Origin of the sequence: Dactylosporangium sp. NPDC005572, assembly GCF_040605515.1 — a bacterium.
In the GTDB taxonomy this organism is placed as follows: Bacteria; Actinomycetota; Actinomycetes; order Mycobacteriales; family Micromonosporaceae; genus Dactylosporangium.
Window position 1 is genome coordinate 1 of the sequence record NZ_JBEXCY010000088.1, and the last position, 45074, is coordinate 45074.

A 45074-nucleotide genomic window follows, 5' to 3' on the forward strand; every position below is an offset into this window, starting at 1 on the left:
GCTTGCGCGGCCTTTCTGCCGTCTGATCCCTTGATCGAATGCGCTCTTCTCGGCATGATGGTGCGTCTCCCACCGCCGACGAGGGCTGGGTGGTCGGCTACCGACAGTCACGAATTCGCCAAGGGCCGGCGCGCGCGACCTGCGGCAGATGAGTGCGGTGCTGTGGTCGGTGCGTCTTGAAGTAGCGATCGAGAGGGTCGGCGTAACGTGCTGGCCGTGGCAGGTGGATGGCACCCGGAAAGCGGGCCTTCGGGCTTCCTCGCAGCAACCATGGACCAGGCACGCCTGGTGCTCGATGCACGGGAAGGCTGGCCGACCTATGACGCAGGTCTTGGGTTTCAGGGCCTGGCCGTAAGTTCTATGTCCGAAACCCCGGAAGGCGAATACCTCGCCGAGATACCAGCAGCTCTCAGCCTGATCTGGGGAGCGCTTACCGACGAGATGGACGCTCCTGGGCGAGGATCGCCGGAGCAGGATGCCGCTGCGGTCCGACACATGAAGCAAGCGGCAGCCGAGTGGCTGAGGGTCGTGGACTCGCCGAAAGACAGAGCTGCCTACCTCGACCGCTGGGTACACGATGAGTGTGGCTACGAACGGAAGCCGTCTGAGACCGGCAGGTCGACAAGGCCGACTTTCTTGTAACGACCGACGCAAACTCGCGGCCTTGATCGCGTGCACTGAACTCGGCACGAGTGCGCACCGGACCGAGCTTCAGAGCCGTAGGAGCGGTGTACCGAGCGTGACGCTCGATGGCGAAGCTGGAACGCCCGGTCGGCGGCATGAGCGGATGTCACACGGTCTGTCTTGCGAACATTGCGACCGGCAGCGACCCAGTGTCGGCTGGCTAGGCACCTCGGTGTTTGGTATCTACGGCTCGGTGGTGCCGCTTGCACGCTCGATCGGGGAAGCGAATCGCTACGCGTCCATCAGCGTGGATGCTCGACGTGAACAGTTCCCAGCCAGGGGCTATCGCTACGTGTGTGGCTCTGTCTGGTGTGGTCACGTGTAGGCGACCGTCGCGTGGTCATCAGCGACCTTTGTCGACGGCGTCCTTTGGTGCGGACAGCGCTTGCCATGAACAGCCGTAGGGGTTGCAGCGTCCTAGTCGTAGCCTCGTAGGGGTGAACGTATCGAACCAAGCCACGCTCGGTGTCGTGCTGGACACCACGGCCATACCGGCTGAGGTCACCGTGGACGGCGAACGGCTGTCAGTCATCGGCTATGTGTGGGAACCCACCACCGAACTGGTCGGGCTCGACAGCGCCGGCGCGGTGTGGTCGTACTGCCCGGACCGGCGCAGTCGGGCGCCGATGAACTCCTCCGTTGCCGCGCTACGCCGCTTCATCGACCTGTTCGGGGAGTTCTTCGCGGCCACCGACGATCCGCCGCCAGCGACGTACACGGCCGAGCAGATGACTGAGAAACTTGCCGCGTTCCGGCGTGGCGAGATCAAACCTGCCGTCCGTAAGCCGGACAACCGTACTGCCCGCATCAAGCACCTCAAGAAGACTTTACGGGAGATCGACAGACCCGCCGTCGACACCGGGTGGTGGTCGCTCGTCCTGGAACAGGTCGACGACGGGATCCTGTAACGAACCGCCGCAGCTCCTGACGCCACTGGCCGCCCCCGACCGCGCGTGACGACGCTTCTTGTGACGCCCACCTGACGCTCGATGCTCGGCACGAGCGCGCAGCGGACCGTGGGTCAGGGCCAGCCCGAGCGGCGTACGAGGCGTGACGATCACACCGCGTTGTGCGACACCCGCAATCGCCTGGCGATCTCCGGGACCGGCACGTCCTGCGCGAACAACGCCGCCGCCTGCAACCGGACCGCTTCACGTCGGGCCCGGCCTTCGGCCGTCAGCCCACGACCGTCGGGATAGCGCACCCGAACCCAATACGCCGCCCATCGACTGCCGACACGCCGCTCCAGCCTCGATCTAAACCTGACGATTCAATCTCTGTAGCACCGGAGAACGACGGCCCCAGCCGCCGCTGCCCCCGACCGCGCGACACGACGCACAGTGCGGTCGCCCGGCGAGCACCACAATGGTTCTTATGTAGCCGTCCGGTCGTACAGGTCCGGCTTACGCCGGCGTCCGTAGGATGGACCACCCGACGCCGAGGACAGGAGACGAAGTGGTGGCCAAGCCCGGCGGAGTGTTCTGCATGGAAGGCAACTGGGACGACAACCTCGCCGAACGTGGTTCGGTGCTGCCGACATTGGACCTGCTCGAGCGCCTTGGTGCCATCCGGTACATCCACCGCGACACCGCCACCCCGCAGGAGATGCGTTACTACGCTGAGACCTGGCTGACGCGTAAGTACGCGGCCTACCACGTCGGGTTCTTCGCCCTGCATGGTGCACCAACCAAGTTGCACCTGTCCGATGCCCACACGGTCGGGCTTGCCGAGCTGGGCAGCTGGATGAGCGGGCGGTGCGAGGGTAAGCGACTCTATTTCGGCAGTTGCTCGGCGCTGCGCGCCTCCGACACGACACTCACCGAGTTCCTGCGCGAGACCAGGGCCGCGATGGTCTGTGGCTTCACCAAGGAGATCGACTGGATCGAGTCCGCGGCGCTGGAGACGGTGGTGCTCAACAATCTCGTCAATGGCACCCGGGTCGACAGCGTGGAGCGGCTGATGAAGACCGTCCGGTGGGCGCCACTGGCGCAGCACCTCGGGTTCCGCGTGGTCTACCCCAACGGCCGCTCCACCTGACCGGTAGCGGCCGCGATAAGGAGATCTGGCCATGACATGCGGGGCGTTGCGGTCATCGTCGACGCTCCTAACTGTCGGTACTTGCCTCAGTCGCCCGCGGCCGTGTGGTGGTGGTGCGCCTCGGGTCGCGCCGAACGGATCGGGCATCGGCCCTGTTGCTTGTGCCTACCGCTGATCACCTTGGAAAACCACCGTCAGGCGCAGTCGCAGTCGGTCACCCGGGTCGCCGAGGTCAGGCACGAGGGTGAACTGCCATGCACGACGCCTGCCGCTGACGCAGCCGGTCAGCAAGTCCACCCGGAGCGCCGCTACAAACGCGATAAGGAAAGCCGGTGATTGAGCCAGCTCTGCCAGGACGATCTCGACTCGACCTCGTCATTCCACAAGGGCGTTTGGTAGTCGCCCGGCTGGTGACCGGAGCCGGACCAGCCTGCGTTCATGGCACGAGGCGGGTGACCGCCCGGGCATGACGTGCGAGTTGCGCTCTCTCCGCCATCACCCGCGCGGCTCCGCAGGGATCCGCGCAGCTCGGCGCGGACCAAGAAAAGTGGAGGATTTTGCGATGGCTCATGACAGATTGGGTGACCCGCTTCCTGGCAGCGCTCAGGGTGGAGGGCCCGGCGAACGTCGTTGGCCATGACATCGGCGGTGCGCTTGCTTAGCACCTCCTTGTCGTCCGTCCCGGTGAGATCGTGGTGTGAGCCCTCGCCCCGGTGAACTCGGTGACATACGACTCGTGGCCGGTGCCAACCGTGGCCCGAATCCGTGATCCTGCCGTCGTCGCCGCGACGTCGGCGCCGGACATGGTCGCCGCCAGGCGCCGGGCGTTAACGGCAGGACTCATGCGGCCGGCGACAGAGACGGAGCTGGCCGACCATGTCTCTCCCTGGTCCGACCCTCGGGTGGCACGCTCCTGGATGGCCCTGGCTGGGGCGGCACACGGCGACTACACGCAAGGTCTCGTCGCCGGTCTGGGCGAGTCCACCGTTGCGGAGCTGCTGGTATGGGGAGAGGACAACCCGTTCCAACGCATTGAATACGCCGAGCGGTTCGTGGCAGAGATCCCGCAGTCGCGCCTGGTCCGGGTGGCGAGGGCCGGCCACATCCCCATGGAAACGATCCCGCCGGAGTCGCGCGGGCGCGCGCCGAATTCTTCCATCCCTAGGCCACCCGGATGGGTACTGCCTGCGTGGTGTCGGTCGCGGGCGCCGACGAGGAAGCCGATACGAAGCCTCCGGGGCGGCCGCGGCCTTCGCCTCACCCGTCGCTCCGCCCGCTGGGCGCCCGCGGCGGCATTACGGTGGGAGCATGAAGGCTGCGGTACTCGACGACGTGGGTGTCCCGCCGCGCTTCGGGGACTTCGCCGAACCCGAACCCGGCGAGGGTCAGGTCGTGGTGGATGTGGCAGCCGCCGGCGTGAACCACCTGGACCTGGCCAAGGCTTCCGGCTCGTTCTACACCGGGCCACCGCCGATTCCGTCCGTGGTCGGGTCCGACGGAGTCGGTCGCACGGCCCACGGCCGTCGCGTCTACTTCGACGCCCCAGTGGCTCCGTACGGGTCCTGGGCCCAGCGGACCCTGGTGCCCGACACGGACCTGCTCGACGTGGCCCCCGGTGTGGACGACGCCACCGCGGCCGCGTTGGGCAACACCGGCCTGGCCGCCTGGCTCGCCCTGAGCTGGCGCGCCAGGCTGCAGCCGGGCGAATCGGTGCTCGTCCTCGGCGCGACCGGAGCGGTGGGTACCGTCGCGGTCCAAGCCGCCAAGGCCCTGGGCGCCTCCCACGTGATCGCCGCCGCCCGCGACCCGGAGCGCCTGCAGTGGGCACGCCAACACGGCGCGGACGCCACCGTGGTCCTCGCCGCCGGCACCGACCTGCCGTCCACCTTCCGTCAGGCGGCCGGCGACCACGGGATCGATGTCATCATCGACCCGCTGTGGGGCGAACCAGCCCTGGCGGCCATGCAGGCCGCCACACCCGGCGCACGTCACGTCCAGATCGGCGCATCCACCGACCCCACCATCAACGTCCCCGCGGCCGTGATCCGCGCCGCCGAACTGGAGATCCTCGGGTTCGTGGTCTTTCGCGCCCCGCTGCAGGCACGGCGCGACGCATACCGAAGCCTCACCGAACGCGCTGCCCGCGGCGAGATCGCCGTCGACGTGATCCGGCTACCGCTGGCCGACGTGGCGAGCGCCTGGGAGCAGGAACAGCACGGCGCACACGCCCGGCTGGTCCTGACACCGTAGCGCCCGCGCCACAGTCAGCTCGGTCTTGATCCGGCCGTCCGGGACCTGTTAGCGGCCGAATACCGGGGCGCAGCCGGGAGAGCGCGGCCTGCCAGCGAGGGCATCCGGCGGCCGGTGGTTCGCGGTGTCCCGATACGGGAATTCCTTGCTCACCGGCCTACCATCGCTGCTGTTGTCGCGCCGGGAGGTTGCCGGCGTGGGCGTCGCGCCGGGAGGGTCAGGGAGCGATGTGGACCGCCATGTTGAGGCGCTGTTCGAATCCCAGCCCACCGGACATGGCAGCGTTCTGAAACCCCACAGGCCACGCCGACGGCACCCTCCACCCGGACCTGACGGTGGACGACATCGCGCTGCTGCTCCACTCGGCCCCGGACGCCCAGTCCCCACCCCCAGAACGCACCCGCTGGGTCGAACTGGCTTGTCGCGCGCTGCGAAGCCCGTGACATCGGACCTACCGGTTGAGTACCACGGTGCGTTCGTGGCGCCTTCCGTCCCAGACGACCCGACCGTGACCGAACGCTCGGACGATCTCGGTGGTCGACCCCACGACCCGCGTCGCAAGTCAGGCGTTGCGGGCGAGTGTGCCCGGCGCTGGATGGGTACGGGCCAACTATGTGTGGAATTGTCGGGTGGGTCGCGTATGACCGGAATCTTGTCCATGAGCAGTCGGCGCTCCGGGTCATGACGGCCACCGCCGCGCTCCGCGGACCCGATGCCGAAGGGCTTTGGCTCGATCAGCACTGCGGCTTCGGCCATCGCCGGCTGGCCGTGATCGACCTGGCGGGCGGCGTTCAGCCCATGCTCGCCGAAGAGGACCGGCAGCCGACCGTCGCCCTCACCTACAGCGGGGAGGTCTACAACTACCGGGAGCTGCGCGCGCTCGGGCACGACTTCCGGACCGACTCCGACACCGAGGTCGTGCTCCACGCCTACCTCGAGTGGGGCGAGGGTCTCGCCGAACGGCTCAACGGCATGTACGCCTTCGGGGTGTGGGACGGCCGCCAGCAGCGCCTGTTGCTGGTCCGGGACCGGATGGGGGTGAAGCCGCTGTGCTTCCATCCGACGCCGGACGGGGTGCTCTTCGCCTCGGAGCCGAAAAGTATTCTGGCCCATCCGGACGTGTCGGCCGAGGTGGACCTTGACGGGCTGCGGGAGCTGCTGGCGCTGGTGAAGACGCCGGGGCACGGCGTTTATCGCGGGGTGCACGAGGTCCGGCCGGGCCACGTTGTTGTCGTTGACCGGGACGGTACTCGGACGCGCCGCTACTGGGGGCTGTCGGCGCGGCCGCATCCGGACGATCTCGACACGACCGTACACACCGTGCGAGACCTGCTGGAAGACATCATTCGTCGGCAGTTGATCGCGGATGTACCGCTGTGCACCCTGCTGTCCGGTGGGCTCGACTCGTCGGCGGTCACCGCGCTCGCCGCTCTCGGGTCGCGGGAGCAGGGGCTCGGGCCGGTGCGCTCGTTCGCGGTCGACTTCGTCGGGCAGACTGAGCACTTCCACCCGGACGCGATGCGGCCGGAGCCGGACACGCCCTACGTCCACGAGGTCGCCAAGCACGTCGGCTCCCAGCACGCCGACATCGTGTTGAACAGCGGCGAGTTGACGGATTCGTTGTACCGCACGGAGGTCATGGTCGCCAACGACATCCCGACCGGCCTCGGCGACCTCTACACCTCCTTGTTCTTGCTCTTCCGCGCGGTGCGGGAGCACTCCACCGTCGCGTTGTCCGGCGAGTCGGCGGACGAGGTGTTCGGCGGGTACCGCTGGTTCCACGACCCCACCGCGGTCAACGCCAACGGGTTCCCCTGGCTGACCGCGCTGCCGGATCGACCGGGCGGCACACAGGGGCTGTTCGCCCCGGAGTTGGAGCGCGCGCTGGATCTGCACGGGTACCGGGACGCCGCCTACCGGCAGGCACTGGCCGAGGTCGATCACCTGCCCGACGAGTCGCCGGCCGAGCACCGGATGCGCGAGATCTCCTATCTGCACCTGACCCGATTCCTGCAGACCCTGCTGGACCGCAAGGACCGGATGAGCATGGCGCACGGGCTGGAGGTCCGAGTGCCGTACTGCGACCACCGGCTGGTGGAGTACGTCTACAACACGCCGTGGTCGATGAAGGCATTCGACGGCCGGGAGAAGAGCGTGCTGCGCGCCGCCGTCGCCGACCTGCTGCCCGAGTCGGTTCTGCGCCGGCAGAAGAGCCCGTACCCGTCGACGCAGGATCGGGTGTACGAACGAACGCTGCGCCAGTCGTTGACCGAGGTCGTCGACGACCCGCAGGCACCGATCGCGGAGCTGATCAACCCGCCGCGGGTCCGGGAGACGCTGGCTGCCCCGCTGGAGGAGAGCGGGTTCGGGATGAGCCGGCGCTCGGTCGAGCTGCTGCTCGGCCTCAACCTGTGGCTGCGCCGCTACCCGGTCCGGCTGGCGCTTACCTGATCGAGACATGAGAAAGGGCTCCCGTCCGACCTGGACAGGGGCCCTTTGCGGTGCTGGCTACAGGCCCGCGCACTGGCCGGAGCCCGGCCCCTTGACACCGTTGGGCCGGCCGGGTTGTAGGTCTTCGGGTCGCGTCAGCCCCTGTCCCTGGAGACCCGCCGCCACGAAACTGCCCATTGAAAGGACGTGTACTGGCAGCCGCGGTCGGGGTGGAAGATCAGCCCATCGGCGGGCCGCCGACGTTGCAGGGCGTTGGTGAGAGCGGCGCCCGATCGTGCGGTCACCACGCCGGCACAACTCGACGATCTCGGCCTTGAACTCCGCCGTAAACGCACGACGAGGCCGGGACCGCTTCTTTCCCATGCTCTCCATGATGAAGGACATCCTCCCGGAGCCCACAGGCTCCTCATCTCAGATGTCCGTCAAAACGGGTCAGGTCCAGCACCGGATGTGTCGGCAGCGCTCGGGGGCGACCCGTAGAGGCCGGGACGGTGCGATGAGCGATCATGGTCGTATGGATTTTCGCCTGACCATTCCGTCGCTTGCTGGGCGACACCGATGAACAGCCGCGCGCGAGGGGCCGACTCGTCGGTCCGCTGGGTGCCGATTGCCGGGCTTACCGAACTTGCCCGCGCACTGTTGGGCGAGCGGCGCGGTGATCGGGATGTCATTCCGGCGCGCGTCGGCGACCGTGTCACCGCCCTTGCGAAGCAGTGGGCCGCGCACGGGTTCACCCCCGAAACGGTGCATCCCTGGATGGATCTCGAGCCGGCAGCCGCAGCGCTGCTGGCTGCGCGGGGCATCAGCCCGGCATCGTTGCAGCAGCACATCGTCGCCACACAGGCGGGCAACACCAGCCTGTGGCGGGCTGTCGCGTCCGGCGCACTGTCCGCGGCGGACGCCGTCAACCAACTCGACGCGGCGAGTCCGCCGGTACCGACCGCCGTCGCTCCCGCGCCGTCACCAGTTGTACCGGTTGTATCGGCGATGGCCCCGGCACCGGCGGTGTTCTCCCATCCGGTCGCGGCGCCCGACCCGGACAACACCGACCGCCGCCGCAGATCAATGCCAGCACAGACACCGTTCCGCGCCTGATGCTTCGGCACCGCCGCCACAACCTGTCGGGCTCGTAAATCCGGTCTCGGCTACGCTGCCTGCGAATATTTCTTTGATCAGTCCGCCCAGGATCAGGCGCGTCGGACCCGGGCGGTGTTGACGCGCTGGTGGTGGCGTGGCGGGCCCGGATGCGAGGCGCAGGTCGCGGCGGCGGTGAATTCGGTGGGCACGCCGTCGATGGTGAAGGAGTCGGTGAGTCCGGGCAGTATGCCGGCGACGAGGTTGATGTTGCGGGCGCGGTCGTAGCTTCGGCACGAGGTGAGAAGCAGATCGTCGTCGTCTGGAGCGATCCAGCGACTGCGGGCATTTCCGGGCCAGCCGGAAGTGGCGCTGATGTGCGCGTCGAGGTTGAGCAGGATCCCGGGGTGCGCAGGACGGCGCCCAGGCGCACCAGCGGCCGCAACCGACGCAGCACAATGGTCGGAACGAGATGCAGCAGCGCCGGCAGAAACACCCGGAAGCTCGGTTCGAACCGGGGCCTGTCGTTGCCGAGATGCCGCTCCAAGACGGTGATCTGGTGGCGCAAGGCCAGGATCACGATCGATCATCATGTCGCGGCGATCGCCGGCCGCACGAGAGGTCGACACGACCGACCACTGTCGACACCCAGGTCCGCCCGTGCGTCGGCTCCCACCAGGGCGGATGGGGTTTCGGCACGTGCAAGGAACGAACGTCAAGACGACGACATCCGATCAGAGCAGGAATCCGTTCGGCAGAACATCGGTTGGGTCCAGGCTGTACTGAGCAGTGCCGGTGACCCACGCCCGGCCCGAGATCCACGGCAGGACGCCTTGCACTCCTGCGACAGAGGTCTCGCCCACAAGCCGGCCAATGAAGTGGGTACCGAGGAAAGACTCGTTGACGAAGTCGGTGTCGAGCGAGAGCATCCCCCGCGCGTGCAGCTGCGCCATCCGCGCTGCGGTTCCAGTCCCACATGGCGACCGGTCGAACCAGCCAGGGCTGATCACCATGGCATGCCGCGAGTGCCCGCCGGTAGCGCCAGGTGCGAGCAGTTGCGCATGCCTCAACTCGACGAGCTCGCCAGAGGGATGGACGGGCGGCTGCTGGTCGACGATCGCCGCGAGGACCGCGAGGCCGGCCTGGAGGATGTCCCGACGCGCATCGCGGGTGAACGGCAACCCGAGCTGAGCGAGCTCGAGGATCGCGCAGTAGTTGCCGCCGTACGCGAGGTCGTAAGTGATCCTTCCGTAGCCTGGCACAGTGACGGTTAGGTCGGTCGCGGCGCAGAACGATGGCAGCCCGCTGATGGTGACCCTGCGCGCGCTGCCGTCGCTTACCTCGACCTCGGCGACGACCAGGCCGGAAGGCGTGTCGAGCCGGATCGTGGTGATCGGCTCCACGACGTTGACCATTCCGGTTTCGACCATGACCGTCGCCACGCCCATGGCCCCGTGTCCACAAGCCGGGACGCTTCCCTCGACTTCCATGTAGAGGACGCCAACATCCGCGTCCGGGCGGGTGGACGGTTGCAGTAGCGCGCCTGACATCGCCTCGTGTCCGCGAGGCTCGCACATCAGGAACGTCCGCAGGTCGTTCATATGCTCAAGGAAGTAGCGGCGGCGTTCCGACATGGACTCGCCAGGAAGAGCGCCCACGCCTCCGACCACGACGCGGGTCGGCATCCCTTCTGTGTGCGTGTCGACCACATGGATAAGTCTCGAAGTTTTCAACGACGCCTCCTGCTTCGTGGGGCTGGCGGTAACGTTCGATATCGGCAGGAATCCTCGGCGTAGCGGGGAATCTGGGTAACTTGGCGATGGGCTGTCGGGCCCAGTACCTCGTCGCGCGAGAGGTGGCCCGACCCGTGCGCCTGCGCGACAGGACCGTAGACCACCGAGCCGTCGCAGGTGTCGCGGAGCGGCGAGCGCTTGAGGCAGGTGCCCGGCGGCCGTAGCCCACCGACGCGGGCGGGGTTGACGCCAGTCCGGCCGGGCACCCGTTCTGTCTCAGGCGAACGCCTGCGTGAGCTTCATCAGCGCGAGGTCGCGCGCCTCGACGTGTTCGGCCCATTGGTCGCGGGGCAGCCGCTCCGCGAGGGCCGCCGCGACCTCCTCGACCAGGTCGGCGGTTAGCTGGCCGTGGTCGCCGCGCTCGGCGCCCATGCGGGCGTAGGCGGGGCCCATCACCTGGGCGTGGCGCCGGATACCGCCCCGCGTGTTGAGCTCGGCGGTCGCGAACGGGCCGAGGATCGACCAGCGGCGGCCGAGGCCCTGCGACACCACCACGTCGATGTCGTCGGGCGAGGCGACCCCGTCCCGCACGAGAGCGTAGGCCTCGCGGAGCAGAGCACCTTGCAGGCGGTTGAAGACGAAGCCCTCGATCTCCTTGCGGACCAGCACCGGGATCATGCCGGCCGAGGACAGCAGCGAACGGGTGCGCTCGACCAGGAGCGGGTCGGTGAAGGGGGCCGGGACGAGTTCGGCGACCGGCAGGAGGTAGGGCGGGTTGCCGGGGTGCACGACCAGGCAGCGGGAGCGGCCGGAGAGCGTGGCGGCGAACCGGGACGCGGGGATCATTGAGGTGGAGCTGGCCAGCACGCAGGACGGCCGGACCAGGCCGTCGAGCGACGCGAACAGCGACCGCTTCACCTCGAGATCTTCGACCACGCACTCCTGCACGTGGTCGGCGTCGGCAACCGCTTCCTCAAGGGATCCAGCAACCGAAACACTCAGCGAACCCTCGAGCAGCCCGAACGACCGCAGCATGGCGGCGCGCTGCTCGACCTCGGCAACAGCGTCTGAAAGCCGGGCGGAAGACACGTCGTGCATGACCACCGAGTGGCCGGCCCGGGCGAAGACGATCGCCCAGGCCACCCCGATGCTGCCCGCGCCGACGATCGCGATCCGAGTCACGACGGGTTCTTCCGCTGGTACGCCCGCCAGGTCGTCGCCCACCGGTTCGGGTCGTCCAGCGACGCCCCATTGATCTGCGCGACGACCTGGTTGTGCGGGGCCGACTTCACCAGTTCCGGATCCCGCCGACCTTCTTCCAGCACATGCGCCAGTACGTCGATCCACTCGTCGATCTCCTCAAGTGACCAGGCCTCGCCCGCTTCAGGGGTGAACGGCTCCGGCACGATCCACGGCTCGTGGCTGAGCCAGAACGCGTCGATGCCGTAGTCGGTCATCCGGTTCTGCACGTCCAGGACGCTGACGCCGGTCTCCTCGGTGTACTTCTCGAGGCTCATCCGGGTCATCTCGAGCCGGTGCTTGGTCAGGTGGTCGAACGACTTGGTGACGCCCGGGATGGCCAGCAGCCGCTTCTCCATATAGTTGTTGGCAAGCACGGAGATGTCGGCGGCTTCCTTGATGCCGTCGAGGCCCATCGACAGAAGCCACGAGTATGCCTTCATCACCTGGTTGGCGTTGCCGAGGTATTCGCGGACGCGACCGACCCCGGTCGGGTTCTCCATCCGCCGGTACGACCCGCCCTCCTCGAAGATCAGCGGCCCGGGCAGAAACGGGATCAACTTTGCGGTGCAGCCATAGGCGCCGACGGCCGGTCCGCCGCCGCCCTTGGCCACGCCGAAGGTCTTGTGGAGCATGAACATGCACGCGTCGAAGCCGAGCTCGGCGGCGCGGATGCGGCCCATGACGCCGTTGAAGTTGGCGTGGTCGTAGAAGCACAGGCCGCCGGCCTCATGCACGATGTCGACCCACTCCTTGATGTGCGGGTTGTAGATGCCCATGTCGTCGGGGTTGTTCAGCATGAGCGCGGCAGTGCGGTCGGTGACCGCCGCTTTCAAGGCGGCAACGGAGGCGTACCCGTCCTGCTCGACGGGCAGTGTGATGACGTTGAACCCGGCTGCGGCCGCGGTCGCCGGGTTGCACGGGTGGGCCTGGGCGGTGGTGATGATGTCGCGGCGCTGGGCCAGCTCGCCCCGCGACTCGTGGTAGGCGCGAGTGACCACGGCGTGCACGTACGCGGCCGCGGCGCCGCCGCCGGCCTGGAAGATGAAGCGGTCCATGCCGGACAGCTGCCGCAGCATCAGGTCGAAGCTGTGGATGCCCTCGAGCAGGCCCTGGATGGTCGAGTCGTCCTGGTCGGGGTGGACCTCGGCGAGCCCGTCCAGCGCGGCGAGCTGTTCGTTGACCCGCGGGTTGTACTTCATCGTGCAGGTGCCGAAGAGGCTGATGCCGACCATGCCCATCGTCTGCTGCGACAGGTGCAGGTAGTGTCGCAGTACCTCGGGCTCGGACACCTCGGGCAGCGCCGGGGGCGTGTCGCGACGCAAGGCGGAAGGCAGCGAGACCGGGTCGCCGAACGCCGGTGGGGGCACGGTGCCGCGCCGGCCGGGGCCGCCCATCTCCATGATGAGGGCCTCGCTCCAGACGGGCGCGTGGTACTTGCGGATCATGCGATCACCTCGGAGAGCGCGTCGGCCAGGGTCTCGATGTCGTCGGCGGTGTGCAGTTCGGTGACGCAGTAGAGCGCGGCTTGACCCAACTCGGGGAAATCGGAAGAGAGGTCCTTGCCGCCGAAGATGCCCCGGGATAGCAGGGCCGCGTTGACTTCGGCGACGGTCTTGCCGGTATCGCTGAAGTCGACGACGAACTCCTTGAAGAAGCCGGGCCACCGGACCCGTACGCCATCAACAGACGCGAGACGGGCGGCGGCCGCGGTGGCGTTGCGCAGGATGGTGTCGCCGATCTCGGCGAAGCCGGAGGGGCCCATCAACGACATGTAGACCGCGTTGGCGATCGCCCACAGGTAGACCGAGTTGCCGGTCCAGTCGTTGCCGTCCTCGCGGGAACCGTAGGAGGACTGGTGGAACAGCGTCATGCCGAACGCGCGCTCGCCGGGCACGATCGTGTCGGCGATGCTGACCTGCAGCGTCGGGTACTCGCGCGCATAGCGCTCCTCGTCGCGGGTGGCGATGAACCCGCCCGCGCCACCACCGGCGTTGAGGTGCACGCCGAGCGGCTGGGTCGAGCCGACGACGATGTCGGCGCCCACCTGCGACGGCGGCTTGAGCACGCCGAGGGTGATCGGGTCGACGCCCACCACCGTCTCGGCGCCGGCGGCCCGCGCGGCGGCGGCGATCGCGGCGAGGTCGGCCTCGATCACCCCGAGGTAGTTGGGCGTCTCCAGATACACAGCTGCAACGTCCGGGCCAACCGCATCGAGCGACAGCAGACCTGTCGCCGGATCAAACGGAACGGTTTCCAGGCGAAGCCCGCTCCCGCAGTAGGTCCGAATGACCGCAAGTCGTTCGGGCCCGACCGACCCCGCCACCAGGATCGTTCCCCGGCCGGTCAGCCGCGCGGCCATCCGCACCGCGTGCCCGGCGGCGGCGCCCCAACTGTAGACCGGCAGCCCGACGAACTCCATGCCGACCAGCTCGCCGAGCTGGGAGGCGTATTCGAACCAGGCCTGGTTCCGGCCGTGGTCGGAGGATGGGGTGCCCCAGACGGGGGTAAGGAACTCGGCCCGGTTGACGATCTCGTCGCACAGCGCGGGCACGTAGTGGCGGGCATAGCCGGCGCCGAGGAAGCTCAGGTTGTCGGCGGTGTTGTCGTTGCGCTTGAGCAGCCGCCGGATCTCCCGCCGCACGCTCGCCTCAGCGCGCACGCCGGCAGGCAGGTCGATCGGCGTCGTGCCGAGGTGGTCCGCCGGGATCTGCTCGAACAGCACGTCCACGTCGCTGATCCCGAGGGCCTCCAGCATGGCGGCCTTGGCCTGCGGCGCGGAGTTCGGCATGTAGGGATGGGCCATCATGCTCCTTCTACGATTCTGAGGACTGTGCTGTGCCCTCGCGCGGTGCGGACCTTGCGATAACCGGTGAAGCTCTCAGCAAGGGAATCGAGATCTACGCGCAGCACGGGCGGGTCGAGCGCCGCAACTTTGCCGGCGGATGCGAGGATCTGCAGGTCGTCGACGGTGGCGAGGACGGCCGGGCTGAGCTGCTGGTTGCCGCGCCCGAGCAAGAATCCCTGCCCGCCGACGACACCGAGGATCAGACCCGGCGCGCCATGCTCCCCGATCAGCGACAGCAGTTCCTGCTCCGAGGCATCAAGAGCCAGGAGCCTTCCTTCGTACGTCACGTCAACGCCCAATGGCGAGGAGGGCAGACCGAGGGCGTGGCTGACGTGGGCGACGGTGGTCCCGGGTCCGAGCAGATACATCTTGTGCGGCCTCAGTTCGGCGGCGACCTCGCGGCCGAGGCCTTCCAGACTTCCATCCACAATGGACTGGACCGCCTTGGCCCGCTGCAGCGCAGCACCGGCGGCCGGGACCGGCGCAACACCGTACAGCACCACGCCGCCGCCGGGATCGCGGTCGACCACCTCGGCGTCGACCAGCCGTGACGGGTCGGCCAAGAACCGGGCCGCCGCCTCCCCCGCCAGCTCCGGCGTCGCGGCGAAGACGCCGGAGTGCATCTTCACTCCGGCCGGGATGCCGAGTATCGGGACGGCCACAGCGGCTGATACGACGTCGCGGGCGGTGCCGTCGCCGCCCGCGAACAGGATGAGCCCGGCTCCCTTGGCAACAAGATCGCGTACGGCATCAATGGTGTCGCCGGCGGAGGAGCCGGCGGCGAAGGAGGCCTCGAGCACCTCGGCGTCGGGAGCCAGCGACTGCAATCGATCAAGCGCGCGGCGGGCCCGACCCGGTGCGACCGGGGTGGCACCTCGCCTGAGCGCCTCGGCGTATGCGTCGGGACCGTCAGTGCCGTGCAGACCGACCCGGCCGCCCATTCCGGCGACCGGGTTGACCACAACACCGATCAGCATCCCCATCCCTACAGCAGCTTCAGGTCCGCGGCGACGTCGTCGAGGGCCTGGCGGGTCAGGGCGGCCATCCGGTCGATCTCGCCGTCGGTCACGACGAACGGTGGGGAGAAGGAGATGGTGTCCGACGCCGGCAGGGCCCGGGTGATGACGCCGAGCTCGCGGCTGCGCTTGACAACGGCGGTGGAGACCTTGCCGGTGGGGTCGAACGCGGTCATCGGGTCCTTGGACTTGACGAACTCGACCGCGCCGAGCAGGCCGTAGCCGCGGATCTCGCCGACGAGCGGGTGGCCCGCGAACTCGGCGCGGAGGCGCTCGGCCAGGTGGTCGCCGCGAGCCTTGGCCTGGTGGCGCAGCCCGTCGCGTTCGATGATGTCGAGGTTGGTCAACGCGGCTGCCGCGGCGAGCGGGTGGGCGGTGTAGGTGTAGCCGTGGCTGAACAGGCCGAACTTCTCCGAGCCCTCGAGCACGACGTTCCACACGTGGTCGGAGACGATGACGGCCGACAGTGGGACGTACGCCGAGGTGATGCCCTTGGCGACGGTCATCAGGTCGGGCTGGATGCCGTAGACGTTGCTGCCGAACTCCTCGCCGGTGCGGCCGAAGCCGGTGACCACCTCGTCGGCGATGAGCAGTACCTCGTAGCGGCGCAGCACCTCCTGGATGGCCGGGAAGTAGGAGGCGGGCGGCACGATGACGCCGCCGGCGCACTGGATCGGCTCGGCGATGAACGCGGCGACGGTGTGCGGGCCCTCGCGCAGGATGGTCTGCTCGAGCTCGTCGGCGAGGCCCTGTACGAACTGCGCCTCGGTCTCGCCCGGTTTCTGCTCCCACAGGCTGTGCGGGGCTCGCACATGCTTGATCATCGGCAGCGGCAGGTCGAAGCCGGCGTGCATGCCGGGCAGCCCGCACAGGCCGGCCGACATGATGGTGACGCCGTGGTAGCCACGGCTCCGCGATATGATCTTCTTCTTCTGTGGGCGGCCCAGGACGTTGTTGTAGTACCAGACCAGCTTCACCTGGGTGTCGTTGGCGTCGGAGCCGCTGTTGCCGAAGAACACCTTCGACATTTCGCCGGGCGCCATGGCGATGAGCCGCTGGGCCAGCTGCGCGACCGGCTCGTTCCCCATTGAGGCGAACGTGTGGTAGTACGGCAGCTTCAGGGTCTGCTCGCGCAGCGACTCGGCCATCTCGGCGTTGCCGTAGCCGATGTTGACGCACCACAGCCCGGCCATCGCGTCGAGGTATTCCTTGCCGCGGGTGTCGGTCAGGGTCGAGCCTTGGCCCTTGACGATGGTCAGCGGGCCGTGGTCCGCGTGCTCCCGTGCGTTGGTGAACGGGTGGAAGACGAAATTCTTGTCGACATCTTCGATGGTCATCGGTTTAAGCACTTCCATGGGCTAGTTGATGCACAGGTACTTGATCTCGGTGAACTCGTCGATGCCGTGCAGGGAGCCCTCGCGGCCGAGGCCGGACTCCTTGACACCACCGAAGGGCGCGCCCTCGTACGAGATCAGTCCGGTGTTGACGCCGACCACGCCGAACTCCAGGGCCTCGCCGACCCGCCACGTGCGGCCCAGGTCGGTGGTGAAGAAGTAGGCGGCCAGGCCGAACGGGGTGTCGTTGGCGATCGCGAGGGCCCCGTCCTCGGTATCGAACTTGATGACCGGGGCGACCGGGCCGAACGTCTCCTCGCGGCAGATCAGCATGTCGCGGGTGACGCCGGTGAGCAGGGTCGGGGTGAAGAACGTGCCGCCGAGCGGGTGCCGCTCGCCGCCGGCTTGCACCGTTGCGCCACCGGCCACGGCGTCGGCGATGTGCCGCTGCACCTTCGCCACGGCGTCCTCGGTGATCAGCGGGCCCTGCTCGGAGCCGGACTCGAAGCCGTTGCCGACCCGTAGCGCCTCGATCGCCTGCTGGAACTTCGCGACGAACGCGTCGTGGATGCCGGACTGCACGATGACCCGGTTGGCGCAGACACAGGTCTGGCCGGCGTTGCGGAACTTGGAGGCCATCGCCCCGGCCACGGCAGTGTCGACGTCGGCGTCGTCGAAGACGATGAGCGGGGCGTTGCCGCCGAGCTCGAGGGCGACCTTCTTGACCGTGCTGGCGCTCTGGGCCATGAGCAGCTTGCCGACCTCGGTGGAGCCGGTGAAGCTGAGCGCCCGGACCGCCGGGCTCTCGGTGAGCAGCCGGCCGATCGTCGGCGGGTCGCCGGCGATGACGTTGAGCACGCCGGCCGGGATGCCGGCGCGGTGGGCCAGCTCGGCGAGGGCGGTCGCGGACAGCGGCGTCTCCTCGGCCGGCTTGATGATCATCGGACAGCCGGCGGCGAGGGCCGGGCCGGCCTTGCGCAGGATCATCGCCGACGGGAAGTTCCATGGCGTGATCGACGCGGTGACGCCGACCGGCTGGCGCAGGGTCAGCAGCCGGCGGCCGGCCACGTTCGACGGGATCACCTCGCCGTACGTGCGCTTGGCCTCCTCGGCGTACCACTCGACGAACCCGGCGCCGTAGAGGATCTCGCCCTTCGCCTCGGCGAGGGGCTTGCCCTGCTCGGCGGTGAGGATGGCGGCCAGGTCGTCGGCGTTGGCGACGATCAGGTCGAACCAGCGGCGCAGGATGCGGGAGCGTTCGGGCGCGGTCGTGCGGCCCCAGCCAGGCGCCGCGGCCTCGGCGGTCGCGATGGCGCGCCGCACGTCGTCGGCGGTCGCGGCGGCCATCTGGGCGATGACCTTGCCGGTCGCCGGGTCGGTGACGTCGAAGCGTTCGCCGGCGGCGCCGGGCACCCACGTGCCGTCGATGAAGAGGTCCTGCCTGAGCAGGGAGTTGTCGGCCAATTCCATATTGCCTCCGCGGTCGATTAGCTCGCATAGCGTGCGGAAATGCGGCAAGCGAGCGTGACTGATGCTTAGCTCGGCGCGGTGCCGGGCCCGTCCTGACGGTCGATCCGCATGCCCTCGCGCACCCAGGTGACGCAGGCGCGGGTGTTCGGCACGCCGTCAACCTCGACGAGGCAGTCGAAGCACACGCCCATGCCGCAGAAGAGCCCGCGCGGCTCGCCACCCGCCGTGGTGCGGGTGCGCATCGCCCCGTCGGCCATCAGCGCCGCCGCGACACTCTCCCCCACGTACGCGGACGCCGGTTCCCCGTCGACGAGGATGTTGACGCGTGGGCCGCGGGTCAGGCCCTTCTCCGGCAGCCTCACCGCAGCAGACCCTCCCCGACCAGCACGGCGCGCATGGCGGCAAGGCTGTCGGGGTCGGTGACCGGCAGCCGCGGCCTGCGTACGTGCCCGCCCGGCTGGCCCAGCATCTGCATGAGGACCTTCAGCTGGCTCTGATAGGCGCCGTACTTGCCGGCCCAGCCACCGGGCAGCCACAGCTTCGGAAACAGCCGATCGCTCGCCTCGGCGTGCGCCTCCATAGGCGCGAAGTCGCCCTTCCAGTAGTTCTCCCAGAACTGCGGGTCGGGCCGGCCGAACAGCGACCCGCCGCCGACGGTGCCGTCGCCGCCCTCGGTCTTGAGCTCCGCCACGCCGCGCGCGGTCATGTAGGGGCCGAAGACGCGGACCCGGTCGCGGACCCTGCGGGAGGTGGCGAAGAACTGGTCGGCGCTGGGGGTGCTGTCCTTGATCGCCACGATCTGGTCGATGTCAGCCAGCCGGTCCGCCAGCTCGGTGTCGATGTCGATACCGGAGCCGTGTGGCCAGTTGTAAACCACGAGCGGGCCGTCGATGAGCGCGTTGATGTCTTGGTAGAAGGCGATGACCTCGTTCGGGAACAGCTTCGCGTAGGGCGGTGGCGAGGCGAGCACCCCGTCGGCGCCGGCGGCGAGGGCGTGCTTGGCGAACTCGGCGGTCTGCCTGGCCGTGTAGGCGGTGCAGCCGACGAGGACCTTGAGCCGGCCGGCGGCGTGCCCGGCGGCAGCCTCGGCGACGGCGCGGCGCTCCTCAGCGGTCTGGGAGAACCATTCACCGCAGGTGCCGTTGACGACGATGCCGTGCATGCCCTCGGCGACGTAGTGGTCGACGAGCTTGCGCAGCGTGTCCAGGTCGAGCTCGCCGGCTTCGGTGAACGGGGTGACGAACGCAGGGAAGTAGCCCTGCCAGTCGACGTCGTCGCGGTTCATCGGTCTCTCCTAACTACGGTCGAGCGAGTACCGCTCGGGGAATGGCGACGGGCCGCCCGTGACCATGTGCTCGGCGAGGATCCGGGCGAACATGGGGCTGAACGTGAAGCCGGTGGACAGGATGCAGGCGTGGAAGCCCGGCACCTTGACCGATTCGCCGGCCACCGGGGAGAGGTCGTCGGTGAAGACGATGACGCCGGACCAGGTCCGCACGATCTTCACGTGTTCCAGCAGCGGCACAACGGTCACGGCGACCGCCGTGTTGCCGGCCGCGCTGTGCCAACTGGTCGGGTAGCGCCGCGGCGGCGGGGCCTCGGGGGTGGGCCAGCCACCGCCGATGATGAACGTGCCCTTCTCGTTCTGCTTGAGGGTGAGCCGGCGGCCGATATGCTGCACCATCGGGGTGAGCACGTGCGCGCGCGGCTCGCTGACGTTGACGTGCAGGCCCTCGCTGCGGATCGGCGGGCGCAGGCCGACCATCGCGCAGATCTCGGCGGACCAGGCGCCGGCACAGTTGACGATGCGGGCGGCCTTGATGGTGCCGATGCTGGTGTCCACAGTGAAGCGGCGCGGCCCGTCGACGGTGATGCCGTGCACCTCGGCGTGGGTGCGGATGACGGCGCCGCGCTCGATCGCCCGCACGGCGTAGAGCGGGGTGACGATGAGCGGGTTGGCGTGCCCCTCGACCGGGCACCAGGAGGCACCGGTGAGCTTCTCGCTGAGGTAGGGGGCGCGGTCGCGCAGCTCCCGGCCGGTGTAGACGTCGGTCTCGATGCCGGCCAGCTGTTCCAGCTCGCGCTTCTCGTGCAGGGTGCGCAGTTGCTCGTCGGTCTCGGCGACCATCCAGCCGCCGGTCTGGTGCACGTGCAGGTCCCCCTCGAGTTCTCGGCCGAGGTCCTTCCAGAGTTCGTACGCCTCCAGGCTCTGCCGGGCCTCGGTGAGCAGCCGCTCGCGGTCGGCTCCGGTGCCGTGCCCCGACAACTGGTGGATGGCCAGCTGCAGGTGGAAGCTGCCGGCGTTGGTGCCGGAGGCCTCGCGGTTGAGTTCGCCGCGCTCGACCAGCACCACGTCGACGCCCTGCACGGCCAGGTAGTAGGCCATGGCGGCACCGGCGATGCCGCCGCCGATGACCAGGACGTCGGTCTCCTTCGGCAGTTCGCCGCGCAGCTGCGCGGCGTTGGGCAACGGGACGCCAATGATGTCCGTGGCACTCACGCCGCCGGTCCCCTCTCCGGATCGTCGGGCAGGAACAGCGTCGGCCCGACGATGGTGTAGTCGGCGATCGCGCCGATCGGTACCGGCCGGATTGGCATGCGCGGTGTGGCCAGGGGTACGTCGGTGATCGCCCCACCGTGCTCGTGGGTGATCAGCGCGGCGATCTGCCGCTGGCAGTTCTTGCCCTGGCACGGGCCCATGCCGGCGCGGGTGTAGGCCTTGACGACGCTGATGTCGGCCGTGGACTCGATCGCGGGCTGCAGGTCGGCCTGGCGGACCGCCTCGCACCGGCACACCACGGTGTCCGGTGTGGACAGTTCGTAGATGCCCGGCCCGACCCGGTAGAGCCGGCCGGTGGCGGCGGTCAGGGCGCGGCGGCGGGCCAGTCGGTGTCGGGCCGGTCGCGCCGCCGCGTGGGCCTCGCGGGAGTCGATGGCACCGGCGTCGAGGGCGGCGGCCAGGCCGGCGATCTGCCCTGTGTCGATGGCGACGAACGAGCCCTCGACGCCGGCGCCGTCACCGGCGCAGTACACGCCCGGCGCGGTGGTGCGCTGCCACTGGTCGCGGCGCACGACCGGGCCGCCGAGGTCCTCGTCGTAGTCGAAGTCGCAGCCGACGAGGCGGAACAGTTCGATGGACGGCACGAAGCCGTAGCCGAGGCAGAGCACATCGGCCTCGACCGTCTCCTCGGTGCCGGGGATGACCCGCCAGTCGGTGTCGACGGCGGCGTGCACGACCCGTTCCACCCGTCCGTCGCCCTCGGCGCGCACGACGATCCGCCCGTACTTGAGCGGGACACGGTGGCGCAGCAGGGTGGCGCGGTAGCGGGCGGCGTCGCGCAGCAGGCCGGTGTTGCCCATGGCGGCGCGGCCGATGCGGGCCACGTCGGCGGGGCCGGGCGGCGGGCCGGCCTCCAGGGCGGTGACCACCTTGGCGCCGGCCGGCGCGCCGTACTGGGCGAGCTGGGCGGGGAAGGCCAGCGCGACCGGGCCCGACCCGGCGAACACCATGCGTTCGCCGGGCAGGATCCGTTGCGTCTTGGCCAGGGTCTGCAGCCCGCCGGCGGTGATCACGCCGGGCAGCGTCCAGCCGGGGAACACGACCGGCCGGTCGTGCGCGCCGGGCGCGATGACCAGCCGCGGCGCGTGCAGTGTGCGGGCATGCTGTCCCTCGGTGACGACCACGACGTCGGGGCCCTCGACCGCCACCACGCTGGTGCGCAGCAGGACGGTGACCTCATCGGGCAGCGACTCGATGAGCGCCCGCCCGGTGCGGAACTGCGCGTCCATGGCGGCCGGGTCGTCCACGGTGAACCCGGGGCCTGGCTGCTTGTAGATCTGCCCGCCGAGGGTGGGGCGTTCGTCGACGAGCGTCACGGCGAGGCCGGCGCCGGCCGCGGCCCGGGCGGCGGAGATGCCTGCCGGTCCGCCGCCGACGACCAGAAGGTGGTGCATGGTTCCGGCCCCGTCCGTGTGCTCGTTCGTCATCTGGCTCAGCAGCCCGAGGGCATCTCGGGGAACTCGGTCACGCCGAAGTCCTGCTTGTACAGCTGCTCGAGGGTGCCGTCGGTCTGCGCCTTGCACAGGAAGGTGTCCAGCCGCTGCTGCAGCTTGTCGTTGCCCTTCTGCACGGCCCAGCTGCCGTAGCCGAGGTCGAGCGGCTTGGGCAGGTCGGCCTTCTTGACCTGGTTCGGGTTCGCCTTCTGGTACTGGGCGAGGATGTAGTCCTCCAGGACGCTGCCCTGGGCGCGGCCGGTGGAGACCTCCAGCAGCGCGGCGTTCTGGTCCGGGAAGCCCTTCACCGTGGCGTTCGGGAAGGTCTTCTTGGCCAGCTGCTCACCGCTGGAGCCCTGCAGGGCAGTGATGATCTTGCCCTTCTGGTTGAAGGCGTCGATCGACGGCGTCGTGGTGTCGTTCTGCCCGACTGCCAGCACGCTGGTGTACGGCACGTACGCGCGGCTGAAGTCGATGACCTTCTTGCGCTCGTCGGTCGCGGTGAGGCCGACCGAGACCATGTCGAACTTCTTGCTCTGCAGGCCCGGGATCAGGCCGTTGAAGTCGAGGTTCTGGATGTCCAGCTTGAGCCCGAGCTCGGTGGCGAGCTTGTTGAGCAGGTCGACGTCGTAGCCGGCCGGCTTGCCCGCGTCATCGAGGTACATCTCGGGCTTGAACTGCAGGTTCATCCCGACTGTAAGGGTGCCGGCCTTCATCAGGCCGAGATCCGCGGCGCCGCCGCTCGAGCCGCCGCTGCCGCTGTCGGACGTGCTGTCGCCGCAACCGGCGATGACCAGCGCGGAGACCAGCGCCACCGCCACCAAGAATGTGCGTCGCATGGCCCGACGCGGGCTGGAACCTGCCATCATGGGGTTTCCTCATTTCTGCTGATATTTCAGCCTTCTCTGCCGGGGGTTGGACAGAGGCGATGTGGTGAAACAGATCCCGATTGGCTACTGGGACATCTGGGCGATCAGCGCCTGGACGCGGCGCTGTTTGCGGGCGCGCAGCAGCTTGGCGAAGGAGCCCTTGGGCGGGCTGGCGTACGCGCCTTCGACGAGCCGGAACAGGATGTCGATGATGAACGCGGCGAGCACGTAGATGGCCGCCGCAGCGGTGTAGAGCACGAACGGCTGGAACGTCTGGGACACCAGGTTCTGGGTGACCCGCACGACCTCGAGCAGGCCGATCACGGTGAAGGTGGAGGTGTCCTTGAGCATGCCGATGAACATGCTGCCGATGTTGGGCAGGGCGACCTTCACCGCCTGCGGCAGAATGACGGAGAAGAACACCCGGGTGGGGCGCATGCCGAGGGCCTGACCGGCCTCCCGGTGCCCGTTGGGGATGGCGCTGAGCGCGGAGCGGAAGATCTCGGCCATGAACGCGCTGTACAGCAGCGACAGGGCGATGACGCCGGCCTGGAAGACGCTGAAGTTCACATCCAGCACCAACGAGACGCCGAAGTACACCCAGATGACGCTGACCAGGGCGGGCACGCCACGGAAGACGTTGATGTAGCCGACGGCGACCCAGCGCAGCGGCGACTTGGACATGCGCAGCACCGCGAGCAGTAGACCACCGACGACGGAGATGATCAGCGCGATGAGGGAGACCTTGACCGCGGTCCACAGCCCGTTGAGCAGGGCGTCGCGGTTGTCCCAGATGAGTCCCCAGTCGTAGTCGGAGAGGTTCATCAGCGCACCGCCAGGATGAACTCGCGGGCCCGTGGGCTCTCGCAGTTCTCGAAGAAGCCGCGCGGCCCCTGTTCGACGATCACGCCGTCCTCCATGAACACATTGAGGTCTCCGATCTCGCGGGCGAAGCCGAGCTCGTGCGTGACCACGACCATGGTCATGCCGGTCTCGGCGACCTCGCGCATCGTCTTGAGCACATCGCCGACCAGCTCCGGGTCGAGGGCCGAGGTCGGCTCGTCGAAGAGCATCACCTTGGGGTCCAGGGCGAGGGCGCGAGCGATCGCGACGCGCTGCTGCTGGCCGCCGGACAGCTGGCCCGGGTAGTGCGCGGCGCGCTGCAGCAGCCCGACGCGGCGCAGCGCCTCGGCCGAGCGGTGCTGGGCCTCGCCGCGCTTGACGTTGCGCACCGAACGCAGCGGCAGGGCAACGTTGTCCAGCGCGGTGAGATGCGGGAAGAGGTTGAACTGCTGGAAGACCATGCCGACCGTGCGGCGCAGTTCCAGGGGCTTGCCGCGACGAGTGGCCGGCACGCTGGGCAAACCCTTGGCGTATTCGACGCCGGCCACGCGCAGCGACCCGACGGTCGGCGGCTCGAGCAGGTTGATGGTGCGCAGCACCGTGCTCTTGCCGGAGCCGGACGGGCCGAAGATGACCACGTGCTCGCCAGGGTGGATGTCCAGGTCGATGCCGCGCAGCACCTCGAGGTCGCCGAAGGACTTGCGGATGCCGCGCAACTGGATGAACGGCTCGCCGCGAAGTGGGGACTCGACCGCCTCGTGGGCTGCACTTTGCGCACCGCTCATGCGCGGACCTCCGTCACACAGACAAACAGCTCGTCGGGGTCCTGGAAGTAGGCGTAGCGCCAGGTGCCCCCGCCGCCGAGATCGAGGGCGGCGGGCTCGCCGAGGAGCTTCACGCCGAGCGACACCAGGTGGTCGATCGCGATGTCGAGGCTGCGGGCGCCGATGCCGAACTCGAACGTGCCGAGGTGCCCCCACTCGCCGCGCATGTCGGGCGAGGCAGGGGTGTGCTGCACCGGCTCGAGCGCGCCGCCGAACGGGGTGGTCAGCAGCATCATGCGCATGCTCGGCGGGGTGCGGGTGCCGAACCACGGGTGCATCGGCTCGAAGTAGCCGCTGGACTCGAACAGCTGCCCGGTGAAGCCGAGGCTCTGGTAGAAGGCCTTGGTGCGGTCGATGTCGGTGACGCCGAAGGCGACGTGGTTGACGCCCTGGGGCAGCCCGGCCGGGTGGGGCCAGCCGGCCTCGAGGGTCGACCACTCGATCAGCTCGATCTTGGCGCCGTCGGGGTCCTCGACGTAGGACAGGCCGCAGTGTGTCTCGTAGGGCGGCAGGTCGGCCTCGTTGGGCTCCATGATGCCGGTGCGGCCGCGAGCGACGAGGTCACGGTAGAAGGCGGCCTGGCCGTTGACATGGACGCAGACCTCGCAGATGCCCGGCTCGCCCCACGCCTGGCCCTCGGGCTTGGCCGGCGACGTACGGTCGAGCAGCTGGACCAGCTTGATCGAGGCGCGGCCGAGCACGGTCGGGTTGGCGGTTCGCAGGTAGACCACCCGCGCCTCCGTTTCCCCGTGGCCGGTGACCGTCTGCAGCCCCGGCAACGGGCCGCTGTAGTCGAACGCGACGTCGGTGAAGCCGAGGTCTGCGTAAAATGGCAACGATTCGCCTATATCCGACACACCCACGCCGATGTGGTCCAACCCCATCAACGTGCCGAACTTCCGTGTGATGTCGACCATTCGTCGGGACACCCTCCTGGCCACACGCAGATCGCGTTGGCCGATGCTCGCACACCGTTCTAGTGGGCGCAATACGCACACCGAACCGCGATGCGAACGATTGCGCGCTTGACGCACAACCGTGATCGTTCCTAGCATCGCAGTACTCAGCGCCCCGCCAACGCGTTCTCCCTGCTCTTGGCGTTGCCCTCAACGGGCTTCCCGCGGGCTCTTTGATCAAGAGAAGAGGAGGCGTGTTTCGGTGACGTCACCAAAGCCGGTGCGGATCGGTGTCAAGCTGCCGCACACCGGCCTCACGGTCGGCCCGGCGTCGGTACCCCGACTGGCCCGCGAACTCGAGACGGCCGGCTTCGACTCGCTCTGGGTGAGCGACCACGTCGTGCAGCCGGAGGTCATCACCTCGCCCTACCCGTTCGCCGCCGACGGCAAGGCCACCTGGCCCACCGACACCCCCTACCTCGAGGCCATCGTCAGCCTCACCGCCGCCGCCGCGGTCACCGACCGGGTCCGCCTAGGCACCGCCGCCCTCGTGCTGCCCCAGCGCAACCCGGTCCTGCTGGCCAAGCAGGTCGCCTCCCTCGACGTGCTCTCCGGCGGCCGGGCCGTCCTCGGCATCGGTGCCGGCTGGCTGCGCGAGGAGTTCGACGCCCTCGCCGCACCCTTCGACGGCCGCGGCGCCCGTATGACCGAGTGGATCGCCCTGCTCCGCGACTGCTGGACCGGCCGCACCAGCGGGCACCACACCGGCAACTACAACCTCGCCCCGGGCATCCTCGCCCTGCCCGCCCCGGCGAACCCGGTGCCGGTCCTGGTCGGCGGGCACTCCCCCGTCGCGCTGCGCCGTGCCGGGCGCGTCGGCGACGGCTGGCTCGCCCAGCAGGCAGTGCCCACCCTCGACCCCGGGCACCTCGCCGCTGAGATCGCCGCGGTGCGTCAGGCCGCCGCCGACGTCGGCCGCGACCCCGCCGAACTCACCGTCGTGCTGCGCCTGGTCGAGTCGGCCGGCCGCCTCGACACCGTCGCCCGGCGCCTCGCCGACCTCCACGCCGCCGGTGTCGACGAGATCATCGTCGACACCTCCGCCGGGCTGCCCGGCGGAGACCTCAAGGCGGATCACGACCTGCTCCGCGACGCTGGGAGTACCTTCTGATGTTGCTGCAAGACCGCCTCATCGCCGTCACCGGCGGCGCCAATGGCATCGGCGCTGCCGTCGTCCGCCGCTGCGCCGAGCTCGGTGCCCGCGGCGTCGTGCTCGACCTCGCGACGAGTCTCAAGGGCGACCTGCCCGCGGGCTGGCACGAGGTCACGCTCGACGTGCGCGACGAAGCCTCGGTCAACGTCGCGCTCAACGAGGCCAGGCGGCTGCTCGGCGGCCTCGACGGCGTCGTCGCCGCCGCCGGGGTGGTGCCGAGCTGGCAGCCGGCCGCCGCGATGGACCTCGACGACTTCGACCGGGTGGTGTCGATCAACGCCCGCGGCGTCGCCGCCACCGTCAAGCACGCCGCACCGCTGCTCGGGCCGGGCGCCACCATCACCGTGGTCGCCTCGCTCAACTCCTGGCGCGGCGACCCCAACATCATCTCCTACGCCGCCAGCAAGCACGCGGCGCTGGGCATCGTGCGCTCCGCGGCGCTCGCCCTCGGCCCGGCCGGGGTGCGGATCAACGCCGTCGCACCCGGCCCGATCGCCACCGACGCGCTGCGCGGCCGGATGGCCTCCCGTGCCGCCAGCACCGGCCTGGATGTCGACGCGGCCCTGCAGGCGGCCGCCGCCGGCACCGCCCTACGCCGCATCGCCACCGCCGGCGAAGTCGCCGACGCCATCGCTTTCCTCACCAGCAGCCAGTCCTCCGGCATCACCGGCCAGCTGCTCAACGTCGACGGAGGCATCCTGTGAAGCCGGTCCTCGACGCCAACGCCCTGGCCGGCAAGACCGTCCTGGTGACCGGCGCCTCCCGCGGCGTGGGCGCCGCCATCGCCCAGGCCCTCGCCGCCGCCAACGCCAACGTCGTCGCCCACTGCCGCGACCACGTCGACGGCGCCGCCAGGGCCGTAGCCGCCCTGCCCGAAGAGCAGAAGCTGCTGCTCAAGGCCGACCTGCGCACCGCCGACGCGGCCCGCGCGCTGTGGCGGGAGGCAATGGCCTGGCGCAACGGCGTCGACGTGCTGGTGCTCAACGCCGCGGTCAACCTGGACACGCCGGTCGACGGCCCCGACCACGTCTGGGACGAGGGCTGGGCGGAAACCCTGCAGGTCAACGTACTGGGCGCCGGCGCGCTGATGCGCGAGGCCGTCCGCGCCTTCGCCGAGCGTGGGGAAGGCACCGTGATCGTGCTGTCCAGCTGGGCCGCCCAGCAGGGCTCCCGCCTGGTCGACATCAGCGCCTATGCCGCCTCCAAGGCCGCCATCCGCAACCTCGCCCAGACCTTCGCCCGCAACTATGCCCACCGCGGGGTGAAGGTTCACATCCTCGCCCCCGGGGTCCTCGACACCGGGATGTCCACCGCCGGCAAGGACGACGCCGCGATCGAGGCCACGAACCGGGGCCTCGCCATGGGCCGGGCGACCGGCGGCGACGAGGTCGCCTCGATCATCGCCTACCTCGCGACGGGCGCCGCACCAGGTCTGACAGGATCCACGCTGGACATCAATGGTGCTTCATACATCCGCTAACCGGGAGGTCATGGGCGTGGAGATCGACGAGGAGCCGGAGGAGCAAGCCGGAACCGCCACCGGACGCTCCCGCGACTTCGTGCAGTCCCTCGAACGGGGACTGGCGATCATCAGGGTGTTCAACACCGAACGCCCGTCGCTCACCGTCTCCGAGATCGCCCACCTGTCCGGCCTGACCCGGGCAGCCGTGCGACGCTTCCTGCTCACCCTCACCGAACTCGGCTACGTCTACGGCAAGAACAACCGCTTCGAGCTGACCCCACAGGTCCTCGAGCTGGGCTACGCCTACCTGTCGGCGCTGTCGTTCCCCGACGTGGCGCTCCCCCGCCTGGAACGACTGGTCGCGGAGACCGCCGAGGCCAGCGAGGGCTCGATCCTCGACCGCGGCGACATCGTCTACGTCGTGCGAGTCCCCGGTCCGGCGCTCATGACCATCTCGGTCAACGTCGGTGCCCGCCGCCCGGCGCACGCAACGGCCATGGGGCGGGTCCTTCTGGCCAACCTGCCAGCACCTGACCTGGACGACTTCCTGGCCCGCTACCCGCTCACCCCGGTACTGCCCCGCACGATCACCGACCCCGGCGAGTTCCGGGCCGCCCTCAAGCAGGTCCGCGAGGAGGGCTACGCCCTGGTCAACCAGGAGTTGGAGGAGGGCCTGGTCGCGATCGCCGTCGGCGTGCGCGACCGGCTCGGCCGGGTCCGGGCGGCGATCAACCTATCGACCCACATCGGCCGCAAATCGGTGGCGGACATGCGCGCCCTCGTTCCCAAAGTTCGCGAGGCGGCCGACGACATCGAACTGGGCCTTCGCCACTCCAACCATTGGGCCGACTGAACACCCGTTCATCCCCGAACCCCGGCATGAGCTGCGCATTGAGCTTCGTTGAGCCCTCGTGTCTCGCGCTTTTGCGATCTTGGTGGTGAGTTGCGGGGCGACACGCCGGGGAACGTGTACGGGGTTCGGCTCAGATGAGGAAACATCGACGTTGGCTTGCCTCACTCCTGCTGAAACCGCGCCTCGGCGAGCTCGAGCCGCTCGCCACCCTCGGCGGCTCCGACGTCGTCGCACAGCCCATCCTGGACGACACGGCGTCATCGCAGGAACTGATCGACACCGGCCACAAAGATCAACACTATCCTTGACTCCTGAAAGCCGCCCGCCGCGCCGGTCCGCCTCGACAAGCACGATGACGGCCGTGACAGCCTTGAGTGAATCGAGGATTGTCGTGGTGATCTCGTCGGAGGTACGCATCCCGTTGACGGAGAGCAGGTTGCTGCGCTGGGCGTACCAGCGCAGGACTGGACTCGTCACCTTGAGAGCGCCGGCCGCCGGCGACTTACGGGTTCTGGTGTCGTCACTACGGTGCTCGGTCTCAGCTGCGAGCAGTCGCCGTACCACCTGGTCGTCGGTCGGCAGGTGCAACGCGACCTCGGCGGCCATCCCGACCTCCACGCCCAGCTGAGCCACCGCCTTCGCCCGTGCGAGCGTCCTCTGGGGATTGAGAACTGGTGGGCAGACTTCTTCGTCCAGGGTCTGGGCCGGCCCCGACTGTTGTCGGGGCCGGCTTGGTGTGTTGTGGGTTTGGTTAGTGCTGGAGGAGTTTGGTGACGTTGTCGGCGGCGGTGGTGCCGTCGTTGAGGCCGATTTCGACGGCCTTGGGGCGGAACTTGGGGTCGAGGGCATTCTTGATGACGTCTTCGGAGCCAGGCCCGCCGGTGATGCGGACGACCTTCAGACCGTTGGTTTCGAGCTGCTTGAGGGCGTCTTCTTCGATGGTGTTGGACAGGTTCGGGGTGGGCATGCCGATGTAGATGATGGCGTCGAGGCGCTTCTCGGCGACGAGGGCGGCGGAGTAGGTGGTGCGGGGCGCGTCGGTGTAGTGCTGACCGTTGATTTCGACGGTGGGCAGGAAACCGGGGACGGCCGCGGAGGAGGCGACGGCGGCGGGGAGAGGGACCCCATCGGTGCTCTTCCAGAGCACGGTCTTGCCAGTCTCGGCGTTGACGGTGGTGGCACGGAAGTCCAGGGCGGGCCACTGGGTGGTAGGGAGCATGGTGGCGACGTAGCCGACGAGTTCGGCGCTGGTGATCGGCAGTTTCATGCTCATGGCGAGGGCGCCGATGCGCTTGTCGCGTTCCTCGATGGTGCCCTCGGTGGAGGTGAGCGCGGCGAGCATCTGGGGCGGGATGGCGCCGGTGGCGCCGGGGGTGACGGGTGCAGACTTGACGTTGCCGGTCTTCTCGTTGGTGACGAGCTGGTGCAGGTCGGCTTTGGAGCTAAACGCGGCGCCGGTGAACGCGCCGGCGGAGGTGCCGACGACGACGTCGACGACGTCGGGGGTGAGCCCGGCCTTGTCCTGCAGGGCGGCGAGCACACCGGTCTGCCAGGCGATGCCGGTCTCGCCGCCGCCGCCGAGGATAATCCCGACCCGCGGCCGCGCCGGGGTCGCTGATGCGGCGGTGCTGGCGGGCTGGGCGGTGTCGCTGCTGGACGATCCGCACGCGGCCAGCAGCGGCAGGCCGGCCGCGAGGACGGCGGCTGCGGCGAGGAACCGGCGGCGGGGGTGGGATCTGCGGTACGTGGACATAGGGGTTCCTTTCAAGGGATCTGCAGTTCGACGAGGGGTGGGTGGTCCGGCACTGTTGCCGGTTGCCAGGGCGCGTTGGTTGCTGACGCACCGGTTATCTGCGGGGGCTGTTTGACCAGACTGACTGGTCAGTTAGGCACAAGCAGCCATGTTCGGGCTCGTCAACTATCTGGATAGTTGATATTCGGATGTGGCTGGCGGCGGAGGGTCTCGCGGGGACGTGACGCGTCGGATTCACCTGCTCCGGTGCAGCTTCGCGGCGAGTGTTCGGTATGTGTGGGCGGGGCCTGGTGGGGTGCCTCGGCCTGATGGTTCGCCGGCTTTCCATCTATCCGGTTAGTCAGTCTGAGTCAGTAGGCCATGGCAGATACGCAGGCGACCCAGCCCCGATGGCGCGAGGCGGCGGCCGACGCGTTCGTGTCGCACGTCCCGCAGTCGCGACTGTCGAGTGCTGATCGAGTCGGCTGAGCACCACCGCCGGCTGAGAAGCCGCCACACCCCAGGGGCGTGCCCGTTGGGCTCAACGGGATTGGTCGGCGGCGCCGAGCTGCTGGAGCATGCCGAGGATGTCTTCGGCGAACCACGCTTCGCTGATCCAGCCGTCCCGCACGGTGTAGATGCCGATGCCGAGCCATTCGGCATAGTTGCCGGTTGCCGGGTGGTCGCGGAAGGTGCCGGTGTGGGTGCCGCTGTTGGTGAACCGGACGACGACCTTGTCATCGTGGCTGATCACCTCCTGGATGGTGAGGTGCATGCCGGTGAACGCCGTGCCGGCGTCGGCACCTAGCATCTGCCGGTAGGCGTCGATGCCGTACACGTCGCCGAGACTGCCACCGTGCCAGGCCAGATCTGCAGCCCACAGCTCGTCGAGCGACTCCAGCTCGCCGCCGTTGATCACCTCCTCCAGGAAACGGCGCACAACGGCCTCGTTGGCCCCGGTCTTGGTGATGTCGGTCATGATGACTCCTTGAACGTGCGACCGACGTGGCCGGTCAGGGGCTCGGGACTAGCGGTTGGTATCGGCACGGGGCGCGGCCGTGTCGCGGGTGGCCGGTGAGTTGGGCTCGGTCGGCGGCGGATCTGACGGTGGGCCTGCCGATACGGGCGGCCAGGGCGATGCCTGCCAGGGGCACACCCGTCGCGATCGGTGGCGTCGACGACGCAGTCGTCCAAGCCGGTTTCGGCACCGTAGGGCCCGGGCGTGGTGGCGGACAAGGTGCCGCCGCCACCGGCGCTGGGAGGGGCTACGCGAAAATGGTGTGGGGTAGTCAGGCCAGAAAGCCGCCGTCGACGGAGAAGAAGGTGCGAGTGATGTAGAAGGCCCGCTGCGACAGCAGGAAGCAAATGGCCTGCGCGGTCCCGCTCGGACGTCCAGAGCGGCCCATCGGCACCTTCGCCTCGGCCCGGGCCGTGGCCTGCGGGTCGGTGCGCGACAGCGGGGTCGCGATCACGCCTGGCTGCAGCTCGTTGATCCGCACGCCGGTAGTCGCATGTTCCAGCGCAGCGGCGCGGGTAAGCCCGCGTACGGCGTGCTTGGTGGCCGTGTAGGCGGTGTAGTCGACGTGGCCCCGGTCGGCGTCGACGCTGGAGACGTTGACGATCGCGCCGCCGCCGGCGACGATGATCGCCGGGATCTGGTACTTCAGGCCGTAGAAGGCCGCGTCCAGGTTGACGCCCATGACCTGCCGGTAGGCGTCGACGTCGAGGTCGACCAGACGGCTGGCGCCGCCGGACACCCCGGTGTTGTTGACCGCGAGGTGCAGCGCCCCGCCACTGCCGACGGCGAAGTCGACCGCGGCGGCTACCTGCCCCGGGTTGCTCACGTCGGCCGGGAATGGATACGCCGTGCCGCTGGTGGCGCGGATGCTGTCGGCTGCTTCCTCCAGCGGCCCTGGTCGCCGCCCGACGAGGATGACCGCGGCACCCTCCCGGGCGAGGTGCTCGGCGGTGGCCGGCCCGATACCGGTCCCGGAGCCGGTCACCAGGGCGACCTTCCCGGCGAACGGTTTGAGCGGGTCGATCATGTTCGTGCTCCTGTCAGCTATGGATCGAGACCCGGGGTCGCGTCGACGTCACAGCTAAAAAGTGGATGCCGGTGAGTCGTTCGCTCTCGGTCCACAGTCGTGCGCCTTCGGTGGGGTTAGTGGCGTCGGTGGACGGGTCGAGGCGTTTCGGGGTGCCGGAGGTCTGGTCCCGGCCGGCCGGGCCGTAGAAGCCGCCGCTGACGATGTCGGGGCTGGTGGCCGCGTAGAGCGACGGCCAGGCCGCGCCTTGCGGCGAGCTCATGGCGATGCGGCGGGTGAGGGCGATCACGGCCCGGGTGAGCGGGCTCTGGTTGTGCTGCTGCAGGTTCGTCACGGCCGAGCCGGGGTGTACCACGACCGGGGTGACGTTCGTCCCGGCCAGGCGCCGGGCGAGCTCGGCGGTGAACACGACGTTGGCCCGCTTGGACTTCGCGTAGGCGCGCATCGGGCCGTATCGGCGCTGGCTCATCACATCTTCCTGCCGGCCGACCCGCCACGTCGCGGCGATGGCGCTGACCGTGACGATCCGCGCGGCTAGCGCGCGCAGCAACGCGGGCAGCAGCCCGGCAGTAAGCGCGAAGTGCCCGAGGCGATTGGTGCCGAAGGTCAGCTCGAACCCGTCCGCGGTGGTACGCCGCTCGGGGATGTTCATCACCCCGGCGTTGTTGAACAGCATGTCAAGCGTCGCGGTCTTGGCCAGCCGCCCGGCCGCCGCCGCGATCAACGCCAGCGCCCCCAGGTCCAGGACCGCGGTATGCACGTCCGCGCCCGGCTGCTCGAGACGCAGCCCGTCGGCCGCCCGGTCCAGCTTGCGCTGGTCACGGCCAGCCAGGATGACCGTGGCGCCATGACGAACCAGCACCCGGGCAGTCTCCAGCCCGATACCGCTGTTCCCGCCGGTGATGAACGCCGTGCGACCCGACAGGTCAGGAATCTGCTCAGGCGTCCACTGTGACACGGTGCGCGTCGTAGAAGTCATGCTCAACTCCGGGATGAGGATGTGGCGTGACGAACGATGAAAGGAAACGGTGCGGCGTGCAGGAACGCCCCGACAGGGCCGGAACCCGGGCTCCGACCGCCTGGTCAGGCGGCGCGGAACGCGGCCACGGCCGCAGCAGCGGCCGTCCCGTCACGCAAGCCGAGCTCGACCGCACGGGGACGCAACTTCGGGTCGAGAGCCTCATGAATCAGCTCCTCGGAGCCGTCGCCGCCGGTGATCCGGACCACCTGCAGCCCGCTGGCCTCGAGCCGGTCGAGGGCCTCCTCCTCGACGGTGTTCGACAGGTTCGGCGTCGGCATCCCGACGTAGACGATCGCGTCGAGCTGCAACTCGGCGACCAGCCCGGCCGAGAACGAGTTCCGCGGCGCGTCGGTGAAGTGCCCGCCGTTGATCTCAACCGCCGGCAGGAAACCGGGGACCGCGGCAGACGACGCCACCGCCGCGGCCAGCGGCACCCCGTCCTCTCGCCGCCACAGCACCGTCTGACCCGTCTCCGCGTTCACCGATGTCGGACGGAAGTCGGCCGCCGGCCACTCCGGGCCGGGCAGCATCGTCGCCACGTACGTGACGAACTCCGCGCTGGAGATCGGCAACGACGTCTGCAGCGCCAGCGCGCCAACCCTGCGGCCGCGCTCCTCGATGGTGCCTTCGGTGGAGCCGAGCGCCGCGATGATCTCGTCCGGGATCGCGGACATCCCACCGCCGGCCGGCAGCGGCGCCGTCGCGACCTCGCCCTTGCGTTCGTTCTCGACCAGCTGACCCAGGTCGAGACCCGCGCTGAAATACAGCCCGGAGAACGCCCCAGCCGACGTCCCGACCACCACACCGACCGTCGCCGGGGTGATCCCAGCCCGCTCACCGAGCGCCGCAAGCACCCCAGTCTGCCAGGCGATACCGGTCTCACCACCACCACCGAGCACGACCCCGATCCGGGGACGCCTCGACGCGACGCCGCTGTTGGCTGTGCTGGTCTTCGTATGCATGTGATCACTCCTGGATGCTGGTGCTGGTTCATCTGACCGGTTAGTAGATGAGCGCACGAGACCTGACGAGTAAACTATCTGGTTAGTCGTTGTCGTCCATCTCGCTCGTCGGGTCAGCCGACCCCACAGCCTTCAACGTAGATGACATTCGCGTAGTCCCCGCAAGACCGCATTCAGCAGCGTCCCAGAGACCCGCCGACATGCGGGCGCGGTCACCGCTATCGGGACGTTGACACGATCCCAGGATGAGCAATGCTCAACTCAGCCTCGTCCTGACCGTCGCCGTCCGCGTTGGCGCCCCACAATCCCCTTACAGCTCCTAACGGAATGATCTAGGGACTTCCGTCCCTTGTGCACGATGATCTACAGTTTCGGCCGTGCGGAAGGGCGAGCTGCCGCCATGGATCGTGCCGGACGGGTTGTGGGTGCGGATCGAGCCCCTCTCGCCTCAGCACCCGCGGCGGTTGCGCAACCCCGGGTGGAAGCGGGTGCCGGACCGGCAGGTGCTGTGCAGGATTCTGTTCGTGCTGTACACAGCGATCCCCGTGGCAAGAGCGAGACGCCACTGGTCGCCGATGACACCGCCCTCGCGCGCGCCTGGCCGATCAGGGTCACACATCTGGTAAGCGAGCGCGACAATGTTGGCCTGGTTGTCGGAACGCACCGCATCGGACCACGGGGCCCAGCGCTTCCAGCCGACATCGGTAAGTCCCCCGACGCCGGATGCGCTGGCCAGCGCCGCCGTCGAACTGAACCCGGAGTTCGCCATCAGTTGCGCGGCCAAGCGAGGTGGGGTGAGCGTTGGGCAGGCGCCCGCCGCCCGGCCAACGACAGAAAGCATGCTCGCCGGAACCACGATCGGTGGCGCGGCACTGGGCGCCGCTGACGCGGGAATCAACCCACAGCCACAGCCGCGCCCGAGCAGCACCGCGCAGCCAGCCGTAAACATGCGACTCACTCGACTCTGACGGCGCCAAGCGGCAAGTCGTTGCACGGCGGTCCCCAGCTATCAAACTGACAACCGTCTACAGACGGCGCCGGTGCCAGAGGAGTTCAACGCCCACGCGTCTTTTCTGGATGGCGTGCCGGTCGAACTCTTCGATGCCCGCGTGCGTCGAATCTTCCGTCCCCTGGTGCCCGTGAGGGAGTCCGAAGATGTCTGGCAGTTTTCGTCCCCAACCAATCCCCGCGCTCCGAGAGAGCCAACCAGCGCCGCCGGAGTCGGCGTTGGAGTCCACGGCGGCGCGGCCCCCCAGCCCGGCCGCCCGGCCGCCGTCAGCGGTCGCGCGTGACGTGGCCATCCGGACACCCGCGCCAGCCCGGATCGTCTACACCTTTCCTGACCGGCCGTTGCACGTCGCCCGGCCGCGCGCCGCAGCCGTCGCCATTGTCGATGATCAACCGGTCGCCCGGGCCGGCTTTGAGCGGCTCACCAGTCAACTGGGCGGGCTGGTAACCGTCACCGCGTCGGTCGACGTGGTCGACAAGCTCGATCTGCGGTCGGGAAACTATGACCTCGTGCTCCTTAGCCTGCCACTGCACACCAACCGGCCGGCATTGGACATCATTGAGGAGGTGGCCTCCGTGAGCCGACCGCTCATACTGTCCGCCTGGGACCAGGCGCCGGCCCTGCTGCCGGTTGTCCGCGCCGGCGCACGCGCGTGCCTGACCAGACACTCCGATCAAGAGGCGATCACCGCCGCGCTCGAGGTGGTCGCCGGGGGCGGCTTCTATCTGTGTCGGCACCTGGTCGATTTGTTTCACGACGAACTGTCCCGCCCTGCAAAGGAAGATCCAAACCGGCTCGCGCCACGGGAAGTCGAGACGCTTCGCTTGATCGCCCAGGGCTACACGCAGTCGCAGATCGCTACACGAATGGGCCTATCACAGGCGACCGTCAACACCTACGCCAGGCGAATCCGCTCCAAGCTGAACGTCAACAACAAAGCTGCCCTGGTCCAGATGGCAATCAAGCTGGGCCACGTGGACGATGCAAGGTAACGGCGCGGCGACCGGCTCGACGATCCGGGTCGCATTGAAGGGGCTGGGGGACCCACTGCAGCATCAACGCGGCGCTGAGATCCGCCGCCGGACGGCGCAGTGATCTGGCCAGCAGCGATGTGGTCGTGGGGTTCGCCGGGTGCACAGTCGAGGACGTCGAAGGCCCTGGCGTGATGCTGACCCAGTCCAGCAGCGCCGACCTGATCGATTGCGCGGGTCGCGGGAACGCGACTGCACATGTGCGAACGGACCCGCGTCACGCTCACCGATTGCGACTTTTCCGAGACCGCTGGCCCCGGCATCCTCGTCGAGGGCACCGCGACACTGACCGCGACCGGCAGCCGCCTCCGCGACCTCGGCGGTGACGGAGTCCGGATTGGTGGCAGTTCCCGGCGCCCCGCCGCCGTGGCGGGTAGCGCGCCCGAAGGACTTGCCCGGGTCGTCGAGCCCGCCCCGGATGCCAAGGCGGCAGGGGTTTCAACTGCTGACGGTTGAGTGCTCTTTGGCGAAGTGGGGTGTGTGTTGACGCTCGGCGCATCCCTGGGGGTGGATGTGTCGTACCCTTCGCCGGGAACGCTGGCGAGTTGGTGCGGGCTACGTTGCTCGTCCTCCAAGGTGTAGTCGTTCGGTGGTCGTCCGAGGTGGCCGGGTCAGCTGGGTTCGGGCCGCCCGGCTGCTCGCGCCTCGGATTCGTGTCGATCGAACTCCCGGGCCAGTTGTACCCGGGAGCGCAGCTGAAGCTTGGCCAGGATGTTGGAGACGTGCGTCTGCACGGTGCTACGGGACAGATACAGTTCCTTAGCCACGCCAGGGTTGGACATTCCCCCGGCGACTAGCTGAGCTACCCGCAACTCGGCCGGGGTCAGCGCGGTCCAGCCGGTGGTGGCACGCCGGTGCAGGGTATGCGGCCCGCGCCGGATACCGTATTGGCGCAGGCGCTGGTCGGCCCGCCGCAGGTCCCAGGTCGCGCCGAGCCGGTCGTAGATGCGCACGGCGTCAGTGAACGCGGTCCGGGCCCGGGCGATGTCGCCGGTGACGGCCAGGCGTACGGCGGCCTCCTCCAGAAGCTGTGCCCGCAGCACAATCCACCCGACGCGCTGCTCGCACTCCTCGGCCTGCCGCAGCAACTCCTCGGCGTTGTCCCCCAGCAGTGCCTTGCAACAGTTTCCTGCCACGGTCATGGGAGTGTCACCATCGGCGTAGGGGTTTGCCAGGCACGCCTTAACGACCTGCCAGCCCGTGGCACTGTCCCCCGCCCTAGCCGCGGAAATTCCCAAGTCGATGATCCGCGAGCTGTTTCGGTGACGGTCCGGCTCGGACAGGTCCAGCCATGCCTTGCGACACTCAAGCGCCCGCCGCAAGTCTCCGCTGATCTCTGCCTGCAACGCCCGGATCTCGCTCAGATACATGATCACATCCGGTGTCGCATTGTCCAGAGAGGGTTCGGGGCCCTTGCCCATGCCGACGGCGGCGAGGTAGGCCTGGGCGCGGTCGGGCTGTTCCCTGCGCAGCGCTACCATGGCTGCCAATTCGTGGATCAGCACGCGCACCTCGGTGGCGCTGAGCTCTAGGCCGGGATCGTCCACGGTGAGCAACATCTCGTCCCAGTCGCCGCGCTCATAGCCGATCATTGCGGCCAGGTTCGTAGTCCAGTCAGCGACGTAGCCTGCCACTCCCTCGGCCAGCCGCCGGGTCGTTGCCAGCGTTGTCTGGACCTCGTGGGACAGGCCGAGGCGATGCAGTTCCTCAATCCGGCGGCTGTACAGCTGCAACCGCAGCTCCAGCGATTCTGGGTCATTGCCCAACGCGACTAGCGCCGCGTCGAGGTGCTGCAGCGCCGACCGGCGATCGCCAAGCCGGGCCGCCACGTGATGGGCATGCCCTATGGTCAATCCGTCCCCCGACCGCTCCGCGTCGGCGACCGACTCCGCGACACGTCGTCGGCCCTCGTCAGCCCGGCCGAGGTATGCCAGCGTCATTGCCTCCCAGGCTCCCAACTGGGCCCGAAACCGCAGGGGAAACCGGTCATCCACGACGCTCGCCAGCGTCCGCGCCTTCTCGTACCGCCCCTGCCGCCCGGCCGCCCGTACGGCGATCACCTGCATCCGGGCGGCTACCTCGCCGTCCACGACCCGCGCGGCCACCCGTGCGGCCACCTCACAGGCCTCCTCGTCATTACGGCCGGACCACAGCAGCACCTGTGCCAGCCGTGTCCCCAGTGCCACCCACCGGGGATTGTCTTCGGACACCTGCGCAAACGCCCGACCGAGCAGGTCCACCGACACGCCGAGCGCGGTATAGAGCAGTGACTGGGGGGCGGCAGCCAACCAGTCCAGCGCCCATTCGTCCAACACGGCCGGCCCCGCCAGCAGCTGCCGCGCCACCGTATCGGCTCGAGTTCCGGCCGCCGCCAACAGGCTCGCGAAATGTGCATGCAGGTCCGAGCGGAGCGCCGGCGCCGTCTGCCCCTCCAATACCTGCCGGATGAGCTCGTGGCGAAACTGCAGCCGATCACCGTCGCCGTTGAGCACCCCACCGGCCATGGCTTGGCTAGCGACATCCGTCACCTCTGCCACCGGCAGGCCGATCACTGCCGACCAATCCCGTGCCCGGAACTCGTTGCCCAGCAACGCCGCCATACGTAGGGAGTGCAGCGTCGAGTCGGGCAGAAAGCGCAGTTGACGTTCAATAGACTCGGCAAGCGACCGCGGAAGCCTCTGGCTGTCCCCAGTCAGCTCGGCCACGCCGGCGTTGATGGCAACAAGGCCCTCGCGCACCAGCGCCTCCAGCAATTCGTGCACGTAGAGCGGAATCCCGCCGGCGCGCTCCAACTCTCGGGACAGGCGCGGCCCGGGCTGGCCCACAAGACGTTCCGCCAACTGCCGCACCTCCGTGTCGACGAGTGGCGTCACATCCAGCACCACACCACCGCAGCTACCGGCCATAGCACGCAACCGGCCGACCGCCGCCCGGGACGAACCCGGTCGGCAGGTTCCCATCAGCAGCAGCGGAATCTGATCCACCGAACGGGCCAGACGGTTCCATATCAGCAAGCTCGGCTCGTCCGACCAGTGCAGATCCTCGACGATCAAGGCCACTGGCCCGGCCATGCAGAGCTGGTCCACCAACGCCAACATGAGCTCCGAGGCCGCGAGCACCGGATCAATGCCAGCATCCGCATCGCCCTGCAACAACCGCGCGATGCGCACCCGCAACTCCTCGACCGCATGCGTGGACACCCGCAGGCACTCTGCCATCAACCGCAATGGGAACGGTTCCATCAGCTCGTCGCCGGCCCCGCGTAGCACCTGACACCCGGCCGCCGCAGCCTGCTCGGCCACCAGGTCCACCAGTGCCGTCTTCCCGACGCCGGGCTCGCCTTCGATCCACGCCACCCCGCCCCGACCCGCCTGCACCCCGGCGACAAGGGCGTTCAGCACAGCCAACTCCGGCCCTCGACCCACGAACGCGGCAGTCGGTAGTCCCATGGGCGGGACTATGTCACAAACAACAAAGATTGTGTAATGCCTATGTCGGCGCTCGCTGGACTACAGCTCGGTAAAACTTCTGATCAAGGAGACCCACCTGATGACCGTGACGGGCCCGGCAGCCGTGGATACTGCCGCGGTGGTCACGAACGATCGGTTTCCTACGGCCGCTCAGCACGATGCTAGCCCACCCATCTGACCGTCCACACCAGACAGTTAAATGCGCGGGCGTCGGCCATCCGGGACGCCGGATCCCCAAACGCATCGACAACCGTGAAGCTCTTACGCGCGCCGAAAAACGCCCAGGATCTTGAATTCAGACGAACTGCGCATCCAAACCTCATCGGCGGATCGAGGCTCAGGGTATCCGAACGTCCGGGAAAGCCCGGGCCGAGGTTGCCGCAGGCCATGACCTTGCATGGAAGGCGGATCTCACTTGCCGAGTCCTGTCACCTCGCGCATTTGCCGTACCGCGTAGTACGCCCGGGACTTGACCGTGCCCTCGGGAATGCCGAGCAGCGTGGCCACTTCGGCGGCCATCCGGCCACGGAAATAGAGCTCGACAAGCACAGCGCGGTGCTCTGGAGTCAACGAACCCAATGCCCTTCGGACGGTCTGGACCGTGAGCAGCTGTTCGATGGCATCATGCGTGGACGGCAACCCCGAAACATCGATGGCTCCCACCTCCATGGGCCGGGCGTCGCGGGCCCGAAACGCGTCGATGGCCACTCGCCGCGCCACGGTGAACATCCAGCGCCGGAGAACGCGGAAATCCGCGGGCAGGTTGTCCCGATTGCGCCAGGCCCGTAGCAGCGTCTCCTGCAACAGATCCTCGGCAGCCTGCCGTTCACCTGTCATTCGCAGCAGGAACCGGTAGAGCGGACGCGCGTTCTCCCGGTACAGGGTCCGCATCCACTCGTCGGTCCTCGCAGGGCCATGATCGCCCACCTGTTGCTCACATGACGGTTCGGCGATCATCTTCGGGGCCGACAGAGCCACGGCGTGAGCCCTCCTTGACAGTCTCGTCTGTGCCCAGTCAGCGTCATCTGGTCAAGGACTCGAGTCATCCGTCAAGTCACCCATTTCTTGACGCCGCCACAAGTTCGGTGTGGTACAGCAAGAGCCGTCCCGTTAGTGCCGATCCGACGGCTCGTCGACACCGATCGGGACTGTGGCGGATAGCGAGGTTCCGCCGCCGGTAGGGCTGTCGATCGTCAACCGGCCGCCAACCGCCTCACTGCGGTCCACGAGACCGGTGAGCCCAGATCCGCGTGAGAGGATCGCACCACCGACTCCGTCGTCGCGGGTGACGAGATGGAGAAACCTCGTCCCGCACCTCCGCCTCGACACGGATGACGGTCGCCTGCGCATGCTTCGCCGCGTTCGTCAGTGATTCCGGAACAACGTAATACGCGGCCACCTCGATTCCTGCGGGCAATCGTCGGTTGACGACGGGTGAACCTCGACCGGGACCGGCGAGCGGCGGGCTAGCGCCTTGGCAGCCGGTCCCAGACCGCATTCGGTCAGGATTGCCGGGTGAATGCCTCGTGACAGCTCCCGTAGGCCAGTCAAGACGTCATTGAGGCGAACGGCCAGTCCCGATAGCTGTTCCTTGACCTGCCCCAAGTGAGGGGCAAGGCCGCCTCGGCCGCACGAAGCTCGAGTACGAACGAAAGGATCTGCTGTTGCGCGCCGTCGTGCAGATCGCGCTCGATGCGTTGGCGCGCTTCATCCGCGGCAGCGACAATCCGGGCACGTGATGCGACTAGCTGGCTGCGATTCTCAGCGTTCACGATGGCGGTAGCCACAAGTTCGGTGAAACCGTCTATGCGCGCCTCGGCATCGGCCAGCAATGGTTCCGGCCGCATGCACGAGACTGTCGCGATTTGCTCACCGAGCCATCGATGCGGATCACGCCAAGACGCTGGCCCGACAAGAGATCCGATCATTGGTCAGGTTCCATCCGCCGAACGATCGATGTGTTGCCGGACCGCCAGGCTGCACCGTCGACCTGAGGCTGCGCGAGCACGCCGCCTGCGGCCTACGCCCGAACCAGGCGGTGCTCCGGCCACCGCGGAGCTGCCGTACGCCACGGAGCCCGACCGCGGGTCAATGAAGGTCCCGGCGATCACATGTGCATACTGGCACAGTAATAGGCGCGTTGCGTCAGAGAGAGGGTGCAGGTTGCGCAGTTGGCTGATCACAGGCTGTTCCCGTGGGCTCGGCCGCGCCTTGGCCGAGACGATCCTGGCGGAGACCGCGGACCGCGTGGCCGTCACGGCCCGAGACCCCGAGAAGGTGCAGGACCTCGTCGAACTCTACCCCGAGCGGGCGTTCCCGTTCCGGCTCGACGTGACCGAGCCGGAACAGGTGCACGCCGCTGTGAACGCGGCGATCGGCTCCCTCGGCAAGTTGGACATCGTGGTCAACAACGCTGGTTGGGCCGAGATCTCCTCGTTCGAGGAGACCCCGCAACAGTCATTCCGCGACCAACTGGAGGTCAACTTCTTCGGCGCCGTCGAGGTCTGCCGCGCCGTCGTACCCCACTTTCGTGCGCGCCGCGCCGGCCACATCGTGCAGATCTCCGCAATCAGTGGGCGGTTCGGCGTCGCCGGCCTTAGTGCCGACACGGCCGCAAAGTTCGCCATCGAAGGCTTCTCCGAGACCCTTGGACTCGAACTGGCTCCACTGGGCATCGCGGTCACGCTAATCGAGCCCGGCGGCATCCGTACCGGCTGGGGCGGCGCGTCCATGCACATCGGACCGATCGGACCCGACTACGACGAGACCGTCGGGCGACTTGCCCGGCTCATCCAGGCCAACCTCGGCCAGGAGCCGAGCGACCCGACCCTGTGCGCCCGCGCCGTTATCACCGCGGTCGACGCCGCCGAGCCGCCCCTACGCCTCGTGCTTGGACGCGATGCCCTCCAAGCCGTGACGGCCAGCGACCGCACCCGTGCCGAGGCCGACCAGCAGTGGCGCGCGGTGACCGTCAGCGTCGACAACCCGGGGCCGGCCTAACGCCACTTTTCGCTAGTGTCGGGCGTTGGAGTACCAGGGGGTGGTTCCGGGCACCGATTGGGATCCCGCCGCCAGGGATGTGCTGACGGTGCCCTGAGCCGTGGAACCCTTGCGGTTGGCTATTCCGCTGGCATGTTGGAGCAGGTTCCGTACGGTGATGGTCGGGCCGTCACGGTCGGCGCCTTGGTTCGGGAAGCGATTCACCCCCGGCAGGTAGGTCTCGACCGGCGCGTCAAGCTCGACGGGGCCCTCATCAACGAGCTGCAGAATCATAGCGAACCTGCGCGCTCCGCAGTTGCGACGGCGGCGAACGGGCCGCGCGGGGCCGACCGGGTTGCCGCGCTGGTCGTTGCCGTCGGAGTTGGCGGCGTGGTGGTTTCGAGGCGGGGCGGCGCGGTGGGGCCATCGCATTGGTCTGGTGTTTCGTCCTGGACCGGTGCCCAGAACCGGGACCCACGGTCAGTGGCCTGCCTTGAGCAGGGTTGGAGCGCTGGCAATGTTGAGCTCGCCAGCGAAGAAGTCGGTGAACGACTGCCGGAGGCCCTGCTTGCGTTGGACGGCGGCGTCAAGGAACGCATCGGCGATCTGCTCGGTGGTGACGTTGTCCGCGGCGATGCCGTGCTTGGCGGCTGCGCGGCCGCGCATGGCGTTGGTCCAGTTCATCCCGGCTTTGGCGCCGGTGTGGGCGGTGTCGTGCAGCATGACGCGCCACTGCGCGTCGGGTATCCGTTCGAACGCGGTCAGGACCGGGTACGCCGCGGCGACGTTGAGCTTCACGCCGGCGGGCAGGGCACCAGCGAGGTGGGCGCGGTAGAGGCTGTGCGGCACGGTACGGCTGACCGGGTTGTACGACAGTGACAGCGCGTCCTCGTGACAGTGTTTGAACGCTTGACCGAGGTCGATGGCCACCATGCCGCCGGCGGAAGCGCGCAGCAGGTTTTCCGGGTGCCCGTCGTGGTTGCTCACCGCGTAGGTTCCGACGTGGTAGCGCACGATCGCGTCGACGTCGACCTGTGTCCAGCTGCCTGGCGAGGCGGGGAAGTGCACAGCGCCGGACAGCAACGGCTGCACAGAGCCGTGGTTGCCGCCCACAATGGTGCGGTAGACCGGCACCGCTGGCAGGCCGACGGCGGCGAACACCGTCGAGGCTTCGGCTTCGGCGGCGGCCCGGGCGCCCCCGCTGGAGTCGTGCTTGAACAGCCATTGCTGGCCGTCCGGCCCGGTGTGCAGGCTCTTGGCGTGCGTTCCGCCGAGGTAACTGGCCGAGGTGCCATTGCCGAAGTCCCAGCCGATGATGGTCTCGGTGTCGAGCCGGGCGGGCAGGCCAGAGGCGTCGACAGTGGCGTGTTCGAGCTCGGCAACGAGGCTGGCGTACGGGGTCGCCCACTGCGGGCGCATGCCCCGGACGGCGGAGCCGGGTGTCTTCCTGGTCGGCACAGATGCATTGGCCAAGCCGGCCGCCCCACGCAGTGAAATCCGGAGCTGGACCTTCACGAATCACCACTTTCATAGGTTGACCTCGCCGCATATCCGCAAGTACCGCCCAGCGGTGTGCCACCCAACACCGACGACAATTGATCCGTCATTGCGCGGAACCGCCGTTGTTTGGGTATCTGGCCGGTGTCGCAATGGTGGTCTCGTGCCAGCTGGGAGCCCAGCGGTGAACCACCAGGGCCGGGCAGGTCAGGTCGCGCAGCGTGAACCCCTCGGGCATG

At 68.7% G+C, this 45074-nt stretch carries 40 protein-coding genes; 12 read left to right on the forward strand and 28 right to left on the reverse strand.

The window, feature by feature from the left end; genetic code table 11:
- Positions 1–1121 precede the first annotated feature (1121 nt).
- Complete coding sequence (locus tag ABZS66_RS33230; protein WP_354764663.1) at positions 1122–1592, forward strand: SUKH-4 family immunity protein; 471 nt, start codon at positions 1122–1124, stop codon at positions 1590–1592.
- Positions 1593–1741: 149 nt separating this feature from the next.
- Here ABZS66_RS33230 and ABZS66_RS33235 read toward each other — a convergent pair whose 3' ends face one another.
- On the reverse strand, positions 1742–1888 hold the full coding sequence (locus tag ABZS66_RS33235) for a helix-turn-helix domain-containing protein (RefSeq protein WP_354764665.1): 147 nt from the start codon (positions 1886–1888) through the stop codon (positions 1742–1744).
- Positions 1889–2139: 251 nt separating this feature from the next.
- Between ABZS66_RS33235 and ABZS66_RS33240 the strand changes: the two genes are divergently transcribed.
- The 4 genes from ABZS66_RS33240 (at position 2140) to ABZS66_RS33255 (ending at position 8517) form a co-directional block, all read left to right on the forward strand.
- Complete coding sequence (locus ABZS66_RS33240) at positions 2140–2721, forward strand: hypothetical protein (protein ID WP_354764667.1); 582 nt, start codon at positions 2140–2142, stop codon at positions 2719–2721.
- A 1308-nt stretch (positions 2722–4029) separates the two neighbouring features.
- On the forward strand, positions 4030–4971 hold the full coding sequence (locus ABZS66_RS33245) for a zinc-binding alcohol dehydrogenase family protein (protein WP_354764669.1): 942 nt from the start codon (positions 4030–4032) through the stop codon (positions 4969–4971).
- Between the two features lie 612 nt (positions 4972–5583).
- On the forward strand, positions 5584–7422 hold the full coding sequence (gene asnB, locus ABZS66_RS33250) for an asparagine synthase (glutamine-hydrolyzing) (protein WP_354764670.1): 1839 nt from the start codon (positions 5584–5586) through the stop codon (positions 7420–7422).
- Positions 7423–7980: 558 nt separating this feature from the next.
- The gene (locus tag ABZS66_RS33255; protein ID WP_354764671.1) at positions 7981–8517 is read left to right on the forward strand and encodes a hypothetical protein; all 537 of its coding nucleotides are present in this window, start codon (positions 7981–7983) and stop codon (positions 8515–8517) included.
- Between the two features lie 92 nt (positions 8518–8609).
- Here ABZS66_RS33255 and ABZS66_RS33260 read toward each other — a convergent pair whose 3' ends face one another.
- The 16 genes from ABZS66_RS33260 to ABZS66_RS33335 all read right to left on the reverse strand — a co-directional run bounded on the left by ABZS66_RS33260 (position 8610) and on the right by ABZS66_RS33335 (position 25720).
- Positions 8610–9125 carry a hypothetical protein gene (locus ABZS66_RS33260; protein WP_354764672.1) on the reverse strand — a complete coding sequence of 172 codons (516 nt, stop codon included), beginning with the start codon at positions 9123–9125 and terminating at the stop codon, positions 8610–8612.
- A 105-nt stretch (positions 9126–9230) separates the two neighbouring features.
- Entirely contained in the window at positions 9231–10205 is a 975-nt protein-coding gene (locus ABZS66_RS33265) for a proline racemase family protein (RefSeq protein ID WP_354764674.1), read from the reverse strand.
- Positions 10206–10505: 300 nt separating this feature from the next.
- On the reverse strand, positions 10506–11411 hold the full coding sequence (locus tag ABZS66_RS33270) for a 3-hydroxyacyl-CoA dehydrogenase (RefSeq protein ID WP_354764676.1): 906 nt from the start codon (positions 11409–11411) through the stop codon (positions 10506–10508).
- A complete protein-coding gene (gcvPB, locus tag ABZS66_RS33275) occupies positions 11408–12916 on the reverse strand; it encodes an aminomethyl-transferring glycine dehydrogenase subunit GcvPB (protein ID WP_354764678.1) in 1509 nt (502 codons plus the stop codon). The genes ABZS66_RS33270 and gcvPB overlap by 4 nt, the downstream gene beginning before the upstream one ends.
- Positions 12913–14274, reverse strand: coding sequence for an aminomethyl-transferring glycine dehydrogenase subunit GcvPA (gene gcvPA, locus ABZS66_RS33280; RefSeq protein ID WP_354764680.1), 1362 nt, complete (start codon positions 14272–14274; stop codon positions 12913–12915). The genes gcvPB and gcvPA overlap by 4 nt, the downstream gene beginning before the upstream one ends.
- Positions 14274–15299 (reverse strand): NAD(+)/NADH kinase, encoded by a 1026-nt coding sequence (locus ABZS66_RS33285; protein ID WP_354764682.1) that lies wholly within the window; start codon positions 15297–15299, stop codon positions 14274–14276. The genes gcvPA and ABZS66_RS33285 overlap by 1 nt, the downstream gene beginning before the upstream one ends.
- Positions 15300–15301: 2 nt before the next feature.
- Complete coding sequence (locus ABZS66_RS33290) at positions 15302–16669, reverse strand: aminotransferase (protein ID WP_354764684.1); 1368 nt, start codon at positions 16667–16669, stop codon at positions 15302–15304.
- Positions 16670–16690: 21 nt separating this feature from the next.
- Positions 16691–18136 carry an NAD-dependent succinate-semialdehyde dehydrogenase gene (locus ABZS66_RS33295; RefSeq protein ID WP_354764686.1) on the reverse strand — a complete coding sequence of 482 codons (1446 nt, stop codon included), beginning with the start codon at positions 18134–18136 and terminating at the stop codon, positions 16691–16693.
- A 65-nt stretch (positions 18137–18201) separates the two neighbouring features.
- Positions 18202–18498 carry a (2Fe-2S)-binding protein gene (locus ABZS66_RS33300; RefSeq protein WP_354764688.1) on the reverse strand — a complete coding sequence of 99 codons (297 nt, stop codon included), beginning with the start codon at positions 18496–18498 and terminating at the stop codon, positions 18202–18204.
- Positions 18495–19421, reverse strand: a complete 927-nt coding sequence (locus ABZS66_RS33305; protein ID WP_354764690.1) for a dihydrodipicolinate synthase family protein — start codon at positions 19419–19421, stop codon at positions 18495–18497. Before ABZS66_RS33305 ends, ABZS66_RS33300 begins: the two co-directional genes overlap by 4 nt.
- 9 nt (positions 19422–19430) lie before the next feature.
- On the reverse strand, positions 19431–20636 hold the full coding sequence (locus ABZS66_RS33310) for an FAD-binding oxidoreductase (protein ID WP_354764692.1): 1206 nt from the start codon (positions 20634–20636) through the stop codon (positions 19431–19433).
- Complete coding sequence (locus ABZS66_RS33315) at positions 20633–22123, reverse strand: NAD(P)/FAD-dependent oxidoreductase (protein ID WP_354764694.1); 1491 nt, start codon at positions 22121–22123, stop codon at positions 20633–20635. The genes ABZS66_RS33310 and ABZS66_RS33315 overlap by 4 nt, the downstream gene beginning before the upstream one ends.
- 5 nt (positions 22124–22128) lie before the next feature.
- Positions 22129–22968: an ABC transporter substrate-binding protein gene (locus tag ABZS66_RS33320; RefSeq protein WP_354764696.1), complete on the reverse strand. Its 840-nt coding sequence runs from the start codon at positions 22966–22968 to the stop codon at positions 22129–22131.
- A gap of 114 nt (positions 22969–23082) precedes the next feature.
- Positions 23083–23823 carry an amino acid ABC transporter permease gene (locus ABZS66_RS33325; protein ID WP_354764698.1) on the reverse strand — a complete coding sequence of 247 codons (741 nt, stop codon included), beginning with the start codon at positions 23821–23823 and terminating at the stop codon, positions 23083–23085.
- Positions 23823–24626, reverse strand: a complete 804-nt coding sequence (locus ABZS66_RS33330) for an amino acid ABC transporter ATP-binding protein (protein WP_354764700.1) — start codon at positions 24624–24626, stop codon at positions 23823–23825. The genes ABZS66_RS33325 and ABZS66_RS33330 overlap by 1 nt, the downstream gene beginning before the upstream one ends.
- Positions 24623–25720: a VOC family protein gene (locus ABZS66_RS33335; protein ID WP_354764702.1), complete on the reverse strand. Its 1098-nt coding sequence runs from the start codon at positions 25718–25720 to the stop codon at positions 24623–24625. The genes ABZS66_RS33330 and ABZS66_RS33335 overlap by 4 nt, the downstream gene beginning before the upstream one ends.
- Before the next feature lie 103 nt (positions 25721–25823).
- Between ABZS66_RS33335 and ABZS66_RS33340 the strand changes: the two genes are divergently transcribed.
- The 5 genes from ABZS66_RS33340 to ABZS66_RS33360 all read left to right on the forward strand — a co-directional run bounded on the left by ABZS66_RS33340 (position 25824) and on the right by ABZS66_RS33360 (position 29397).
- Positions 25824–26732 (forward strand): LLM class F420-dependent oxidoreductase, encoded by a 909-nt coding sequence (locus ABZS66_RS33340; protein WP_354764704.1) that lies wholly within the window; start codon positions 25824–25826, stop codon positions 26730–26732.
- Positions 26732–27478 (forward strand): SDR family oxidoreductase, encoded by a 747-nt coding sequence (locus tag ABZS66_RS33345; protein ID WP_354764706.1) that lies wholly within the window; start codon positions 26732–26734, stop codon positions 27476–27478. Before ABZS66_RS33340 ends, ABZS66_RS33345 begins: the two co-directional genes overlap by 1 nt.
- Entirely contained in the window at positions 27475–28254 is a 780-nt protein-coding gene (locus ABZS66_RS33350; RefSeq protein ID WP_354764708.1) for an SDR family oxidoreductase, read from the forward strand. The genes ABZS66_RS33345 and ABZS66_RS33350 overlap by 4 nt, the downstream gene beginning before the upstream one ends.
- A 16-nt stretch (positions 28255–28270) precedes the next feature.
- Positions 28271–29089: an IclR family transcriptional regulator C-terminal domain-containing protein gene (locus ABZS66_RS33355; RefSeq protein WP_354764710.1), complete on the forward strand. Its 819-nt coding sequence runs from the start codon at positions 28271–28273 to the stop codon at positions 29087–29089.
- Positions 29090–29223: 134 nt separating this feature from the next.
- Positions 29224–29397: a hypothetical protein gene (locus ABZS66_RS33360; RefSeq protein WP_354764711.1), complete on the forward strand. Its 174-nt coding sequence runs from the start codon at positions 29224–29226 to the stop codon at positions 29395–29397.
- A gap of 443 nt (positions 29398–29840) precedes the next feature.
- On the opposite strand, the gene ABZS66_RS33365 is transcribed toward ABZS66_RS33360, so the two are convergent.
- From ABZS66_RS33365 to ABZS66_RS33390, 6 genes are all read right to left on the reverse strand, one after another.
- Positions 29841–30842 carry a patatin-like phospholipase family protein gene (locus tag ABZS66_RS33365; protein WP_354764713.1) on the reverse strand — a complete coding sequence of 334 codons (1002 nt, stop codon included), beginning with the start codon at positions 30840–30842 and terminating at the stop codon, positions 29841–29843.
- Between the two features lie 520 nt (positions 30843–31362).
- Positions 31363–31800: an ester cyclase gene (locus ABZS66_RS33370; RefSeq protein WP_354764715.1), complete on the reverse strand. Its 438-nt coding sequence runs from the start codon at positions 31798–31800 to the stop codon at positions 31363–31365.
- Positions 31801–32110: 310 nt separating this feature from the next.
- Positions 32111–32866, reverse strand: a complete 756-nt coding sequence (locus ABZS66_RS33375; protein ID WP_354764717.1) for an SDR family NAD(P)-dependent oxidoreductase — start codon at positions 32864–32866, stop codon at positions 32111–32113.
- Between the two features lie 13 nt (positions 32867–32879).
- Positions 32880–33845 carry an oxidoreductase gene (locus ABZS66_RS33380; protein WP_354764719.1) on the reverse strand — a complete coding sequence of 322 codons (966 nt, stop codon included), beginning with the start codon at positions 33843–33845 and terminating at the stop codon, positions 32880–32882.
- Positions 33846–33949: 104 nt separating this feature from the next.
- Entirely contained in the window at positions 33950–34849 is a 900-nt protein-coding gene (locus ABZS66_RS33385) for a patatin-like phospholipase family protein (RefSeq protein ID WP_354764720.1), read from the reverse strand.
- Positions 34850–35297: 448 nt separating this feature from the next.
- Complete coding sequence (locus tag ABZS66_RS33390; protein WP_354764722.1) at positions 35298–35633, reverse strand: hypothetical protein; 336 nt, start codon at positions 35631–35633, stop codon at positions 35298–35300.
- 509 nt (positions 35634–36142) lie between these two features.
- Here ABZS66_RS33390 and ABZS66_RS33395 point away from each other — a divergent pair.
- Positions 36143–36850 carry a response regulator transcription factor gene (locus ABZS66_RS33395; protein ID WP_354764724.1) on the forward strand — a complete coding sequence of 236 codons (708 nt, stop codon included), beginning with the start codon at positions 36143–36145 and terminating at the stop codon, positions 36848–36850.
- Positions 36851–37500: 650 nt separating this feature from the next.
- On the opposite strand, the gene ABZS66_RS33400 is transcribed toward ABZS66_RS33395, so the two are convergent.
- The 3 genes from ABZS66_RS33400 to ABZS66_RS33410 form a co-directional block, all read right to left on the reverse strand.
- Positions 37501–40338, reverse strand: coding sequence for an AAA family ATPase (locus tag ABZS66_RS33400; RefSeq protein ID WP_354764726.1), 2838 nt, complete (start codon positions 40336–40338; stop codon positions 37501–37503).
- A gap of 432 nt (positions 40339–40770) precedes the next feature.
- Positions 40771–41337 carry a sigma-70 family RNA polymerase sigma factor gene (locus ABZS66_RS33405; protein WP_354764728.1) on the reverse strand — a complete coding sequence of 189 codons (567 nt, stop codon included), beginning with the start codon at positions 41335–41337 and terminating at the stop codon, positions 40771–40773.
- A gap of 569 nt (positions 41338–41906) precedes the next feature.
- Entirely contained in the window at positions 41907–42206 is a 300-nt protein-coding gene (locus ABZS66_RS33410) for a histidine kinase (protein WP_354764730.1), read from the reverse strand.
- 244 nt (positions 42207–42450) lie between these two features.
- Here ABZS66_RS33410 and ABZS66_RS33415 point away from each other — a divergent pair, with 244 nt between their 5' ends.
- A complete protein-coding gene (locus ABZS66_RS33415; protein ID WP_354764732.1) occupies positions 42451–43359 on the forward strand; it encodes an SDR family NAD(P)-dependent oxidoreductase in 909 nt (302 codons plus the stop codon).
- Between the two features lie 12 nt (positions 43360–43371).
- On the opposite strand, the gene ABZS66_RS33420 is transcribed toward ABZS66_RS33415, so the two are convergent.
- On the reverse strand, positions 43372–43632 hold the full coding sequence (locus ABZS66_RS33420) for a serine hydrolase domain-containing protein (RefSeq protein ID WP_354764734.1): 261 nt from the start codon (positions 43630–43632) through the stop codon (positions 43372–43374).
- Positions 43633–43818: 186 nt separating this feature from the next.
- Positions 43819–44796 carry a hypothetical protein gene (locus tag ABZS66_RS33425; protein ID WP_354764736.1) on the reverse strand — a complete coding sequence of 326 codons (978 nt, stop codon included), beginning with the start codon at positions 44794–44796 and terminating at the stop codon, positions 43819–43821.
- Positions 44797–45074 lie beyond the last annotated feature (278 nt).

Coding starts and splice junctions, on each gene's coding strand:
- ABZS66_RS33245 (WP_354764669.1), top strand. CDS start 4,030: ATGAAGGCTGCGGTACTCGACGACGTGGGTGTCCCGCCGCGCTTCGGG.
- ABZS66_RS33415 (WP_354764732.1), top strand. CDS start 42,451: ATGAAGGTCCCGGCGATCACATGTGCATACTGGCACAGTAATAGGCGC.
- ABZS66_RS33285 (WP_354764682.1), bottom strand. CDS start 15,299: ATGGGGATGCTGATCGGTGTTGTGGTCAACCCGGTCGCCGGAATGGGC.
- gcvPA (WP_354764680.1), bottom strand. CDS start 14,274: ATGGCCCATCCCTACATGCCGAACTCCGCGCCGCAGGCCAAGGCCGCC.
- ABZS66_RS33375 (WP_354764717.1), bottom strand. CDS start 32,866: ATGATCGACCCGCTCAAACCGTTCGCCGGGAAGGTCGCCCTGGTGACC.
- ABZS66_RS33290 (WP_354764684.1), bottom strand. CDS start 16,669: ATGACCATCGAAGATGTCGACAAGAATTTCGTCTTCCACCCGTTCACC.
- ABZS66_RS33360 (WP_354764711.1), top strand. CDS start 29,224: ATGAGGAAACATCGACGTTGGCTTGCCTCACTCCTGCTGAAACCGCGC.
- ABZS66_RS33295 (WP_354764686.1), bottom strand. CDS start 18,136: ATGGAATTGGCCGACAACTCCCTGCTCAGGCAGGACCTCTTCATCGAC.
- ABZS66_RS33385 (WP_354764720.1), bottom strand. CDS start 34,849: ATGCATACGAAGACCAGCACAGCCAACAGCGGCGTCGCGTCGAGGCGT.
- ABZS66_RS33365 (WP_354764713.1), bottom strand. CDS start 30,842: ATGTCCACGTACCGCAGATCCCACCCCCGCCGCCGGTTCCTCGCCGCA.
- ABZS66_RS33335 (WP_354764702.1), bottom strand. CDS start 25,720: ATGCTAGGAACGATCACGGTTGTGCGTCAAGCGCGCAATCGTTCGCAT.
- asnB (WP_354764670.1), top strand. CDS start 5,584: ATGTGTGGAATTGTCGGGTGGGTCGCGTATGACCGGAATCTTGTCCAT.
- gcvPB (WP_354764678.1), bottom strand. CDS start 12,916: ATGATCCGCAAGTACCACGCGCCCGTCTGGAGCGAGGCCCTCATCATG.
- ABZS66_RS33345 (WP_354764706.1), top strand. CDS start 26,732: ATGTTGCTGCAAGACCGCCTCATCGCCGTCACCGGCGGCGCCAATGGC.
- ABZS66_RS33315 (WP_354764694.1), bottom strand. CDS start 22,123: ATGACGAACGAGCACACGGACGGGGCCGGAACCATGCACCACCTTCTG.
- ABZS66_RS33325 (WP_354764698.1), bottom strand. CDS start 23,823: ATGAACCTCTCCGACTACGACTGGGGACTCATCTGGGACAACCGCGAC.
- ABZS66_RS33380 (WP_354764719.1), bottom strand. CDS start 33,845: ATGACTTCTACGACGCGCACCGTGTCACAGTGGACGCCTGAGCAGATT.
- ABZS66_RS33370 (WP_354764715.1), bottom strand. CDS start 31,800: ATGACCGACATCACCAAGACCGGGGCCAACGAGGCCGTTGTGCGCCGT.
- ABZS66_RS33330 (WP_354764700.1), bottom strand. CDS start 24,626: ATGAGCGGTGCGCAAAGTGCAGCCCACGAGGCGGTCGAGTCCCCACTT.
- ABZS66_RS33420 (WP_354764734.1), bottom strand. CDS start 43,632: ATGATTCTGCAGCTCGTTGATGAGGGCCCCGTCGAGCTTGACGCGCCG.
- ABZS66_RS33255 (WP_354764671.1), top strand. CDS start 7,981: ATGAACAGCCGCGCGCGAGGGGCCGACTCGTCGGTCCGCTGGGTGCCG.
- ABZS66_RS33320 (WP_354764696.1), bottom strand. CDS start 22,968: ATGCGACGCACATTCTTGGTGGCGGTGGCGCTGGTCTCCGCGCTGGTC.
- ABZS66_RS33410 (WP_354764730.1), bottom strand. CDS start 42,206: ATGCGGCCGGAACCATTGCTGGCCGATGCCGAGGCGCGCATAGACGGT.
- ABZS66_RS33305 (WP_354764690.1), bottom strand. CDS start 19,421: ATGAACCGCGACGACGTCGACTGGCAGGGCTACTTCCCTGCGTTCGTC.
- ABZS66_RS33400 (WP_354764726.1), bottom strand. CDS start 40,338: ATGGGACTACCGACTGCCGCGTTCGTGGGTCGAGGGCCGGAGTTGGCT.